Here is a 57,671-nt window from a genome sequence, read left to right on the forward strand (position 1 = left end):
TCCTGCCCCCGCAATTAATTCCTTAAGGAATTGTGCATTACTAGTGTGGAGCCGTGGTGTAGAGGCCTAACATGCCTGCCTGTCACGCAGGAGACCGCGGGTTCGAATCCCGTCGGCTCCGCCATTTACATCTTAGACTCGGCATACATGAGCCATTAGCTCAGTTGGTAGAGCACCTGACTTTTAATCAGGGTGTCGAAGGTTCGAGTCCTTCATGGCTCACCAATATAAGTTACTTTTATATGCGGACGTGGCTCAGCGGTAGAGCATCGCCTTGCCAAGGCGAGGGTCGCGGGTTCGATTCCCGTCGTCCGCTCCATAATACGCGCCCTTAGCTCAGCTGGATAGAGCGTTTGACTACGAATCAAAAGGTCAGGAGTTCGAATCTCTTAGGGCGCGCCATTTTTTTAAAAATGAATAAGCCGGTGTGGCGGAATTGGCAGACGCGCGCGACTCAAAATCGTGAGGGAAACCGTGGGGGTTCGAGTCCCTTCACCGGCATTTATCGGGACGTAGCTCAGCTTGGTAGAGCACCTGGTTTGGGACCAGGGGGTCGCATGTTCAAATCGTGTCGTCCCGATCCATGAACAGTCATCTTTGATGGCTGTTTTTTTATTTGCCTTCTATTCGGAACAGATTCAGAACTTACTGTATATTTCAGAAAGCCGACGGTCAGAATATACATAAAACTCCGATAGAAGGGGATAAACGTGAATATTTTTCATACGAAAAAACAGCTCAGAAGACGGTGGAGAAGATGGAGAAGAGCGGTATGGACGTTCGGAGCCTTTGTCTTAATCACGCTAATGGCATGGTCAGGGATGTTATTGTCGGAAGAAATGAAGACGCTGATGACCGAAGAGCCCATCTCTATGGAGACTTGGGGGCAGCTGCAAGAATTGCGTGACGATGAGGAATCATCGCTGGCATGGCTGGAGCAGCTTCGGGATACGGACCAGGTACGAATTGTTCACCTTAACAAAATATATACCTGTGGGGAAGAAAATGTCGTGCTTGGCCTGATGAGACCATGGGAAATTACTGAATTAGCTAAGTCTCATGCGGAATGGAAGGGCCGTCTGGCTCCAGGAGGAGATGTATGGTTTGACGAACACGTGGAAGGGCTGTCAGAGCTGTGCGGACGAGAAGGTTATATTGGAATCGACAGCAACGGAAATTTAAGCCTGTTCGACGGACCCCCTAAGAAGGAAAAAGTCATCCGTACTTTTTTTCAATTGGATGTAGAGACGATGGAGAGTGCTCTTCCTAGCGAAGTATTAAATCAGCTTCAGGCAGGAATCCGCATTCAGGATGTGGAGGAGTACAATAGTGTATTATCCACCTTTAGCGACTACGCAATGCCGGAATCAGAGCAAATGCTCCAGCAAAAACAATAAAGAAGCCCGGGTCCAGAAAGAAGCTGCCTCAATTCGCTAATAAGCGAAGCAGGGCAGCTTCTTTTTTATAATAGTTCACTCCCGATTTTCCGAATAAAGAATAAAGGGTATGCGATTTTCTTTTCCTTGAAAGAGAGGGAGTGTTCGCATATAATACAAACGAATGTTCGTTTAATGATTCCGTTCATTCGGATAAAACGGGATATCCGCAGAAACGTGTGCTGGACAAAATATGAAATTAGAGACAGACTAGATGATATAATACATCGAGTGGCTGATTGAGGAGAGGGTGGACTTTGCGGATTTTAGGCATTGATCCCGGAATCGCAATTGTCGGTTTCGGCTTTATTGATAAACAAGGAAGCAAGTGTGTTCCGGTACAGTACGGATGCATTCAGACGGAGGCTCATACTCCTGAGGAGGAGCGCCTGCTGCATGTCTATGAGGGAATCGTGCAACTAATTGATAAGTATAAGCCTGATGCGGTTGCTCTGGAGAAGCTGTTCTTTAATCGTAACGTTACCACGGCGATGTCGGTAGGACAGGCAAGGGGGGTCATGGTTCTTGCTGCGGCACAAAGGGGACTCCCTATATCGGAGTACACTCCAATGCAGGTGAAACAAGCTATCGTGGGATATGGGAAGGCAGAGAAGCGCCAGGTTCAGGAGATGACGAGAATGTTCTTGAAGCTGCAAGCAATTCCGAAACCGGATGATGTGGCCGATGCGCTTGCAGTTGCGATTTGTCATGCTCACTCTTATACGTTAAATTCCAAGCTGAATGAGGTGCTTCGGTCATGATAGACTATTTACGCGGGCAATTGGCTCATCTGGAGACAGAATATATCGTTCTTGATGTTCAAGGCATCGGGTATCGTGTTTTTTGCCCGAATCCGTACGTTTTTGCAGGCAAATCCGAAGAGACCATCACGGTCTATATTCATCATCATGTTCGTGAGGACGCCATTCTCTTATACGGCTTTTCCAGCCGTGAGGAGCAGAAGCTGTTTCGGAAGCTGATTGACGTGTCGGGGATCGGACCTCGCGTGGCGCTGGGCATCCTCAGTGGCGGAAATCCGGACACAGTGGTAGCTGCCATTCATCAAGAGAACATCACGTTCCTAACGAAACTGCCGGGAATCGGAAAGAAAACGGCTCAACGAATGATTTTGGATTTGAAAGATAAGCTGGAGGGCCTGGGTGGGACGGCCTCGCTATTCGATCCTGTTCCGGCAGGAGCTTCGGCGCTGCAAGATTCCGTGCCAGGATGGCCGGAAGCCAGAGAAGGCCTCCGGGCACTGGGGTATACCGATGCAGAGCTGGATCAGGTCTGGAAGAATTTGAAGGATCAGGTGGGAGTAGACGAGCCTGTGGATTCGGTAATGAAAAAGGCCCTTAAATTACTGTACGCAGGATGATAGAAGCCTAAGGGAAGGGGTGCCTGATCGACAATGATGGAAGATCGGATTATTTCTGCTAATTTGATGATGGAGGACCAGGCGGTTGAACTAAGCCTGCGTCCTCGTTATTTGGCGGAGTATATCGGACAGAATCAGATCAAAGAGAACCTGAAGATATATATTGAAGCTGCTAAAATGCGTAAGGAAGCATTGGATCATGTCTTGCTGTATGGACCGCCTGGGCTGGGAAAAACAACGCTCGCCAATATTATTGCGAATGAGCTTGGCGTCAATCTGCGGACGACCTCAGGGCCTGCGATCGAGCGTCCGGGAGATTTGGCTGCCTTGCTAACCAACCTGCAAGAAGGCGATGTTCTATTTATCGATGAGATCCATCGGCTCCACCGGACCGTGGAGGAGGTCCTCTATCCGGCGATGGAGGATTTTGCGCTGGATATTATGATTGGGAAAGGGCCGAGCGCGCGCTCGGTTCGTCTGGATCTGCCGCCATTTACCTTGGTAGGAGCAACGACGCGGGCAGGTCTGTTGTCGGCTCCATTACGGGATCGTTTTGGCGTGGTTAGCCGTCTGGAATTCTATGCTCAGGATGAATTGAGCTTTATTGTATCTCGGACAGCAGATATTCTAGGAATCCCGCTTGCCGGAGATGCCTCTGACGAGATCGCGCTTCGTTCCAGAGGAACACCGCGGATTGCGAACCGGCTGATGAAGCGGGTACGGGACTTTGCTCAGGTTCAAGGAGACGGGATGGTAACCCCGGAGATTACGCGTGAGGCGCTTCATCGGCTTCAGGTTGACCCGATGGGATTGGATCTCATAGATCATAAGATGCTGCGTGCAATGATAATGAGCTTCCGTGGTGGCCCTGTCGGGGTTGACACGATCGCTGCAACGATAGGTGAGGAGAGTCAAACGATCGAGGATGTATATGAGCCCTATTTGCTGCAAATCGGATTTTTACAGCGGACACCGCGAGGGCGTGTTGTAACTCCGGCTGCCTATACGCATCTTGGGCTGCCAATGCCTGAGAAGAATTAATCCGGCATTCTGAAACCAACAAGAAGGAGGTCAACTAGTGACTAAGAAATCGTATGCAAAAAATTGGCTTTTATGGGGTAAAGGAATCATTGCCGGTCTGCTGATTGCCGGTTCGCTTCAAGTGCCTGCTTTCGCAGATTCGGCTTTGCAAGATGAGGTGCGCGTGGCGATGTACCTGGATCTTGGCAGCACTTATAGATCGACGGCCCCTGCGGTAACGCTGCAAGCGGGCTCGCAATGGCGTGTTGGAACGGAGGCGGCTGGTACTTGGCTGCAATTTGAATCCGGACAATCGGTAAGATTCAGTGTGGATGGTTATAAGGTTAAGGCACTGGAAAGTGCAGACTGGAATACGGCTGCTGCCGCAGTCAAGGTACTGCAAGGAACTGCTGACAAACCGATAGCTTTTGTACAAAATAATTTGGCCGGCAAGCTGTATGAGGTTTATACGGGACCCTATGCTACTGCCTCAGAAGCGCAGACGGCAGCTACTCGTGTTGCGACGAGTATTGCTTCCTATCTAAAGGGACAGTCTCCTGCAGTACAAGGAAGCTTCTACGCGGCAGGGGGAGCCTTTGCGACCGAGGGCGAGGCGGAAGCGGTCCGGTCGTCTATCGGAAGTAACGCTGCCGTTGCGATGACTTCACCGGGACAATATGCGGTTTGGGTAGGCGGAGCGGCCAATGAGGCTGAAGCCTCTTCGATTCAAGCCACGCTGTCCCAGTCCTATCCTCAAGTATCCTGGCAAGTGGAGTCAGGACTGGCTTCCACAGTGCTGTTGCTGCGCCAGGATGTAACGCTTAATTTGGAGAATCCAAGCCCAGTCAAGCATATTCAGGTTGCAGGCTCAGATCCTCGCGTAACAATCCAGGATAGTGATGACTCGCTGATTCAGGTATCCGAGCGCAATGGGCGAAGCTATAGAGGAAGCTTTGAGGTGAGCCGTTATAACGGAGTCTTGGCATTGGTGAATCAAGTTCCGATGGATCAATATCTATATTCCGTCGTTGCCGCCGAGGTTCCATCCTCTTGGCCGCAAGAGTCCTTAAAGGCGCAAGCAGTAGCTGCAAGAAGCTATGCGCTGTATAATGCTAATCTGAATAAATTCAAGATTGCCGGCCTCGTAGATACTACACTGAGCCAAGTATATAACGGAGCCGAGAAAGAGGTTGCCAGCGTGATTTCAGCGGTGGACAGCACATCCGGTGAAGTCCTTATGGCAAACGGACAAGTTATTGAAGGCCTTTTCTCTTCGAATAGCGGCGGTATTACTGCGGATCCTACAGAAATTTGGGGCAATCAGACTCCAATATATGCGGCTGTTACGAGCTCTGGCGACCAGTCGGCGGAGTCTGCGCTCTATGACTGGTATTATGTTCTGCTTAATAATGGACAAACCGGATATGTGCGGGAAGACAACACAGCAATGACGGGTACCTCCACGGCCGCCGGGTTGAACAAGCTCACAGTAACAACAAGCTCGGTTATGGTACGGCAGCTTCCGATGATCCAGTCTAATGTAGATCCAGTCGCCAAGCTGAATCCTGGGGATCAGGCGGTAATTTTAGATAAGGTTAGTGAATCCAGCTCTTATGCCTGGATCCGCGGTCCTTACAGCTCAGAAGAGCTTCTGGCCGCCCTGAAGGGCAAGACAACGACTGAAGTATCCGGGCCCATCCAGAGCCTGGAGATTACGCAGCGAGGCCCGTCAGGCCGTGTGATCCAGGTGAAGGCGAACGGACAGATTATTGATGTGAAATATCCGGACGCGCTCCGTTCCGCTTTGAACGGCCTTCCAAGCACCTTGTTTGATATCGTTCCGACCGGAAGGTATACTGTACAGAGTGCTGGCGGAGCCGCGCAATCTGCGGCTGTAAGTACGGGCATGAAAATTCAAACGGCCTCCGGACTTCAAGATTGGAGCGGCGGCAATCTGGTTGTAATGAATGAAACCCAAGAAGCGCGAGTTTTGAATCAGACTCAGAAGTTCTTATTCATTGGTCAAGGGAACGGACATGGACTTGGATTGTCCCAATGGGGAGCCAAGGGAATGGCGGACCAAGGGTATGACTACCGGCAAATTCTGCAACACTATTATCAAAATGTAACCATTGACAAGAGATGAAGGCGTGAATTGGAATGAATGTGGATTTATACGATTTTGAGCTGCCTGAAGAATTGATTGCTCAGACTCCGCTTGCGGACCGGAGCGCTTCCAGGCTGCTTACCTTAAATAAACAGGATGGAAGCACGGAACATCATGTGTTCTCGGATATTGTAGACTATCTTCGCCCCGGCGATACATTGGTGCTGAATGATACGCGAGTTATTCCTGCACGTTTGTTCGGGATCAAAGAAGATACCGGTGCAAAGGCTGAAGTGCTGCTGTTGAAAAGCTTGGGTGAAGACCGCTGGGAAGCACTGGTCAAGCCGGGCAAGAAGCTTCGAACCGGAGCTGTCATTACGTTCAGCGAAGAGTTGAAGGCGACCATTGAATCCGAAGGGGAGATGGGCGGACGGGTTCTGCGCTTCTCTTATCAGGGAATTTTCAATGAGATATTGGATCGGCTTGGTCAGATGCCGCTTCCGCCTTATATTAAGGAGAAGCTGGATGATCGGGAGAGATACCAGACCGTATATGCGAAGAATGAGGGCTCGGCTGCCGCGCCTACAGCAGGATTGCATTTTACTGAAGCGTTGTTAGAGGAGATCAAGGCCAAAGGGGTGCAGGTTGCTTTCGTAACCTTGCATGTCGGACTGGGGACTTTCCGGCCGATGTCGGTCGATCGGGTCGAGGATCATGTGATGCATGAGGAATATTACGTCATGCCGCAGGAGACGGCAGATCTGATTAACAGAACTAAAGCTGCAGGCGGACGTATAATTGCCGTCGGAACGACCTCCGCGCGAACGTTAGAGACCGTCGGACAGAAGTTCGGGGATGGGCCATTGTCGTACTGCAGCGGCTGGACGGGCATTTTTATTTACCCTGGCTATGAATTTAAAGTCGTGGATGCCTTGATTACCAATTTCCATCTTCCGAAATCTACGCTCGTGATGCTGGTGAGTGCGCTTGCAGGGCGGGAACATATTTTATCGGCTTATAAAGAGGCCATTGATCACCAATACCGGTTCTTTAGCTTCGGCGACGCCATGCTGATCTATTAACCAAGATTACTCTAAGAGGTAGTTCAAAAAGTCAACTTATGACTCGCACTTTAATAAAGAATGGATGATGATCGTGACAGCAGCGATTACTTACGAACACATAAAAACATGCAAGCAATCCGGAGCCAGACTGGGCCGGATTCACACTCCGCATGGAATCATAGAGACACCGGTATTTATGCCGGTGGGTACACAAGCTACAGTCAAAACGATGAGTCCAGAGGAATTAAAGGAAATGGATGCGCGCATCATTCTTAGCAATACGTATCATTTGTTCCTTCGTCCGGGTCATGAACTTGTGCGCGAAGCCGGCGGGCTTCACAAATTTATGAATTGGGACCGGGCCATTCTGACTGACAGCGGCGGATTTCAAGTGTTCTCGTTGAGCGAGATGCGGAAGATTACCGAAGAGGGCGTGCATTTCCGTTCTCATTTGAACGGAGATAAGCTATTCCTGTCGCCGGAAGTGGTGATGGAAATCGAAAATGCGCTCGGACCGGACATTATGATGGCTTTTGACGAATGTGCTCCTTATCCTGCCGATTATGATTATGTGAAGAAATCAATGGAGCGGACGACGCGCTGGGCGGAGCGCTGCCTGAAAAGTCACGCCAGACCGCATGATCAGGCGTTGTTCGGAATCGTTCAGGGCGGCATGTACGAGGATCTGCGCAAGCAGAGCGCCAAGGATTTGACTTCACTAGATTTCCCGGGGTATGCTATTGGTGGACTGAGTGTAGGCGAACCCAAGCACTTGATGTATGAAATGTTGGAGTGCACAGTACCGCTTCTGCCATCGGACAAGCCCCGTTATCTGATGGGCGTCGGTTCGCCGGATGCCCTGATTGAAGGTGCGATCCGCGGTGTGGATATGTTCGACTGTGTATTGCCGACGCGGATTGCCCGCAACGGTACGACGATGACAAGTCAAGGCAGACTGGTTGTCCGCAACGCTCAGTATGCCAATGATTTCGGGCCGCTCGATCCGGAATGTGATTGCTACACCTGCCGGAACTATTCTCGGGCTTATCTTCGTCATTTGATCAAGGCGGATGAAACCTTCGGACTTCGATTGACTACATATCACAATCTGCATTTCCTGGTCACGCTGATGAGCAAGGTTCGTCAGGCGATTATGGATGACAGACTGCTGGATTTCCGGGATGAGTTCTTCGAGCAATATGGTCTGTTTGGCAATGACAAGGGATTTTAATGACACGCTGATACAGTGAAAGGAGGAAAAAGGGATGTTTCCATTAACAACTGGTCAACCTACAGGTACAGGTTCTTTGATCTCGTTCCTTGTACCGCTTATCATCATGTTCGCTGTTTTCTACTTTCTGTTGATTCGTCCTCAGAAGAAGAAGCAGCAAACCCGCAATAATATGCTCAATGCGCTTCAAAAGGGCGATAAGATCGTAACGATCGGCGGCTTGCACGGTAAAATTCTGGAGCTGGCGGATGATACTGTAGTCCTGCTCGTCAACGATGCTACCAAGCTGACATTTGACCGCAGCGCGATCAGCCACCGGGTCAACACGGAATCTGAAGGCTAGAGCCAGCTTTAAGCAAAGAGAGCTATCCTTTCCTAACCAGGAAGGATGGCTCTCTTTTTTATACAGCATTATTTCCGCAGATTCACACCGAATACGCCCCCGGCAGAGGCAATCAGGATAGCCGGGAGGATAAGAACAAGGTTGGCAAGTCCGATCGAATGGTCGAGGGCCAGAAAGCTGATCAGCAGGAGAAGAATGCTGTAGAAAAGGCCGGTGATTGCCCCCTGGTAGAGCCCTTTCTTCCCGGAGCGCTTCCCCGAGATAAGACCGCCGAACAGGAGCGCAATGCCGTGAACAATGTAAGTGTACAAGGAAAGTTGATCTTCCTCCATAAGGCTTGCATGGAGCAGCAACGACAGAATCAGGGCACCGATCATCATCCAGAAGAACGCGTACCACAGCCCGGAAAGGGTCGGATGAGTAATTCGCAAGGAAAACAGGCGGCGAATGATATGCATGGCTTGGCCTCCAATCGCTTTTTAATATCAATCTATGGGTTAGTTCCGGCTGTTATGACAAGCTCCTGATGAATCAGGAATATTTTGTTGTGCTCTTTTTTCGCATGGAACGCTATGGACAAGGTCAGAATATCCATTACATTCTGGCTTTTGGGTACGGATGCCAATGCGTCAAGGAGGGATTGCGATGGTGGAACATATAGCTGTCGTTCTGTTTCGAACAATATTGATGTATGTTTTGGTCTTTGCAGTCATGAGAATTATGGGAAAAAGAGAGATTGGCGAGTTATCTATCTTTGATCTCGTCATCTCCATCATGATTGCCGAAATTGCCGTATTTGCGCTGGAGGATATCGAACGTCCTCTTTACGACGGTATTTTACCGATCCTCATGCTGCTGCTGATCCAGATCGGAATTGCTTATATCTCTATGAAATCACGGAGGCTTCGGCTGCTATTTGACGGAAAGCCAAGTGTTATCGTGCAGAACGGCGAGATCAACCAAGATGAAATGAGAAAGCAAAGATACAATATAGATGACCTGCTAATGCAGCTTCGTTCACAGAATGTGGCGAGTGTCTCGGATGTAGAATTTGCGGTGCTGGAGACAAGCGGACAACTGAGTGTGTTTACTAAAGAGCAGGTCAAGCAAGGTTCGGGCTCAACGAACCCGGGAAAAAAACGGGAAGGCGATATTTCGTCGCTGGTGTCCAAGATTAAATTTGAAGCACTCCCTCTGCCGCTGATTGTAGACGGAAAGGTAGAAGATGACAATCTGGAACGGGTCGGGAAGACAAGGTTTTGGCTGAAGAACCAGATTCAGGCCAAGGGATATTTGGAGTTTAAGGAAGTCTTCTTTTGCACTATTGACCATAATGGACGGCTGTATATTAATGGCAAGGATAAATCCTAGGTACGGAACAGCCTGCGAAGAATAGGAATTCTCCGTAAATCAGACAGGTCGAACATGCCCATTACCGCGCATAAGATAATATACACAAGACCCGAAAGGACCGAAGAAGTGATCAGAAGCATGACGGGATTGGCAAAGCTAAGCTCGTTGTATAGTAAGGTGGCAGCCCCGGCCATAATCACCATGGCAGCACATACTTTAAACAGATCGGCAAAAGGTAAGCTGTATTTCAGCAGCCTCTTGACGCTGAAGCTATGCAGCAGGGTTACAATGATGAAGTTAATGATGATGGCAATGACTGCTCCGTAGATTCCGAAAGAGGGATTAGAAGCAAGATAGAAAATGAGTGCAATTTTAACAATGGCTCCTATTAATGTGTTCATCAGAGCTTTGCCAGCTTGATCGAGCGCCTGTAGTGTTGCTTGAAGCGGAGCCTGTGCATACAGAAACAATGCAAAGGGAGCCATTGTTCTTAGCATGCCGGCAATTTCCGCATTATCGTAGATGAACAGGCACAGGGGTTCGGCAAGCACATACATGACTGCGGCAAAGGGGGCGCCCGTAACCAAGGCAAGCCTAATCGATTGATGCAGGCGAAGCTGAATCGTTCTGGAGTCGCCGCGCGCCTGAGCCTCAGCGAGAGAAGGAACAAGGGATACTGCGAGCGACGAGGTGAGCGCACCCGGAAGCGTCAGCAGAGGGATGATCATTCCTTGAAGAGCCCCGTATTGGGAAGTGGCCACCCCGGTGGCAATTCCTGCGATGAGCAGGCTCCTGGCCGTGACAATCGATTCCAGTAAATAAGAAAGTGAGCCAACTAATCTCCCTCCGGTGACTGGGACGGCGATGAGCATAAGCCTTTTTAATCCTCGCAGAAAGGGTTCCGGGCCAGAAGATAAGACGGGCTGGTCAGACGCTTCAGGAATAACAGCCCCTGACTTTTGTTCGATGCGGCGCAGACGGCGGTATTGCCACAGCAACACGGCCAGTCCGACAATCTCCCCCGCTACAACTCCCAGCATGGCGCCAGCTGCGGCGTATTCGATTCCTTTGGGCAGGAGAAGGTAAGAGAACCAGAGAACCCCGATAATGCGAGCCACCGTCTCAAGAATCGAAGACAGAGCGGAAGGAATCATATCCTGTTTGCCTTGGAAATAGCCGCGGTATACAGAGGATATAGATACAATCGCGATCATGGGACTCATTGAAATAAAGGTCTCGTATACTCTGGAATCGGTAAGTAAATTACGGGTTACCCAAGGAGCCAGCACGATGGTCAACAAGGTGAATAAGATGCCGGCGCTTGCAGCAAATACCAAGCTCGTCCGTAAAATACTTTTGGAGCGTTCAGGATGACCGGAAGATTCAGCCTCTGCCACCAGTTTGGCTACCGCCAGCGGGATTCCGCCGGAAATAAGCGTTACGATTACTAGGAAGAAAGGATAGCCGAGCTGGTATAGACCAACGCCCTCCGAGCCGATAACTCGCGGAAGCAGAATTCGGGGAATGAAGCCAAGTATCCGGTTTATAATGCCTGCCGCCAAGAGAATCATCGTGCCTTGGATAAAAGTTTGCTTGTTCAATGTACTTCCCTCTCTCTGAAAGAGTCATATTCTTCAGAAGATGATCCGATACTTAACATATGCAGATCCTGTCCACCTTCATGACTTGTCTTTTCGCAAGATGCAACATCACATGCAGGAATATTTAATTTAAGGTAGAATGGTATAAGACGGGGAGAAGGAAGGAGGCACCAGGATGGCTGGAGACGATTTTGGCGAAGAGCAGTTGAATGAGGCGATCGAAAGTTTATGCCAAAGTAAAGCGGAGGAATTCCGGCTGATCGGATACGAGCATGTGAGCGGGCTTGATATTTGGGAGTGTGTCAGCCAGAAGTATGAGAAGGAAGGCTACCCGCCCTTGCACCAAATGGTGAATGACATTCTTTCCTTGAAAGTAACCCAATTTATGAACTATATGACGATTTCCGCATATCGTGGATCCCGTTTCGAATGAAAGGGGTCTTTTTTGTGACGGGATAAGGTGTTCATGAACTTTAAAACGACATAATTTGATAAATTGACGCTCAATTCATGCATCGCTATAATAGGAATATTGAGATTTTTGAAAGGGGATCGAAGTACGGGATGAAAAGAATTATCGCATTCATAACCGTCGTGGCTGTCTCAACCGCAATTATGGTATGGACAACCCCGGGCCTGCTGAACAATTTGCATCTCGGCCTTGACTTAAAAGGCGGATTTGAAATTTTGTATGAAGCAACGCCAATCGAAGGTGGAGCCAAAGTTTCGAAGGAATCATTAATCAAGACAGCTCAGAGCTTGGAGGAGCGGGCAAATAAGCTCGGTACCAGCGAGCCTGAAGTTACGACCGAAGGGACAAACCGGATTCGCCTGAAGCTGGCCGGTGTAACCGACGAGGCTGAAGTCCGCAAGCAAATGAAGGAGCCTGCGTCTCTGACCTTCCGCAGCAAAGACGGAACGGAGACAGCGGATGATCAGTATAACAAGATTGAGATGATCGGTACGGATTTTGCCGAGAATGGGGCAAAGCTTGAATTCAATAATATGAATGAGCCTCTGGTTAGCATCAAAGTGAACAGTAAAGAAAAATTTGCAGAGGTAACCCAGCGCTTGCTCGGTCAGCCCCTTGCAATCTATATGAATGAGACCCTGATTTCCGCACCGGTTGTGCAGGCGGTTCTGACCGATGGAACGGCATCCATTAGTGTCGGGGGGGATCTGAATGAAGCGAAGGAGCTTCGCGACCAGATCAATCTGGGGGCGCTGCCGCTCAAGTTAACAGAGAAATACTCACAAAGCGTAGGAGCGACACTGGGCAAGCAGTCCCTTGATTCAACGATAGAAGCCGGTTTGATTGCTTCGGTATTCATTCTGATCTTTATGATAGGGATGTACCGGGTGCCAGGCCTGATTGCTTCGTTTACGTTGATCTTGCATACCTGGCTTTTGATCTTGGTCTTTGTATGGGCAGACTTCACGCTTACACTTCCCGGGATCGCAGCATTAATTCTGGGCGTGGGTATGGCCGTAGACGCCAACATTATTACAAATGAACGGATTCATGAAGAAATGAAGCTTGGCAAGAGCATTATGTCCGCCGTTAAGGCAGGAGATAAGCATTCTCTCCGTACCGTTCTTGATTCCAACATTACAACAATTATCGTAGCTGTAGTTATGTATTGGTTCGGTACAGGTGCCGTGAAGGGCTTCGCATTGGTGCTCATCGTCGAGATCGTGCTCAGTATCCTGACGAATATCTATCTCTCCCGCTTCCTGCTGAACCTGCTGCTGAAAGCGGGCAAGCTGTTGAAGCCGAAGTATTTCGGTGTAAAGGAGAGTGATATCAATGCGCTTTAAGAAAGGGATGGATTACGTTCACATCAGTAAATATTGCTACACGATTTCGATTATTCTTACCATTGTTGGTGTCATCTCACTGGCGATATTCGGACTCAACTACAGTGTCGATTTCCGCGCTGGCTCCAGCGTTGATATTACCTTGACCCAAGACTTGACTGAAGATCAGATCCATCCGATCCTTGAGGGCATCTCGGCTGATCAAGGGACCGCAATCAATCCGGGGGATAACCGTATGACCCTCCGTTTTGAGAAGGTATTGGATGAGAATCAGGAAATGCAGCTGAAAGAGGAGATTACGAAGCTGGATGCAGGGGCTTCCTTCGAAGTCAATACAGTCGATCCGGAGATGGCAAAGGAATTGGCGCGCAATGCGATTTATTCCGTCCTCATTTCCTGTATCGGGATTATCATCTATGTAAGCATCCGCTTTGAATGGCGGTTTGCTGTTGCTGCTATTGTGGCTCTGCTGCATGACGCATTCCTGGTTGTGGCCGTATTCTCGATCTTCAGATTTGAAGTCGATCTGACATTTATTATCGCTGTGTTGACCATCATCGGTTACTCTATAAATGATACGATTGTTATCTTTGACCGGATTCGTGAGAACCTGAGGTTCGCCAAGCTGAAGACCCGCCAGGATTTGATCGATCTCGTCAACAAGAGTGTGGCTCAGACGATTATGCGGTCGATCTATACGGCTGTAACGGTGTTCATTGCCGCATTGTTCCTGTTCTTGCTGGGTGGAGAATCGATTCGTATGTTCTCCCTGGCGATGGTCATTGGTCTGATCTTCGGGGCTTACTCGACGATCTTCATTGCAAGTCCGATCTGGTTCCTGCTTAAGAGCAGACAAAAAAATAAACCTGCCCATGCCGCGTCTTAGGACAAGCAGGCAGGCAGCCTTAAGCTGGATTTATAAAGAGCCGCGTCGGACAGGTGACGCGGCTTTATGACTCTATAACAGGTTTTCAGGGGGATGGAGTATGTCACGCAACCAAGCCGCAGCAGCTAATCCCACCGCTTCATGGGCAGTGCTGCATCATCTTGCGATGTCGCTTCTCAAAGGAATTATTGGACTATTGTTCGATAGCCGTGCTTTAGTGGCGGATGCGCTGTATTCGGTATCTGAAGCAGCTGAAGTCATTCCGGAGGGCCGAAGATCCCTCAGACCAGCAGGAGGAAGAATGGCCGTCAGGATCGGACTGATTACGGTGGTCATGCTGGGAAGCCTCCTGACGGTGATTGCTTCCGCGATAGATATCGCTGATGGAGAGACAGAAGCCCCGGCTTATTGGGCGGGGGCCGTTATTCTTTTTACGCTTATCGCCAAGGAAGCTTATTTTCGTTACCGTTATCAGGAAGCCGCCAAGAAAAGCCGGGAGGAAGCTCTTCTGCTGATTGACAATCATCGGCTGTCCTTGTGGTCATCCGTCATTTCATTAATCGGAATTATCGGAGCAGTGACAGGATATGTGTTCAGCATTCCGGTGTTGCTCTACCTGGATCCTGCTGCTGCTTTCATCATAGCAGGTCTTATTGGCTGGAAAATTTGGACGCTGTTTAATCGTTCTGCCAGCCGGCTTTCATTTCCGCTTCTTCAGGAAGAGGATGCTCAGCCGTTTGTAGAGACGATTCAGCGCGTTCAAGGCATTATTACTGTGGATCAACTGCAGGCAAGAGAACAGGGACATTATATTTCGATTTCGGCAATTATTACCGTGAATCCGCGGATTACCGTTATGGAGGCCAATGATATTGCAGTACGGGCCAAGGCATTGCTCATGAGCAGATTTACGCATATTAGCGAGGTAAGCATCCAGTTTATGCCGTATGATCCGGGATATCCTTACAAGAGTAATTATGAAGGCTCAGGAGATGATCTGCCGAATTTACTGCAGTAGTGAACTGTCATGATCTGTTCTGGATCAGAATGGTTTGGAAAGAAGGTGAAGGGGTGCTTCACTCCAAATACGAATGGCGCAACTCTTTTTATGATCAACGTAAAGGAGAGGAACTGGCACGGCAGCTGAATCTCTCTTCCTTGATGGGCTCGATATTGGCTGCTCGTGGCATTCAAGATGCAGATGATGTGTCCAGGTTGCTGCATGGTCATCTGGAAGAACTGCATGATCCTTTTCTAATGAGCGGTATGCAGGAAGCTGTCCCGCGAATCCGGCAAGCACTTGAACAAGGCGAACGCATCTTGATCTATGGGGATTATGATGCGGACGGAGCTTCCTCAACCTCCTTAATGATTCAACTGATGCGCAGACTGGATGCAGATTTTGAATATTATATCCCTCATCGATCCAAGGAAGGTTACGGACTACATATCTCTGCCCTTGAGCAAGCAAAGGCACGGGGAATATCCTTGATTATTACAGTGGATACCGGCATCAGCGCTGTAGAGCAAATCGCATTTGCTTCCCGTGCGGGAATGGATGTCATTGTGACGGATCATCACGAACCGCCTGAACAATTGCCCGAAGCTTATGCGCTCATTAATCCGAAGCTGCCTTATTGTCCTTATCCGTTCAAGGGGCTAGCCGGGGTCGGTGTAGCGTATAAGCTTGCCGCAGCTTTGCTGGATCGTGAGGTGCCGAATGAATGGCTTGAGCTAGTGGCGATAGGTACAATTGCGGATTTGATGCCCTTAACGGATGAGAACCGAATTCTGGTTAAGCTTGGATTGCAATCCATGAGTCGTTCGGCCTTTCCCGGCGTTAGAGCATTGCTGCAAATTGCCGGCTGGAAGGGGGGCGAGGTGTCTTCAACTCAAGTGGCCTTCGGACTGGCGCCGCGCATCAATGCAAGTGGAAGAATGAGCCATGCCAATCTTGCCGTTGAGCTTTTAATCGAGAGTGACGACGAGAGAGCAGGGCAGGAAGCGATAGCCTTGGACCAGCTTAACAAGGAGCGGCAGGAATTGGTTGAAGATATTCTGGAGCAGGCTCTGGAACAGGTAGGTGAAAAGAAACGCGATCCAGAACGTCCGGATGTGATCGTGGTGGCAGGTGAAGGATGGAATGTCGGCGTAGTCGGGATTGTCGCCTCCAAAATTCTTGAGCGCTATTACCGGCCAGTCATTGTCCTCGCTATAGACCCGGAGACCGGGGAGTGCAAGGGCTCGGCGCGGTCGATTCCAGGCTTTGATATTTATGAAGCTTTGACGGACTGCAGCGATCTGCTCCATCATTACGGCGGGCATCCTTCTGCTGCCGGAATGTCATTGCATCGCAGAGAGCTGGGAGAATTCGAGCAGAGATTAAATCGTTATGCCGAACTTAAAATGACACCGGAGCAGCTCGTTCCCTGGATGGAAAGTGATGTAGAGTGCGCTCTGGGCGACATTACGCTGCCGGCGCTGGAACAGCTTGAGCTTCTCGCCCCTTATGGAATGGGGAACCCGCACCCGCGCCTGATGATTCGAGGCGCTGTCCTCCAAGAAGCGAAGCAAATGGGCAAAGACGGCAAGCATTTAAGGCTGCTCCTAAGGCAGCAGGATATTCTCGTGGAGGCTGTCTGCTTTGGCAAAGGCGATTTGGCGTGCTGCCTCTCCGAGATGGCGGAAGTGGACCTGATTGCTGAGGCTGGAATTAATGAATGGAATGGTTCGCGTAAACCGCAGCTAATGATACAGGATCTTAGAGTTCCGCATATGCAGGTGTTTGATTTCAGGGGAACCCGGCAGCCGCTAGCGAAGCTGCTGGAGCTCATCGGAGGTCTGGGACGTATACAGAATACGGCCGCCGAGTCAGCTGCTGTTCTTGTTAATTCTCCTGTACAGCAAGAGGTTGAAAATCAATTGAATGAACTCCCCGTTTGGGTATATGATAGGAGAATCGGCGCTCGTCTGGAAGGGCTGTCGGAATATACCGTCCATCCGGAGCAAGTGCGCTCCTTGTTTGTCCTTGAATTGCCGGATTCTCCGGTTGAATGGAACAGGATGCTGTCCATCTTCAAGGGGCTTGAGAGGGTTTACCTGCTTCATCCGAATATAACGGCTCAAGAGGTGTTAAGGCCGCCTTCCCGTGAATTGTTCAAGGAGGTCTACGCACTTCTGAGAGCGCTCACGATAAGGAGAATTCCCGTGGCAGAGCTTCTTCCGCTGCTTGAAGCACGGACTGCCTTGTCCAGAAGAATGCTGGAAATGGTCTTGGATGTATTCGAGGAGCTTGATTTTATTTCCCGTCAAGACGGGGAACTGCTGGTGAATGAATCCCCATCCAAAAAACCGCTGGAAACCTCGCAGCGTTATCTTGAGCTTGCCGGGCTGGCAGAAATGGAGCAGATTCTGCTTCATGGGCAAATTCCGCAAATTTCGCAGTGGCTCCAGCCGCAGATTCAGGGAGTTTCTTAATGAGTAACGTATCGTATGGATTATTTTTAGGAGGAGATTGTATTGGATTTCAAGGATTATATTCGCGTCATTCCGGATTTTCCACAGCCGGGAATCAGCTTCAAGGATATCACAACCTTGCTGAATGACGGAGAGAAGTACCGTCTGGCTATTGATGAGCTGAGAAAGCTTGTGTCAGACCTCAAGATTGATCTGATTGCCGGACCGGAGGCGCGCGGCTTCGTTGTAGGAGCTCCGCTCGCTTATGCGCTTGGTGTGGGGTTTGTACCGATTCGTAAAAAAGGCAAGCTTCCTTATGACACCATTGAGGTGAAATATAACCTTGAATACGGCACAGACGTATTGGCCATGCATAGCGATGCGGTCAAGCCGGGGCAAAATGTGCTGATTGCTGACGATTTGCTCGCTACAGGAGGGACGATTTCTACATCTGTAGAACTTGTGCGCCAGCTTGGGGGCAATGTTGTAGGTACGGCATTTCTGATTGAGCTTGGAGAATTGAACGGCCGTGCGAAGCTTCCGGGAATTGATGTTTATTCGTTGGTTCAATACGACAATTAAGGTAACACTATAGAAAAAGAGCCTGTCCGCAAATAATATCGTTCGCGGGCAGGCTCCCTTTTTTAATGCTACATAAGTTGATATAAAGAACTGCACAGAAAAGGCATAAGTGTAAAGTGTTCTAAAGAAGCGTCAGCGTTCGTAAGAACACTTTATACGTTGCCTCCTGTGTATGATCATTTGTTAAACTTATATTGCTTCATCTTTATCATTAGACCAGCCAAGCACTTGAATCAGCTTGAAGAACAGACTGAGTAGAATCCCAACGATGGTGGCAAGAGCCATACCCTTGAGTTCTACGGAGCCCATGGTCAGCTTCACGCCGCTTAATCCTACCACAAATACGACAGTAGCCAAGATCATGTTGGTGGCTTTGGAGAAGTCAACCTTCTGTTCAACAAAGATCCGAAGACCGGAGGCCGCGATTACACCGAACAGCAGTAAGGAAACACCGCCCATTACCGGTGTTGGAATAAAGGCAATCAATGCTGAGAATTTTCCGGAGAAGGATAACAGAATGGCTATGACAGCCGCTCCTCCGACAACAAATACAGAGTATACCTTGGTCAGAGCCATAACTCCAATATTCTCACCATAAGTAGTATTTGGAGTAGACCCGACAAAGCCGGAAATAATGGTTGAAATGCCGTTTCCAAGCAAGGAGCGATGCAGCCCTGGATCCCTGGACAGATCCTTACCGACAATATTACTGGTCACGAGCAAATGTCCGATGTGCTCGACAATGACAACTAGAGCAACCGGAACGATCGTAACAATAACAGACAAATCCCATTGCGGTGTTGTTACGGTAGGACTGGACAGCCAGTTAGCACTGCCTATAGAAGTTTTATCAACCTCGCCCATAATGTAAGCCAACCCGTAACCAGTGACAATACCGATCAAAATGTGAATAATTTTAGGAAAGCCGCGGAAAAGTACTGCGCCAAGAATCGTAACGCCTAGTGTAACCAGGGAGAGAAGAATAGATCGGGGATTTGCTGTCCAGTTATCTGAGCCGTCCGAAATCCAACCAGCCATCTCGGCAGCAACGGGAATAAGCTCTAGGCCGATCAGAGCTACGATAGCTCCCATAGCAGCAGGAGGGAATACTACATCAATCCAGGATGTTCCGGCGTATTTGACGAGAAGAGCAACCAGAAGAAAAATGACGCCAGTGACGATAAATGCTGACAGTGCAAGGGCGTATCCATTTCCCGGGTGACTGTCCAGAACGAGCTTTACGGGTGCGATAAATGCAAAGCTGGACCCGAGATAGGCCGGAATCTTACCCTTACAAATAAAGATGTAGAGCAATGTGCCAATACCGTTCATTAGCAGAATCATCGCAGGATCGACGCCAAAAAGATTTGGCACCAAAACCGTACTGCCGAACATAGCGAACAAGTGCTGGATACTCAGCAGTGTGCCTTGTCCAAAAGGAACTTTTTCATTGACCTGAATTTCACGTTGCAAGCAGGTTCACTCCTCTTCAATTTCACGTTATCAAAAGACCATCCTTACTAGATTATATAGATTGCCGACTTTTTTCAACAAGAATTTTTCGAACATTTTGAAACTCCGCTTTTTTTATGCTATAAGCCAAGAGTTGACGTAAACCAGAGCAGGAGTCATAATTATAGGAAATCTAATTTGGGGAATATAGAAAGGAATCGGGCAGGATTCAATGGGCATAGATCGAGTACTTGAAAAGGCGTCTGCCTATATAAAAGAACTGGAGCTTCAGCGTATCCGGGATGCATACGATTTTGCGGAGCAGGCACATCATGGCCAAGTGCGGAAGTCCGGAGAACCGTATATTTTGCATCCATTAGCGGTGGCTGAAATTGTCGTTAATATGCAGATGGATGCACTTTCCGTCATTGCTGCGCTTCTGCACGATGTTGTAGAGGATACGACGGTTTCCCTGAAGGAGATCCATGAGCATTTCGGCCAGGACTGCGCGATGCTTGTTGACGGCCTTACCAAGCTCGAACGGATTAAGTTCAGATCCAAGGAAGAGCAGCAGAATGAAAATTACCGCAAGATGTTTATCGCTATGGCTCAGGATATCCGTGTCATTGTGATCAAGCTGGCGGATCGTCTGCATAATATGCGAACCTTGAAATACCAATCGGAAGAGAGCCAGCGGCGTATTGCATACGAGACGCTGGAGATTTTCTGTCCGATCGCAAACCGTCTGGGGATCTCGGCGATCAAATGGGAGATGGAAGATATTGCTCTCCGGTATTTGAATCCGCAGCAATATTATCGGATCGCCAATCTGATGCGCAAGAAACGGGCTGAGCGAGAAGAATATATTGCCAGCGTTATCTCGCGCATTTCCGAGAAGCTGGATGAAATGGGCGTCGAGGCCGATTTGTCTGGCCGTCCCAAGCATATTTACAGCGTATACAAAAAAATGACCACGAAAAACAAGCAATTTAACGAAATATATGATTTGCTGGCGATCCGGATCATCGTCGACAATATCAAGGATTGTTATGCCACATTAGGCATTATTCATACGCTTTGGAAGCCTATGCCCGGGCGGTTCAAGGATTATATTGCTATGCCGAAGGCAAATATGTACCAGTCCCTGCATACGACCGTCGTTGGACCGAACGGCGAGCCTACGGAGGTTCAGATTCGCACCTGGGAGATGCACCGGACAGCCGAGTACGGAATTGCGGCTCACTGGGCATATAAGGAAGGACCTGAATCCGGGGGACCGGAGAAACGAATGACCTTTTTCAATGAAATCCTGGAGCTGCAGCATGAGGCCAAGGATGCTTCGGAATTCGTGGAGTCGCTTAAAATGGACTTTTTCACGGATCTTGTCTTTGTGTTTACGCCTTCCGGGGAAGTTATCGAGCTTCCGTCGGGATCTGTTCCGCTTGATTTTGCTTATCGGATTCACACGGAGGTCGGCAACCGGACCATTGGCGCCAAGGTTAACGGACGAATTGTTCCGCTTGATCATCGTCTCAAGACAGGCGATATTGTGGAGATTCTCACCTCCAAGCATTCTTACGGTCCGAGCCAGGACTGGTTAAAGATTGCCCAATCTTCTCATGCGCGCAGCAAGATCAAGCAGTGGTTCAAGAAAGAGAAGCGTGAGGAGAACGTCGAGAAGGGCCGCGAGGCGATAGAACGGGAGCTGAAGCGTGCCGGCATCGATGCTCCGTTATGGATGACAGATGATAAGTTAATGGAGGCGTGCAAGAAGTTTGCCTTCAATGACATTGATGATATGCTGTCCGCTGTCGGTTTTGGCGGAATTACAGCGGCGCAGATTGCAACCAAGCTGACCGAGAAGCTGCGGAAGGAGCAAGAGGAGAGCAGCATCACAGAGCTGACGTCCGAGGTCAAGGAGGTCAAGGCGGCTGAAGAGCGAAAGCCGAGACCGACGAACGGGGTTGTAGTCAAAGGAATCGACAACCTGCTCGTGCGCTTTGCCAGATGCTGTAACCCGGTCCCGGGTGATGATATTATCGGTTATATCACGCGTGGTCGCGGAGTATCCGTACACCGCAGCGACTGTCCGAATATTCCTAGCGGTACGGATGATGAAGAAGCAGCACGGGTTATTGATGTAGAATGGGAGCATGCCATCGAAGCGAATTACAGCGTGGATATCGAGATTACAGGGCATGACCGCCGTAATTTCCTTAACGAGGTGCTTCAGGCGGTATCGGAGAGTAAGACCAACATCTCGGCGGTCTCCGGCCGTTCGGACAAGAACAAGATGGCACTGGTTCATATGACGATCCTGATTCGCAACACGGATCATTTGCAGTCTGTAGTGGAAAAAATCAAGCGGGTGAAGGATGTATATACGGTTCACCGGATAATGCAATAGGTAAGGAGCACGAACAAGCATGAGAGTAGTTGTACAGCGCTGCAAGCAAGCGAGAGTAACCGTTGACGGAGACACGATCGGCTCAATCGGTGCCGGGCTTGTGCTTTTGGTTGGCATTACCCATGAAGATACAGAAGACAACGCCGCTTACCTTGCAGATAAGATTGCCGGGCTTCGGATATTTGAAGATCCGGAGGGCAAGATGAACCTGAGTCTGACCGATATTGGCGGCTCCGTTCTGTCCGTGTCCCAGTTTACTCTATACGGCGATTGCCGGAAGGGCAAACGCCCGAGCTTTATTGAGGCGGCCCGGCCGGAGAAGGCCTTGCCGCTATATGAGAAGTTTAATCAAATGCTGGAGGAAAAAGGGATCTCCGTAGAGACCGGACGTTTCGGTGCTGATATGGATGTGGAACTCGTTAATTGGGGGCCGGTCACAATAATGCTTGAGCATCCGTACGCGTAATTACTTTTGACTATCGTTGCTTGCTTGATTGCGGAATAGAGCAGGACCTTCTGGGGGATAATCTCTATAAATTCATTAGAGATTTTTGCTTAAGGAGTCGACACTTCTATGCGTCAAACCGCGAATGATCGTGCTTGGCAGTGCCACCCTTTGCTCGTAACAGGGGAGAGATCAGAGACTCTGGCCCTCGCTCGATCCGCTCAGGACGAGGGGCTGCTCATCAGCAAAGAGGTGAAGCCGTCTTCAGGCATGGCTAATCCTAGAAATAGAAGAACCTGAGAGAATAAATCAAAAGGGCAATCGAACGGAGAAATTCCATTCGCTGCCCTTTTTTTATCTAAACATTGTTTAACAAGCTTTCCTGATAGGTACTCCATAATTCGCTTGAAAATTTGAAATCCACTAACTTGTTGTCCTTGATTATTTTCTCCAGACTAAGACTGACCTTGGCACGATCGAAAATATGGATCCTCTCCAGAGCATACTCATCGTCAACGGCATAAATGAGACAATAGTTCCCTGCGCACAGAATGGCCATGTTGGAAAGATGGCTATCCAATAACCTGATCCTGCTGAAGCTGTCCTCTTCCATCAGATATTGATTGAAGCGCTGCATATAAGGAGCACGCTGCTCGTCAGGGAAGGAATAGGCGCCAATAAAAGGAACGACAGCCTTCCCGGTTGCGGCAAAGCGTTCCATCGCGGCAAGAGAGACATAAAACTCCGTTCCTTTATTCATAATGTGCTGGAACAACAGCCAAGCCCAGTTGCCTATCTTTTCACTGGCGGGCAAGGAGTTAATTTCCTCCTCCCTCAGCAAGTACCCAATGGAAGTAAAATTAAATACGGTATCGATTCCTTGATTAAATAGTGCTGTGACAGCAGGGCGGTTTTCCTCACAAAATGCAATGGCTTCACTTCTACTGTAGCTGATTTTCCGGATGTCCTTATTCATAAGACTGTTGTAAAACAAGTTCAAGTAGTTCTTATGCGCAATGGGGATCAATAGCGGTGTTCCGTCGATTTGCGAATCAAACATCAGCAGGAGTTTTCCTTTCAACAGCAGAAAAGGCTGACCCAGATCACTTGTAGTTGTCCACAGGTTTAGATTAAATCCTCTTTGCGTGACAGAAATAAAGTTCAGTGAGACACTTTTTCCTTGGCGTGATGACTCATGAAGCGATCCGTCAAAAAAATGATTGAAGACAATATGAGTGCATCTTTCCGGGTTAACAATCAGCGAATTTAAGAAAATTTCGGAATAGGCCGGATCATAGGTGGGAATTGCGCTATAGACTTCTAACGGCTCATGAGAATCGTTGACGAGATGATCGGATAACATGACACATAGCAGATTAAGCACCGACTTCCGCCCCAAAAAGTAAAATCCCCGTTCTACAAACTCCAAATTCACTTGATTGGCAGTCGCAAGATCTTTATCCAGCGCGTATTCAATCGCATAAGTTAAAAACGAGCGCAAGTCCTCCAAAGATTTAAAATCATAGATCACGGGAAACAAATCCTTGAACTTTAAATAACACGCATGAGAGTATATGTATTCAGAAAAATAGTCTGCGGCTAGTTTAATGAATACCTTTTTTTCCTTTCTTACAGGAAGTCTGCTTCCGGTTAAAATTTTGCTCAATCCGCTAGGAGTCATGTTCATACTAATGGCAAAATCGGTTTTCGGCTTTTTTGCTATATCAATCAATTCTTCTAATAATCTCCCTAAGTTCATGTCTGTTATGCATAACATACGTATAGGAAAACGTATAGCCATGCCCTCCTTCCCGTGGTGTTCATCTCCTATTTATCGTCAATATATACATCCCACTTTATAAAAGAAATCATTTTCTTTCAAAGGAAATTCATTTTCTTTCAAAGGAAAATTTAAATCAAATTTTTATTTTCTTCTTCAAGCGGCTCAATATCTCCTTTGATATGCTTTCGTAATGAAGCCTTTAAATTAGAATAATTATAGATTGCTGAGGGCTAAAAGACAGATCTGAAGAAGGAGATGATCTAATGAGATCAAAGCTTATGAATTGGCTGCTGGTTCTGATCGTCCTGATCAGCACGGTGGCCCCCGTTGGCAGTACGGCGACCGCAGCGGGCGATAAGTCAGGTGTGCTTACGAATCTGTCGGCTGTGGTTATACAGAACGGCAAGGTGATTACGGAAGCAGATACAATTAACGGAAAGGAGCCGATTGAGGTTAACGTTTCCTTTGGTGTTCCGGTTGCAGGAGACGATCCTGTTCCGCCGCAGATCATTGAATACAAGGATACTGTAAGCCTTCTTTTGAGCCAAGGCTTCTTAGCCGTGCCGGAATCGATTCCACCGCTTATGTTCGGCTCTAAGCAGCTTGCTACTGCGAGTTTGTCTCAAGCGGGAAGCACCGTAACAGCTGATGTCTATTTTAACGGGGACACCGACATTTTTGATGGAAGCGGCGGTTATTATGGTGTTAACGGAGAATTTACGGCAAAGCTTCAATATGACGACAGCGGAAGCGCGGGTGCCGAAGGTGATCATACGGTAACGATTCTTGGCAAGAACTATACCGTAAATATTCCTCCGGCTGAAATCGTGTACAATGTTGGGAAAAGCGGTACTGTGGATTTGTCCAGTCAGACGATTGACTGGCAAGTGGAAATCAGCGCAACCCAAAGCGGTAATTCACTGGATCTTAAGGATTATATATTCAGTGATGATCTAACGGGGGTAGGCGAACTTGTGGCAGGCTCCTTTGAAGTGGGGGGGACTTCTGTTGCACCCGCTATAACCGGTAATGTAATTCAATATACATTCCCGGACAATTCGGTGAGCCCGCAGTCTGTTACTTTCCAGACGAAAATTCCGGAAAATAAATATTATGCTAACGATAGTCAATCAGTAAGCAATACTGCGGAATTGCTTAAGGACAATGTCCCTGTCAAGGACGGATCGGACAGGGTGACATTTACTCCGCCGAAATGGATTGAAAAAAGCGGGGAAGCCAGTGATGAGTTCGTTGGAGGGGTATATGATCCAAGCAACCGTACGATTACCTGGACGATTACGGCCAACCGTGCGATGGCAGAACTGGAAAATCTGACGATCAAGGATCAATTGCCGAACGGCCTGTCCTTTGCTTCCGCGGAGTGGGAGATCTCGACAGACGGTACGACCTGGAATCACCATAGCGATGTTTCCGTAGAACCTGTTAACGGTGAATATACACTAACAGGAACTATCAGTGAAATGGCTCGACTGATTATCACGAGTAAAGTGACGGATACAGATACTACGACAGGCACGAGAATGTTCTACAATTCAGCGACGCTGGATTGGGAAGGCAAGCCGGCCGGAGTGAATCCGAGCACAGGCAGCATCGGAGTGGGCATCGGCTATAACGCAATTTCCAAGTCCGGAACGCTGGATAAAACCAACCGTGAGATTACCTGGACGGTAAATGTGGATGCGAAGGGACAGAACATTCCGGACATGAAGGTGTATGATCTGTTGGTCTACAAAAATAGTATTAATCTTAATACGGTAACAGCAGATCCATCGTTAGGCATTAATCTTAACGACCTTACGCCGCGCTATGGCTTGAAATATGTAAACGGCAGTTATACAGGCATTACAGGCGACGGGATTTTGAATGTTATTCCGATCGAGCAAGGCGGAGAGCGCGTTGCTGATCTACTGGAAATTACGGGACTTTTGACGAACACACCTAATAATTTTTCTTTTAAGACACTTGTTGTAGACCCGAATATTTTTGCTGGCAATAAGACTTCCAATGTATCTAACACGGCTTCCTTGTTTGCAGGGAACGATAAGTTGAACGATGCAACAGGAAACGTGGATTATGACAGCCGAACGCTGGAGAAGGAACTTCTTAAGCGCGAGGCGCAAGCCGATCTGGCCGCAGGCGTTAATATTCACCGTACAACCAACGCTGTGGAAGGCTTTGATTATATCGACAAATCGGTCATCTTCAGGCTTAGCATCAATGCGGACGGCTTGGATTTTGATACCGTGAAAAATGCGGATGATGAGGCACTGGGAGCAGCAACGATCACAGATACCTTGCCGGCGGGATGGGAATTCACGGAGATTGCACCCGGCCAAAACTTCCTTGTATTCGAGGGAACGGCAGGCTCGGGCTCTTCTGTAAATGCTGTTGATATTACGCCGGATGATGTAGCTGGCTTGACAGCCAATTTCACGGAGACAGGTAAGGCTACCTTCACCTTCAGCCCGCTGAACAAGCCTTATGTTATTTTGGTGAAAGCTAAACCGAACGAAAGTACGCTTGACGGCTACTTTAACAGAAACCAGACTTCGACGATCACAAATAACTTGCAACTGATCGCTGAAAAATGGACGCCTGGAGTATCCAGAAATCGGGGCGTTTCGATTAAGAGCGAAGTTCTTAAGAAGTCCTACACAGCTCCCCAGCAGGGTATATTGAACTGGACCGTGGATTACAACCCCTACGCCCTGACAAATGTCGGAGAGAGAATTGAAGACACGCTGCCTATCGGTCTTGATTTACGCACCGATTCCAAGGGCGCTTTGTTGCTGGGCAGCAATATTACTGCTGCGGAATTGACGCTGAAGGAGGACGGAACACTTGAGGAAGGGGATCCCGTTGCCTTAGTACTTGATGGCAATATCTCTTACAACAATACAACCCGTGTCCTTACCTTCAACATTCCGGATAACAGCAAGGCTTATCGCTTTACTTATCTGACAGACATCACTGGTGATCCGGGCTCCGTTACCAATCAGGTACGGTTGTCTAAAGGCAACGTCAACGCAGAAAATCAAGCTGTGAATTATGCAATCAGCAGTGCAGACAGCTTGGCGACAATGCAAAGAGGCGGTTGGCTGGAAATTACCAAAACGAACGGAGCGACAGCTGCGATGCTTCCGGACGCTGAATTTACCCTGTTCTCGGAGGATGGCAGCACAGCTATCCGCAAGGCTGTCAGCGCAGCAAACGGCAAGCTGACGCTGAGAGCGATCCCGGCCGGACAGTATATTCTTAAAGAGACGGCCGCTCCTTTAGGCTATACCATCGATGATACGATTCATACGGTCAGCGTGGATACTTCCGGTCCTGAGGTTGTCACTTCCATTGACGGAAAGACCGGCACTGGCTCCAACCTGCTGACGGTAGTGAACTACCTTGAGAATACCGTGGGCAATCTTGCCATTAGCAAGATAGTTGCCGGGAATGACGGAGATTTGAACAAGAAGTTTACCTTCACAGTCACATTTACCGGAGCTACAGGCACATATAGTTACATTGGAACCGGTGGTGCAAGCAATGGTACGATCAGCAGCGGCGGTACGATCGCTCTGGCTCATGGGGAAGGCATTGTTATTACCGGCCTGCCGAAGGATGCAGAATATACGGTAACTGAAACGGATTATTCCCCGGAGGGATACCTCACTTCAAGTATTGATGCTGCCGGCGTCATTGCTGCGGATGATACTCAGTCAGCGGCATTTACGAATACAAAGGATAAGCCGGGCAGCCTGGTCATTAGCAAGACTGTAGCCGGTAATGCGGCTGACCAGAGCAAGAAGTTTGATTTTACGGTTCAATTCAGTGCTTCAGGCGAATATGAATATTTCGGGAACGGCGGTGCGGCTGACGGCCGGATCGAGAGCGGGGATACCATTTCTCTGGCTCATGGAGAAAGCATTGCGATCACCGGACTTCCCAAGGATGCTGCTTATTCGGTGACAGAAGCAGATTACGCTGCTGATGGCTATACCGAATCAAGTATAGACGATACCGGGATCATCCTGACGGATTCCGTAATGACCGCCTCGTTCGTAAATACGAAAAATGTTTATGTGCCATCAGAGCCGGGTTCAGAACCTTCAGAACCTTCAGAACCTTCAGCACCTGACAATTCACCTGGTCGGGGCAGCCTGAATATCACCAAGTCTGTGACAGGAGACGCCGGTGATCGCGGGAAGAGATTTAATTTCTCCATCATCCTAAACGGCGCAGCAGGCTTCTACAGCTTCACGGGAAGCGGAGGCGCATCTCATGGTTCCATTCAAAGCGGAGGCAGCTTCTCGCTGGCCCATGGAGAGAGCATTACTATTTCAGGACTTCCCGAGGGTACAAATTATGTTGTAACGGAAGAGGATTACGCCGGAGAAGGATATGTGACCTCTAGCTCAGGTTCCTCGGGAGTGATCCACTCCGGGATGACGCATAGCGCGGCTTTTATCAACACAAAGGACACTGAAAACCATGAAGAGCCCTCGATCGAAGACGGTGGAGACATAGAGGGTAATGACGGTGAAGGCCTGCCAGATGGAGAGCCAGCCGGCGAGGATTCAGTTGACGGAGATTCCGATGTCGCCACGCCTGTCGGCAATCAAAGCGGCGAGGGAAATAAAGACAGTGAGGGAGCGGCGATGGGAACACCGAAAACGGGTGACACTTCCTTCCAGCAAGCAGCAAAGTTCGGACTCATCTTCTTCTTGCTGGCGTTGGCCGCATTATTCTTAACGGATTCTATTCTGCGAAGCAGAAAATATCCGAAAAATGAGATGAATCATTAATTAGCATGAGCAGGAACAAAAACAGACATAAAGCAATCGTAAACCGCTATGCCGGGATTCATAAGCTGCTGCGCATTTTGATGGTCATCTGTTTTCTGGGCCTCCTGTGTTCCGGCTATATCCTTATGGCTGAGCAGCGTGAATATCGTCAGGGAGATGAAGCTTATGCCCTGCTTCGGACTCAGGCAGAAAGTCCATTGACGGTAGAAAAAGACATCATTAATGTTCCTTCAGCGAACGACGTGAATCCGGTAAGAGAGATAGATTTTTCTGCCCTGAAAGAGGTTAATCCGGAGGTCGTAGCTTGGATTTCGTCGGAGGACCAGATCATCGACTATCCAATCGTGCAGGGAACAGATAATGAGTACTATTTGACTCATTTATTTAATGGCAAGAAGAACAAGCTGGGCAGTCTCTTCGTGGATTATCGGACTGCAGGTGATTTCTCGGGGCAGAATACGATCGTTTACGGTCACAATATGAAGGACGGTTCCATGTTCTCATCATTAGGGAAATATAAGGACCAGGAGTATTTTGATAAACATCCTGCCATGCAACTGTCTACCCCGTCCGGGGTATATACGGTGGAGTTTTTTGCCGGAATCGTTGCAGATGGGGACTATGAGTTTATAAGGTACCAATTTCATGATGACCAGGATTTTCTGACCTATATTGATGCATTAAAAAGAGACTCAACCTTTAAGAGCGATGTATCGGTGGCTGCTAATGAACGGATTGTTGCCTTATGTACCTGCTCTTATGAATTCAATAATGCGAGATATGCCTTATTCGGAAAGCTGGTTCAGACCGGATAAGAAACGATCACAATGTGCCTTATACAGCGGTGCTAAGGGATATTTAAATGTAAAGGCGCCAATCTAGAAGGAAATCCTTCTTAGATTGGCGCTTTTTATTTGAATTGATGCATTGCTGCCGCTGAAGATCATCGTCCCTTGCCGCGGGGCAGGAGCATTGTTATAAAAGAGAAGTAAACGGGTAATAACAAGACGAGCATGACTCAAGAAATGGACTCAGGAAATTAGAGAATCTCTAACATACCAAAGGATTGAGTAAGGAGGAAACGGTCAGATGAGCAAAGTTGCGTTTTTACTGGCAGACCAGTTTGAAGACTCCGAAATGCAGGTTCCTTATGAAGAAGTGAAAAAAGCCGGACATGAAGCGGTCATTATCGGGCTGCTGGCAGGACGGAAGGTTCAGGGCAAGCAAGGCAAGGCGGAATATGAAACGGAGATGGCGATTGCGGATGTGAAGGCTTCGGACTTTGACGCCGTCGTGATTCCCGGGGGCTCGTCTCCCGAGGGCCTGCGCGGCAGTAAGCCGATCCTGGATTTTGTAACAGAGATGAACCGGGCGGGAAAGACGATTGCGGCAATTTGCCATGGCCCTCAAATTCTGATCAGTGCAGGGCTGCTGGAGGGCAGAACAATCACTTCCTTCACGCCGCTGAAGGACGACATGACCAATGCGGGCGCTACGTTTCGGGATGAAGAGGTTGTTGTCGACGGAAATTTCGTGACCTCGCGTACGCCGAAGGATGAACCGGCGTTTGTCAGAGAATTGCTCAAGAAGCTGTAAACCAAAACTCAGGAACAAGGGAGGTAATAGAGATGGCAAAGCATATTCAGGCCTATTTCAGGAGCGAGGATGATGCAGAGGGGGCAAGAACCAGTCTGCTGACCTTTGAGACGGAACAGGTGGAAGTCGGTGCATTAGATACCTCGATTGGACGAAACGGTAATTTGTTAGTGCCATTCATGCCAATCAACGGAGGCGTATCCAATGGGGGAGGTACCGCCGGTGTTGCCGGGTTGCCGAGCACGGCTTCGGCACAGGGCGTGATTCCGGTTGTCTCCAAACAAGATTCCGTTAATGAAGAAGGAACGGTCAGGGATGAACTGCCGGATCGGCGGGAGGATGGAGTCATTGATCCGGTGCTGAATGTCGCTTCTTATAGTGATGAAGATTACAGTAACCTGAAATATGTGCTAAGCTTGAAAGCAAAGGATGAGGATTATGAAATGATCATTCACAAGCTGCGAGGCATGGGGGCATTTGTCGAACGTTTAGATTAATTAACATGTTTTTTTGTAATGTAACTGTAATATTCGTTTCATCGTTCTTTAACATTGGCTGTTTATAATAACAGCATGACCCCCTTTTAATATATTTAACTTTTGGACCTGTGCCCCGTTGGTACAGGTTTTTTTCTGTTTATCGACATATGGGCTTGACTTTGCCGCTGTACTTGCTTAAAATCATGGAATATACAGTTTGATACTGATTTGATGACGGGACAAAGTACTTCAACCCCACATCCGCAGAGAGGAATCCCATGAGGCTGGAAGGATTCTGGTGATGATTGAAGGAAGGACCTCCCCGAGAACCGACGACGAACAGCCGAAAGAAGCCTGAAAAGCTTCCCTCTCCGGTCCAGTAGACGTTAGGCGCATACGGGCGTTATCCGTTATGAAGCGAATGTTCCCTAAGTGAACATTCGGAATTTGGGTGGTACCGCGGGTGAATGGAATTCCAGACTCTCGCCCCTGTTATTGTTGACAGGGGCGGGAGTTTTTTAATGTCCAGAATTTGGATGAGCATAGAGGATGGAGGAAAAAATATGGCTTTTCAAAAACCGACCGGAACACAGGACCTGCTGCCGGGAACCGTCGAGAAATGGCAATTCATCGAGGAAAAAGCACGGGATCTGTGCCGCCGGTTTAATTATGGTGAGATCCGGACCCCGATCTTTGAACAGACTTCACTGTTTGAGCGCGGGGTAGGAGAAACTACCGATATTGTCGAGAAGGAAATGTATTCGTTCCAGGATAAAGGAGAGCGATGGATGACCCTTAGACCGGAAGGCACGGCTGGTGTTGTACGGTCCTATGTGGAGAACAAGCTCTACGGAGACCCGGATCTGACCAAGCTATACTATATCGGTCCTATGTTCCGCTACGAGCGGCCCCAAGCCGGACGGCAGCGGCAATTCCATCAATTCGGTGTGGAGGCCTTTGGCGCCACGGATCCGGCCATTGATGCCGAGGTTGTTGCGCTCGGATATCAATATTGCGTAGAGCTGGGACTGAAGGGCGTGAAGGTAGAGATCAATTCCGTAGGCAATCCGGCCAGCCGGGCAGCTTATCGGGATAAACTCTTGGCCTTCTTGCTGCCGATGAAGGACACCTTGTGCAAGGATTGCCAATCCCGGATGGAGCGCAATCCGCTTCGGGTGCTGGATTGCAAGGTGGACCAGGACAAATTCGGCGGTGCTCCGTCGATTGTGGACAGTCTGGATGAGGAGTGCAGCACGCATTTTGCCAAGGTCCAGGAGCTGCTGACCGCGATGGATATTGATTATGTCATCAACCATCGGCTGGTACGCGGCCTTGACTATTACACCCACACCGCGTTTGAGTACAAGGCGGAAGGTATTGGGGCGATCGATACCATTGGCGGCGGCGGACGCTACAATGGACTCGTCGCTGATGTCGGCGGGCCGGATCAGCCAGGCATCGGCATGGCACTCGGACTGGAGCGGATTGCTCTGATTCTGGAGAAGCAGGAAGTCGGACTGACGGCGGCCAAGCCGTTAGACGTCTACTTGATCTCCTTGGGAGAGGCTGCGGATCAGGAAATATCCAAGCTGCTGTTCAAGGTGCGGAAGGCGGGGTATTCCGCCGAAAAGGATTATTTGGGCCGTAAAATGAAGGCGCAGATGAAATCTGCTGACCGGATGCAGGCGAAGTATACCGCCATTTTGGGCGACGATGAGCTGGAGCGCGGAGAAATTGCTCTCAAGTCCATGGAGTCAGGTGAACAGCGGACGATCAAGCTCCATGAGCTGGTTGACGCATTGAAATAACTACTACACTATTTTACGAATGAAAGGATTGTCAACGTATGAAGCGTACTCATCAATGCGGCACACTTAGTCCCGCGAATATTGGAGAAACAGTAACATTGAATGGTTGGGTTCAAACCCGCCGCGACCTGGGGGGCGTTCTGTTCATCGATCTGCGTGACCGCAGCGGGATTGTACAAATTGTCTTCAATCCGGCTTATTCCGGAGAAGCGCTGCAAATCGCGGATAAGGTGCGCAGCGAATACGTACTGGCTGTCAGCGGCACCGTGGTGAAGAGAGATGCGGAGACCGTAAATCCGAACCTGCCGACAGGTGAAATTGAAGTGCGTATTACTGAGATTGAAGTATTGAATGCAGCCAAGACACCTCCGTTCTTCATCGAAGACGGAGTAGAGGTAGATGAATCGCTGCGTTTGAAATACAGGTACCTGGACCTGCGCCGTCCGGAAATGCAAAATACATTGTGGCTTCGCTCCAAAGCAGCTAAAGTGTTCCGAGATTTCCTGGATGGGGAAGGCTTCATTGAGGTGGAAACACCTATCCTGACCAAGAGCTCGCCGGAAGGCGCGCGGGATTATCTCGTGCCAAGCCGGGTACATCCGGGAGAATTTTTCGCCTTGCCGCAATCCCCGCAGCTGTACAAACAGCTTCTGATGGTCAGCGGGGTTGAGCGCTATTATCAGATCGCCCGCTGCTTCCGCGACGAGGATCTTCGTGCGGACCGCCAGCCGGAATTTACGCAGGTCGACATTGAGACTTCGTTCCTGAGCCGGGATGAACTGCTCGACATGATGGAGCAGCTCGTCGTCCGCTTGTTCCGGGAGACGAAGGGCATTGAAATCGAAACACCGTTCCAGCGTCTGTCTTATGCCGATGCTATGGGTAAGTACGGCTCTGACAAGCCGGATCTGCGCTTTGGCCTGGAGCTCGTTAACGTTAGCGACATCGTTGCCGGAAGCGGTGCGAAGGTATTTGCCTCCGTCATTGAGAAGGGCGGAGAGGTGAAGGTGCTGAATGCAAAGGGCTGCGGCACCTGGAGCCGCAAGGATATTGACGACCTTGGACCATATGCCGCCCGTTATGGCGCAAAGGGATTGGCCTGGATTCAGGTGAAGGAAGGCGAATTCCGCGGACCGATCGTGAAGTTCCTTAGCGAGCAAGAGATTGAAGCTTTGAAGACTCGTACCGATGCTGAAGAGGGAGACTTGCTCTTGTTCTCCGCCGACACCAAGAAGGTGGTGGCCGACGTCCTGGGCGCGCTTCGTCTAAAGATTGGCCGCGATCTTGGCCTGATCGACGACAGTGTGTATAAATTCGCTTGGGTCGTAGACTTCCCGCTGCTCGGCTGGGATGAGGATCAAAAACGCTATGTGGCGGAGCATCATCCGTTTACTCGTCCGCGCGAAGAGGACCTGCATCTGTTCGAGAGTGACCCGGGTCAGATTCTTGCGCAAGCCTATGACCTCGTGTTGAACGGCTATGAGGTAGGCGGCGGCTCCATGCGGATCTACAAGCGCGATGTTCAGGAGCAAATGTTCAAGGCCATCGGCTTGAGCCCGGAGGAAGCACAGGACAAATTCGGCTATTTGCTGGATGCGTTCGATTACGGCACACCGCCGCATGGCGGGATTGCCTTCGGCTTCGACCGTCTGGTCATGCTGCTTGCCGGGCGCTCCAATCTGCGTGAAACGATCGCGTTCCCGAAGACCGCGAGTGCGACAGATCTGCTGATGAACGCTCCTTCCGAGGTAGACACACCGCAGCTTGAGCAGCTTCACATCAAGCTGGCGAAGAAGCCTGGACAAGAGAAATAGCTGGGAGGATAAAGGATGCTTCATCAATTTTCACGGACCGAGCTAGCTATTGGAGAAGAAGGGCTCGAAATTCTAAAGAACAGCACAGTAGCCGTTCTTGGCGTCGGCGGCGTCGGAGCGATGGCTGTAGAAGGACTGGCACGTACGGGCATCGGCCGCATCATTATGATCGATAAGGATGCTGTTGATATTACTAACATCAATCGTCAGATCCATGCCTTGACGACTACAATCGGACAGAAGAAAGCCGATCTGATGTGCGAACGGGTTAAGCTGATCAATCCGGAATGCGAGACGATTGCACTCAATATGTTCTATACGGAAGAAACCTATGAGGAGCTGTTCAAATACGACATCGATTACATTTTGGACGCCTCGGATACGATTATTTACAAGATTCATCTCATTAAGGAATGCCGCAAGCGGAACATTCCGGTTCTGTCAAGCATGGGAGCCGCGAACAAGCTGGATCCGACCAAATTTCAGGTGGCCGACATCTCCAAGACGCATATGGACCCGATGGCCCGAGTCATCCGTACGAAGCTGCGTGAAGACGGGATCAAGAAGGGCGTAAAGGTGGTATTCTCAACCGAGCCGCCAGTACGACCGCGTAAGGATGTTACGGAGAAAATTGTGTCTCCCGAGGCCAAAATCCGTAAAGCCAAGCAGCCGCCGGCAAGCAATTCATTCGTTCCGCCGGTAGTGGGCCTGATTATGGTCAGTGTGGCGGTACGTGAATTACTGGAAGCAGGGGGAGTCAAATTGTAATCTGCCCAAAGGTGCAGCATCGGTCGTTAGACCGGGCTGCGCTTTTTGTGTTCGCAGGCATCCGGAGCGGTATTCGCTTTTTCAAATAACGAGTGCTATAATAAAACTCCTTTTGACTTCGGAATTTTCTAGATTTTAGGAATCGATGTGCCGGGGCAAAAAATAAAACCTTAGGAGGTAACTGAAATGGATGATTTTCAAAGTGCCTATCAAGAAGAGAAGCAGCGGCTGGATGACATGCTGCAGATGGTCGACAGCCAGTTGACCCGGTTAAAGAGCATTCCGGTTTACACGGGCCAGGATTTCACGGAACAGATGCTGGAAGCCCATCGGGAAGAGAGCAGGCAGCAGCTTGCGCGGTCGGTGCGGGAGCCGTACTTCGGAAGGCTGGATTTTGCAGAGGCGGGAAAGAACAAGAGCGAGCTGTATATCGGCAAGCAAGGGGTGTATGATCCCGAGAGCAGCAAGCCGGTCGTCATCGACTGGCGGGCTCCGGTAGCGAGCTTGTTCTATTCATTTACGGGCGGCGATGATGCTTCGTATGAGGCACCGGAAGGCGTGATAGAAGGGCTTGTGTACCTGAAGCGGAACCTGGTGATCAGGCAGGGCATTCTGGAGCGGGTTGCCGACACGTATAACCGGGAGAGCGAAGGCCCGGCCGTGTCCGACGAATTCCTCGTCTATCGGCTTGGCGAGAACAAGGACAACCGGCTAAGAGATATTGTCTCTACGATCCAGGCGGAACAAGACTTGATTATCCGGGCAGCCAAAAATACGGCACTGATCATTCAGGGAGTTGCGGGGAGCGGAAAAACCACCGTCGCTCTTCATCGGCTGGCCTTCTTGCTCTATCAGTACAAGGAGCAGATCAAAGCGGAACGAATGGTCATCTTTGCTCCCAACCATATGTTTATTGATTATATCTCCGAGGTACTGCCTGAGCTTGGCGTAGGAGATATCCAGCAAAGCACATTTGCGGATTGGGCGGCGCGATTGCTTGATTTGGAGAATGCGCCGCAGGACGATGCAAATGAACTGACGCGTTGGTTCGATTCATTGGATCATCGACAAAGTGTTACGCATTCCGGCAAGGAGAATCTGGAGTATCCGGGCAGATTTAAAGGCTCGATGGCGTTTAAGTCTATTCTCGACGGCTATCTGGATCGTCTTGAGCCCACATGTGTACCCGAGCAGGATTTCGAGCCTTGGGATGGAGCTAAGCTGCCGTTTAGCGTTATCGCCGACTGGTTCAATGGCGAATACAGACATTACCCGATTGCAAGGCGCAAGGAAAGGGTATTGGCACGGATTCATCGGTGGATTGAAATGGAGCTGAAGAAATCCCCGTCAGCAGCGGCTCTGAAGGAGCGGAAGAAGAAGGCGCAGCAGCGGGAGAAGTCCTATGCCAAGAAATGGCCGGAGCTGGACTCGCTCGCTATTTACAAGAGACTGATGCAGGATAAACCGGACGGAATACCTTCCTCAATTTTGAAAGAGACCCGCTCCTACTTGAAGGAAGGCCAAGTAAAGGAAGAAGACCTTGCCGCATTATTATATATTTTCTCCAGAACCCAAGAGATTGAAGGGGAGATGACCTTTGACCATGTGGTTATCGATGAAGCCCAGGATTTCAGTCCGTTTCAGGTGGCTGTGCTTGACCGGTTCGTCAAGGGACATTCCTTCACGATTCTGGGCGATCTGTCCCAAGCCATTCATTATTATAAGGGCATTCAAAGCTGGGAGGAAATGCAGACTCTCTTCCAACCCGAGGACACCGCATATTATGCCTTGACCCGAAGCTATCGTTCCACGATGGAAATTATTGATTTTGCGAACGGCATTCTGGAACGGGGAGTCGGAACGGACCTGCTGGCTGTACCGGTATTCCGCAGTGGAGAGCCGGTCAACCTGCTCAAGATAACAGAAAGAGACAGGGAAAAGGGGATTGCGGAGACGTTGACGAAAGTGCTTGGGGGCAGCCACCGGACTGTCGCTCTCTTGACGAGGACGATGGAGGAGGCCCGTGAGCTCCATGAGACGCTTGCAGCCAAGAGCTTCGATATTCATTTGATCGGCGGAGAACAGCGGCAATATACGGGAGGGATTTCCGTGCTGCCGGCATATTTATCGAAGGGACTTGAATTTGATGCAGTTATCTTGACGGATGTGGATACAGCTCACTATGGAGTCCACGACGCAAGACTTCTTTACGTCGGTTGTACCCGTGCGCTGCACGAGCTATGGCTGCTTCATGGCAGAGAATTGCCGCAATACGTTCATTCCGCAGCGGAGTAATCATCTCGGGCATCACGGCATTGTTGTTAGGCCTCGTCGATCGGCATCTTGCGCAGCGAGAACTCATCGAGATCGCGATCCGCCTTGAACTGATTGCATTCATTGCAGGCACAGACACAGTTGAGCGGGGTCGTATGCCCGCCTTTCGCTTTCGGCAGCAAGTGATCAATCGTATCCCCATACCCGCCGCAAAAGAAGCAGGTGTGATGATCGCGCGTCAGAATGTAACGCCGGAAATCCTTGTTGCTGTATAGTCTGCGGATCGTATGACGGTTAACGACGACCGCGGCATACTCCTTCACAAGTGTGACGGCTAATTCAAGCTCAATCTCCTGATGCCATCGGCTGCCTTTGTCTGTCCGCCCCCGCATTCTGATCTTTCCTTGACGGTTCGGTCTCAGCAGACTGGCATCGGGCTGGCCTTGCGGGTATATGGGCGGTACAGGTAAAGAAACATGACGTAATGACTTATCCTTAGTGGAAACGGAAGCAAGTCCCGTGTGCTCGAGCGGAGGAATTCCTTTTAATGCTTCGGCCTGCTTCACCTGCTTCCTGCAGCTGCGGCAGGTTCCGCGCCGGACTCCCTTGCCGTAACGCTTTCCGGTTCTTTTTAGAAAATGGTTGAGCGGCTTTTGCTCTCCGCACCGGATGCAGCGCTTGCTGCCCGGAATTGTATTCTCATTCATTTATGTATCCTCCACTGATTCAATATCCTTATTATACCTTGCAGAGTCTGAATCCCCTAATAAAACCAAAAGGGCTGCCGGTTTACGGCAGCCCTTTAATACTTATTCAGATACGGTCGCCGCCTCTCGATGAGAGGAGCGCACCTTGCACACGATCTTCCGAATGCTCTCGTCGGACAGAAAGAACATTTGAGCCAGATCGCTCACGGAATGACCGTTATCATATAGCTTATAAATATTTTCATTACGTTTTGCCATGGATGTGCGGGTCCCGCTGAGTTCACCCCAGGAAGCCTTGGCGCATTCCGGCTTGGGTATGTACAGCAGTTCTCCCTGAATGTAGCTTTGAAGCTCCTTCAATAGCCTAGGGGGAAGCACATCCTTCCCGTTTTTGTAGTTCACGATCATGATCCTCCTTATAACTTGCGTTCTGGAGTGTATTTACCTGGCTTTTGTTAGTGTTCATGGTCGCAACTCCCCCCTTTCGTTCGAATTAGAATTAAGATTTGGATTTATTTTAACACATCATTGAATAAACGGAAATAAGAGGGGCCCGAAAGCCCCTCAACGTACGGGCTGCCGCGTTAAGCGACAGCCACCTCACTCACTGTAATCACTTCGATCAGCCCCCTTTCCAGTGATTCGTCGGCCCGACATCTATATTAACTCATATTGTCAGCAGCTTCGAAAGCGAAAGAACGTTTATAAATGTTTTTTACCGTGTATGGTATATAAGTTGAAACTTCATACGATGCCTTTCTGCGTAGCTTCTTTAGTTCAACTGATATAGAATGTTAAGAAGAATATCAACGAATCAAGGACGTGAAGGCAGTGGACTTATTTTCATTTCAACAGGAGCAAAATCCCTCCGGCAGGCTGCTCGCCGACCGGATGCGTCCGGTGACGCTGGATGAATATATCGGGCAGGAGCACATCGTAGGGCCGGGCAAGCTGCTGCGCCGTGCGATTGAAGCGGATCAAGTCTCTTCGATCTTGCTATATGGCCCTCCTGGTTGCGGCAAGACCACATTGGCCCATATTATTTCGCACCATACCCAGGCCGAGTTTGTTCGTCTCAATGCCGTCGATGCTTCCGTGAAGGATGTTCGCGAGGTGATCGAGAAGGCGCAGAATGATAAATCGTTCTATGGAACGAAGACGATCCTCTTCCTGGACGAGGTGCATCGCTTCAACAGCTCCCGGCAGGATGCGCTGCTCCCGGCGGTGGAGAAGGGAACGATTATATTTATCGGAGCAACGACGGAGAACCCGTTCCACTATGTGAATGGGGCTCTACTTAGCCGTTCTACGCTGTTCGAGCTGCAGGCGCTGACGAAGGAGCATTCGCTGCTCGCCATGAAGCGGGCGCTGGCAGATAAGGATAAAGGGCTGGGCCATATGCCGCTCCAGGTGGATGAGGATGCGCTACTGCATATCGCGGCCATGGCAAACGGCGACATTCGCCGGGCGTTGAATGCGCTTGAGCTGGCGGCGCTGACCACGCCGCCGGAGCAGGACGGCTCCGTGCACATCAGCCTTGCGGTGGCTGAGGAGTCGATTCGCCGTCCTCTGGTGAAGGCGGACGAGTCCACGCAATATGATGTGCTCTCCGCGTTCCACAAGAGCATTCGCGGCTCCAGCGATGCCGCGCTCTTCTGGTTCCTCTATGCCGTGGAGAATCTCGGCATGGATCCCATGACCTTCATCCGCCGGCTGATAGCGGCATGCAGCGAGGATATCGGCCTGGCGAATCCCCAGGCGATGGTTCAGGCGGTCAGCGCCCTGGAGGCGTACCGCAATAACGGCTGGCCCGAGGCGAAGCTGAACGTGGCCCAGGCCATTCTATTTGCCGTGGAGAGTCCGAAATCCAATGGCGTTGTGGCGGCCATCTCGCGGGCGATGTCAGCGATCGAGGAGGTCCGCTCCGCCGAGGTGCCGCTGCATTTGCGGGATGCCCATTACAAGGGGGCTGTCAAGCTTGGTCATGTCGGGTATAAATATCCGCATGATTATCCTAATCATTATGTAAAGCAGGAATACCTGCCGGAATCTCTGCAGGGAGAAGTGTTCTATCAGGCAACAGAGCAGGGAAATGAGAGTAAAATCCGTCATAATCAAGAACTGCGGCGAAAGGAATAAGAAGGGGACTGCCGAATAAGTCCCCAAAATAAAAAGTTGGGCGAGAACCACCATAAGGGGGAACCGCCCAACTTTTCTGTCCGTTCACTTTTGCCAAAGTAATATGCGCCTATGCACTTAATTCGCCGTATGCACTAAACTCACCGTATGAGCGCCCGAGTTGGCAATTATAGTGCCTTCTGGCACTAAATTCGCCAGAAGAGCGCCAGAGTCGGCAATTATAGTGCCTTTTGGCATTAAATTCGCCAGAAGAGCGCCAGAGTCGGCAATTATAATGCCTTTAAGCACTAAATTTGCCAGAAGAGCGCCCGAGTTGGCAATTATAATGCCTTTAAGCATTAAATTCGCCAGAAGAGCACCCGAGTTGGCAATTATAATGCCTTTAAGCATTAAATTCGCCAGAAGAGCACCCGAGTCAGCAATTATAGTGCCTTTTGACACTTATTTCGTCCGCATGAGCCCACACGCTTAATATCCAGCCGAACTTGCATAGCCTTGTGATCCGGTCGAAGAGTCAGAATATACGCTCTTACCGGTGCCGTCCCAGTTCAGGAACAGGCAGCTTTTCGGCCGCTTCGATAATTCCGCCTCCAAGGCAGACTTCTCCGTCGTAGAACACAACAGCTTGTCCAGGCGTAATCGCCTTCTGAGGCTGATCAAACTGTACATACAAGGTGCCGTCTTCGCGTTTCGAGACCGTGACGCCCTGATCAGGCTGGCGGTACCGGAATTTGGCGGTGCATTTGAACGTATCGGCCGGCATGTGGTCCGCTCCTGCGATCCAGTTGATATCAGAAGCAATCAGACCCGTCGAATACAGGCTTGGGTGCTTGTCCCCCTGTACTACATATAAAATGTTGCGATCCAGATCCTTCTCTGCAACAAACCAGGGCTCTCCGTTGCCCGAGCCGCCAATCCCAAGGCCTTGGCGCTGTCCGAGAGTATAGTACATCAGACCGTCGTGCCGGCCCTTAACCTCTCCGGTCACGATGTCGATCATCTCGCCGGATTTGGCCGGAAGATAATGACTCAAAAACTCCCGGAAATTCCGTTCGCCGATAAAGCAGACACCCGTGCTGTCCTTCTTCTTGGCGGTATAGAGCCCCGCTTCCTCCGCAATTCGGCGCACCTCAGGCTTAGGCAAATGACCGATCGGAAACATTGCCTTGGAGAGCTGTGTCTGATTAAGCGCATTGAGGAAGTAGGTTTGATCCTTGTTGCTGTCGACACCGCGAAGCAGCTTATAGATGCCGCCTTCGTCGATGACTCTTGCATAGTGTCCTGTCGCCACATAATCCGCACCGAGATCCAGTGCTTTGTTCAGGAATTCGCCAAATTTGATCTCGCGGTTGCACATCACATCCGGATTCGGAGTGCGTCCGCGCTTGTATTCCTCCAGGAAATAGGCGAATACTTTATCATAATATTCCCGCTCAAAATTCACGGTGTAATAGGGGATATCGATCTGCTCGCAGACACGGCGGACATCCTCGGCATCCGATTCGGCAGTACAGTTGCCGAATTCGTCGGTGTCGTCCCAGTTTTTCATAAAAATACCGATGACGTCATAACCTTGCTGCTTGAGCAGGAGCGCAGTCACCGATGAATCGACGCCCCCGGACATGCCGACAACGACGCGGGTGTGCTGGTTGGCTGTATTCATTCAATCACTCCTTCAGGCTTCCTTGAGCCTGTGTACATTTTATCAAATCTATGCCTGACAATCGATAGCCCTGTGTCAAGCTGTTCAGCGTGTTTTGCAAAAGCATCAGGATGTGTTACTATTACAGAGATAAGTGATAGGAATAAGAAGGTATATTATTAATCGACCAAAGGTCCATTATATAAAGTTTATCCGAAAAATGAAAGAGGTGGCTTCTTTGAAGATTTCTACAAAGGGACGCTATGGCCTGACCATTATGATGGAGTTGGCTGCCAAGCTGGGCGAAGGGCCGACATCCTTGAAGAGCATTGCGGAAAAAAATCAACTGTCTGAGCACTATCTGGAGCAATTGATTGCTCCGCTTCGCAATGCCGGTCTGGTCAAGAGCGTTCGCGGGGCATATGGGGGGTATATCCTGTCGCGTGATGCCAGCGAGATTACTGCAGGCGATATTATCCGCGTATTGGAGGGCCCGATTTCCCCGGTGGATTTCACGGAGGAGGACGATCCTGCCAAACGCGATCTTTGGCTGCGGATTCGGGACAGCATTGCCGACGTGCTGGATTCGACAACACTGGAAAGCCTCGTAACTTACGAAGAGCAGGGAGCAAAAGATAGCTATATGTTCTACATTTGAGGGAGGATCAAGTGCTTGGCTAATGTACAATAGAAGCAGGGAGGCTGCGCTACAGCCTCACCGGTACAAACACTTGGATGGGATACCTCCAAACTTGTTGTTAAAAAATAACCTGTTCCCTTGGCGCTGACCTGGGCGGGTTATTTTCGTTCGTACAAATTATCCCATGAGTCTGCCTACAGGGCAGGCTTTTTCTTTTTATGTCCTTCTTAATTGCAATTGGAAATTGGAGGATTTAAGATTCTAGCGTACAATTTGATTAATATTGAGTCATTCCGCTCACAATAGCCGTAATAATTAATGTACATTCAGATTCTAAAGAAGAGGTGTTGCTTGGTGTGGCATGATAAGTCAACAGATACTGTTCTAAAGGAACTTGAAGTGAATCCTGATGTAGGATTAACTTCGCAGGAGGCTGAGGCAAGGCTGGCGAAGTACGGTGAAAATAAGCTGAAAGGCAAGCCGAAGAAAAGCCTGGCGGCCCTCTTTTTTTCTCAATTGAAGGATATGCTGATTTACGTATTGCTTGGCGCGGCTGTTATTACGCTTATTGTGGGCGAATATGTGGACGCGGTCATTATACTTGCGGTCGTTTTTTTGAATGCGGCGATTGGCGTATTCCAGGAGCAAAAGGCAGAAAAGGCCATCGAAGCGCTTCAACAAATGACGACGCCCCGGACGCTTGTTAGACGAGACGGGGATATTAAAGAGATCGATTCGGTCCATGTTGTTCCGGGCGATATCGTGATTTTGGATGCCGGACGCTATATCCCGGCCGATCTGCGGCTGATCTCGGGAGCGAACCTTCAGATTGAAGAATCTGCACTTACCGGGGAATCCGTGCCTTCAGACAAGGATCCTGACGCCCTATTGGAAGGTCCTAAGACGCCAATCGGTGATATGGCCAACATGGCATTCATGTCTACGCTTGTTACATATGGACGTGGTGAGGGTGTGGCTGTTGCTACGGCGATGGATACAGAAATGGGCAAGATCGCAAAAATCCTGGACGAAGACGATCAAAGCATGACACCGCTGCAAATTAAGCTTGAGGAGCTTGGCAAGGTGCTCGGCTATATCGCGATCGGCATCTGTGTTGTCATCTTTATCATCGGCTTGCTCCAGGGACGCGACCTGTTTGAATTGTTCCTGACCTCGATCAGCTTGGCTGTAGCTGCGATACCGGAAGGCTTGCCGGCAATTGTGGCGATAGTGCTGGCTCTGGGCGTAACCCGCATGTCGAAGCTGAACGCTATTGTGAAGAAGCTTCCTGCGGTTGAGACGCTTGGATCGGTCAATATTATATGCTCGGATAAGACGGGAACCTTGACACAAAATAAAATGACCGTTGTCAAGCATTACACAGCCGCTCCACTGGGCGAGGAGCCTCCGGTGGAGATGATCAAGACCTTCGTGCTGTGCTCGGATGCTACCTTTGAAGAGGGCCAGGGAACGGGAGACCCGACAGAGATTGCTTTGGTCGTCTACGGCCAGCAGCATAATCTGATGAAGAAATCGCTGGAGGCGGAGTATAAGCGGGTTGCTGAAAAGCCGTTTGATTCCGACCGAAAGCTGATGTCCACCCTGAATCAGACTAGAAAAGGTTATCGCGTCCACACGAAGGGTGCGATTGACCAGCTGCTGAAGGTATCCGCGACGACCGTTGTGAATGGAGAGGTCGTGCCGCTTACGGAAGAGCTGAAGCAGCAGTATTTGCAAGCGGCGGAAGCGATGTCTGACGATGCCTTGCGGGTGCTGGCAGCGGCATTCAAGGATACGGAGGCTGTGATCAGCCCGGATGAGATGGAGAAGGATTTGACTTTCCTGGGCTTTGTCGGCATGATTGATCCGCCTCGTCTTGAAGTGAAGGATTCGATCCGCGAAGCCAAGCTGGCTGGTATTACCCCGATTATGATTACGGGAGACCACCGGAACACGGCCGTGGCCATCGCCAAGGAGCTGGAGATCGCGGCTTCAATCGACCAGAGTATGACCGGTGCGGAGATCGATGAGCTGAGCGATGAGGAATTTGCCCGGAGAATCCAGAACATCCGAGTCTTCGCTCGCGTATCTCCGGAGCATAAAGTGAAGATTGTGAAAGCCTTCAAAGCTCAAGGGAATGTAGTCTCCATGACGGGCGACGGAGTAAATGACGCTCCTTCGCTGAAAAGCGCGGACATTGGCGTAGCTATGGGGATCACTGGTACGGATGTATCCAAGGGTGCCAGCGATATGATTTTGACGGACGATAATTTTACTACGATTGTAAAAGCCATTCGGGAAGGGCGGAATATCTATGCTAACATCCGTAAGACGGTTACTTTCCTCTTGTCCTGTAACTTTGGCGAAATCGTAGCCATTCTGGCTTCAATTATATTTTTCTGGCCGTTGCCGTTGCTCGCGACCCAGATTCTCTGGATTAATCTTGTTACGGATACGCTGCCAGCCATCGCGCTGGGTGTCGATCCAGGGGAGAAGGATGTCATGAAGCGCAAGCCGAGAGATCCGAAGGAGAGCTTCTTCTCGAAGGGAGTAGCAACTCAGGCTGTACTTGGGGGGCTTCTCATCGGATCATTGACCCTGGTTGCCTTCTATTTGGGACTCAGAGAGCACGGATACAGTCTTGGAGCCGGCTCCATTCCTGAGGATGTGATGACATATGCGCGGACCATGGCGTTTGTGGTGCTTGCCGCTTCTCAATTGTTCTACTCCTTCGCCAAACGGAGTTCGACCAAGTCGATCTTTGAGCTGGGTCTGTTCTCTAACAAGTTTCTTGTGCTGGCTGTTCTTGCCGGTTTTGCGCTTCAATTCGCTTCGATCACCATCCCGTTCCTGGCGGATGCTTTTAAGGTACAGAACCTGAGTCTCGCCGATTGGGGAATTGTTATCGCTCTTGCCTTGGTGCCGCTGTGTGTTAACGAATTGATCAAGCTTGGCAAGAAGCTTCTTGCAAGAAATTAATCGGATTATCGCTGCTTTTGTAGAAAACCTCCTTTCGGGCCAGGTTACGCTGTACAAAACCCGGGAAACATATTAAGATGGGGATGCACTTGCGGCGGTCGGATTAGATAACAACACATGAATCACAGAACCTACTGTGATACCAACACGATGGCCGTCCCGTTCGGGACGGTATTTGTGTTTTTCAGATGATTGCCCAAAAAGTGCAGCAGGAGTTCTATCCTGAAAAAAATCAAGGTGATGAGAGAATGAATACGATATATCTTGATCATGCGGCTTCAACGCCCGTTCATCCTGAAGTGATGGAGACGATGCTGCGTGTGATGAAGGAGCATTATGGAAATGCCTCGAGTGTGCATGCTTTCGGACGTGCGGCCAAGCGTCTTGTGAACGAGTCAAGAGAGCAGGTGGCTTTGTTGGCGGGATGCCGAACGGATGAGCTTGTCTTTACAGGCGGGGGAACAGAAAGCGATAATCTGGCCTTGTTCGGTGCGGCAAAGGCGAATCAGCATCGCGGCCGTCATATCATAACGACTCAAGTTGAGCATCATGCCGTGCTGCACACATGCAGACAGCTGGAGAAAGAGGGCTTTGAACTAACATATCTTCCAGTTGACAAGTACGGAATCGTACATCCTGAGCAAGTAGAGGAAGCGATTCGTCCAGATACGATACTTGTCAGCGTGATGTACGCGAACAATGAAGTGGGGACGATTCAGCCGATTCGGGAAATTGCAGAAGTTACAGCGGCCCGGCGGATCCTGTTTCATGTCGATGCTGTACAAGCCTTTGGCAAGCTTCCGATCGATACAAGCAAGCTCGCTGTAGATTTGATGAGCTTCTCCGCTCACAAGATTAACGGCCCGCAGGGTGTCGGGGCATTATATATCCGCCAAGGCACGCCGCTTGATCCGCTGTTCTTCGGCGGGCTTCAAGAGCGGAAGCGTCGGGCGGGAACCGAGAATATTGCTGGTATGGCCGGTTTTGCTGCGGCTGCTTCATTAGCAAGCAAACAGCTTCCGGTGCTCGGGGAACAGGATGAGCTCATGCGATTAACCCTGCTTCAAGCACTGCAGCTTCATGTCGGTGCCGAGAACTACCATCTGAATGGGCACCCGGAGGCCGGATACAGATTGCCGCATATTGTGAATATCAGCTTTCCGGCGTGTGACACAGAGACGATGCTGATGAATCTTGATCTTGAAGGTATCGCGGCTGCCAGCGGGTCAGCTTGCTCATCCGGCACTCTGGAACCATCCCATGTGCTTGCCGCCATGAATCTTCCACAAATATTTTTGCGTTCAGCGATTCGATTCAGCTTTGGTTTGGGTAATACTAGGGAGGAATTAGAGAAAACCGCCGAAAAAATTGGAACTATACTGAACCGTCTTCGTAATAGAAGATAAATGGGCTTCTGCACGTTTTTTCGGGGAGGAGGTTGGCTCGTAATACAGGGGATCCACAAGATTGCCCATACAGGAGGATCCAACGCATGAAACTTCAGGAGTTGACAGGTTTAGCCGTATTTGATGTAGAAGACGGTAAACAGGTCGGGGATGTCCTAGACGTCCTGCTGAATGAACAGTGGAACATCGTCGGCATTTTGCTGGAAGGGAAGCAAATGTTCTCAGCCAGCGTGAAGGTTGTGTTCTGGGATGACATTATCGCTTACGGTGAAGATGCCGTAATGATTCGCAATCGACAGGCAATCCGCAAATGGGATGCCGAGAATATACAACTTACCTTTTTATCGGGCAATGGGAAATTGAAGGAGCTTCCGGTTCTGACCGGTGACGGTACGATGCTTGGTCACGTTTGTGATGTTTATTTTGACCAGGAAATGGGAAATACAATTACAGGGATAGAAATCAGCGACGGCTTAATCTCCGACCTGATGGAAGGCCGCAAGGTGCTGCCCTACATAGACGGTATGATCAAGGGCGAAAATGCAATTATGGTGCCCCCCAACAGTGATGAGCTGCTTGAGGCGCCTTGAATCTGTTAACGGATAGGTGATTAATGAAGATGAAATGTCCAAATTGTAGCTCTAAGGATATCGGGAAGATTGGATCCCATCAGTTTTATTGCTGGGGCTGTTTTATCGAATTGACGGTAAATGGAGACAAGATGTCAGTGTATCAGGTGGAAGAGGACGGCACGCTCAGCTCGCTGGATGATTTGTTCTTTGGCGACGAGGTTATGCAGGATTATCCGCAAATGCATTTGACTTAAAGTAAAATAGATATCGGTTTTGAATGCAGCGGTGGAGTGTGAACTCTTACCGCTGCTTTTTTAGTTCAGTCGGAGAAACCCGGAACAATAGCGATCGTAAGAACACTCCTCACGTTGCCTCCAGCGTACAATCACTGGCTCAACCTGCAATTTCCCCGCATAGTTCAAAGTGCCGCGGCAAAAGCTACAACAGGACATTTAAATATTGACAACAATGATCATGACGAAATCACATTTTCAATTCATTGATAATGAAAGCGCTATGAAATAGGATGGAGTTAAGAAGAGCACGAGGGCAGCTCCCCTCAAGCTTTCGATATAAGCTTCCAAGGAGGTTCAAGATATGAGTATGGAAACAGCAGAAACAAAATCCGGTGGAGGGGTAAGAGTGCGGGTCCAGCAATTCGGGCGTTTGCTCAGCGGGATGGTGATGCCGAATATCGGGGCATTTATCGCCTGGGGTCTGATTACTGCTTTGTTTATCTCTTCAGGGTGGCTTCCAAATGAAACACTGGCTACACTTGTAGACCCAATGATCAAATATTTGCTCCCGCTCCTGATCGGCTATACGGGCGGATCCATGATTCACGGCAAGCGCGGTGCGGTTATCGGTGCAGTTGCAACGATGGGTGTCGTTGTCGGCGCATCCATTCCAATGTTCTTGGGGGCAATGATCGTAGGTCCTTTGTCCGCATGGATTTTGAAGCAATTTGATAAGTTGGTTGATGGAAAAATCAAGTCCGGCTTCGAAATGCTTGTCAACAACTTTTCGCTGGGTATTCTTGGTGCATTGCTGGCAATCGCCGCTTTGACAGGGATTGGTCCTTTCGTTGAAGTAATCACTAAAGCGTTGTCTTCAGGCGTAGACGTTCTGGTAGGAGCAGGCCTGCTGCCGCTTGTAAACGTTCTGATTGAGCCAGCAAAGGTACTGTTCCTGAATAATGCCATTAACCACGGGGTATTGGGCCCGATCGCATTGGAGGAATCGCTTCGGGTTGGTAAATCCGTAATCTTCATGCTTGAATCCAATCCAGGTCCTGGTCTTGGCATCCTGCTTGCTTACATGCTGGTGGGTAAAGGATCGGCTAAGCAATCTGCTCCAGGCGCTGCGATTATTCATTTCTTCGGAGGTATTCATGAGATTTACTTCCCGTACATCCTGATGAATCCTCGTCTGATTCTAGCCGCAATTGGCGGCGGTGTGACAGGTACATTCACGTTCCAGCTGTTCAATGCAGGTTTGGTCGCAGCTCCAGCGCCGGGCAGTATCTTTGCTTACATTGCCATGGCTCCTAAGGGCGGCTTGCTTCCGGTATTCTCCGGTGTTATCACGGCAACGATCGTATCGTTCCTGATTGCGGCATTGCTGCTGAAAACGGGTAAACAAAAAGAAGACGAAACTTCTCTGGAAGAAGCTGCCGAGAAGAGCCGTCAAATGAAGGCTGCCGGCGCTTCCGCCGCTCCTGCCGCGCAATCCGGCGTTCGCAAAGAAAATGTGAATAAGATCGTCTTCTCTTGTGATGCAGGAATGGGCTCCAGTGCCATGGGCGCTTCGATCCTCCGCAAGAAGATGCAGGAAGCAGGTGTTAACGTAACTGTCGTGAACTCGGCGGTAAGTGAAATTCCTGCAGATGCGGATATCGTCATTACACAGAATCAATTAACTGAACGCGCCAGAATTGCCAAGCCGGATGCCGAGCATATCTCCATCGATAACTTCCTGAAGAGTCCGAAGTACGATGAGCTCGTTGACCGTTTGAAAGGCTAACAGCATTCGTGATATCATCACTGCGTTCCCTAAAAACGCTGGAGCACCCCTCCAGCGTTTATCTTAGTTTTATGCGGGAGGGATGAAATGAGGAGATTTTCCGCAAGACAAAGGCAAATTCTCATGTTTCTCCTGAACCGGAAAAACGGGGTGACAGCCGCCGAAATCGCAGAGACAATCTCCGTGAGTGTACGCACAGTGCACCGGGAGATGGATGATTTGGCCTTAAGACTAAGCCCTTACGGTCTCGAGCTGTACCGTAAATCAGGAACCGGCATATCGATTCGCCTGCTGGGCGGAGAAGTTCCAGGAGAAGAGACGCTTAAGGCGTTCCGTGAAACGGTTCTGTCCGTCAAGCCGACAGACTTCTCCGGCGAGGAACGGCTGATTCTGTTAATGTGCGAGCTGCTGGAGGCTGTGGAGCCGGTTAAAATGTTTGCTCTCGCCCACACGATGAACGTAACCTCGGCAACGATCAGCAATGATCTCGATGTACTGGAGTCTGAGCTGTCCAAACTCAAGCTAAACTTGATTCGGCGCAGGGGCTACGGTGTAGAGATTGAAGGGGAAGAAGAGAATATTCGCGCAGCGATTGCCCAAATTGCTTCCGATGAGCTGGAATATTCAGATCTGATCGGGAATTCCCCCTCTAAGGAAGGCTTGGTTACCCGCCGACTCCTGCAGCTTGCAGGCAAAGCGAACTTGCTGCAATTGGAGAACAGTCTTTGGGATATGAACTGGGATTGGACCGAGAGGCTGAGTGAGCAGCATTATACCTCGCTACTGATCGCTCTATCCGTGATGCTAACCAGGGTTGCCTCCGGTCGGGTCATTGAGATTCAAGAGGCAGATCCGCAGGCAGAGGGCGGAGAACAACAGGTCATCGACCAGGCCAGACAAATTGCAGGCGCGCTGGAGCGGGAGTTCGACATTCAACTGCCTCCGGGGGAAATTCATCATATCGCAAGACTATTTCTGGCGGCCCGGGAGGATTCGCCGGAATTAGCCCGTGTCGATCTGGAAATCATGGATATTGCCGAGCGTCTGATTGAAGAGGTGGTCAAGCGAACAGGACTGCCCTTTCATGAAGATCGATCGCTTCGTGTCGGGCTTCAAGAGCATTTGAATCCGGCACTGAAACGGATCAAGGAAGGAGCAAGAATCCGCAACCCGCTGCTCAGTGCGATTCGCAAGGATTACGAAGAATTGTTCAAGGTGATGCGCTCTTCTGTCAATGAAATTAAAGGCGGCTTCGAAGTGCCTGACGAGGAGATCGGTTTTCTGGTCATGCACTTTGGCGCCTCGGCTGAACGGTTAAGCCAGCTGGGCAGAAATGTGAAGGCGATTCTGGTCTGCTCCAGCGGCCTTAGCTCATCCAAGCTGTTGGCTACAAGGCTGGCCAAGGAGATGCCTCAGATTGAAGTGCTTCGTAATGCTTCCTGGTATGAAGCAGCAAGGCTTCCGGAGGAGGATTATGATCTTATTATTTCAACGATTAATCTGCCGATTCCTGAGGATCGCTACATCCGCTTGAGCCCGCTGCTAAGCCAGGAGGATGTGGAACGGCTGCTTAACCATATCCAGAGCATCACACTGCGGGAGCGCTCGGCTCCCAGGCAGGCGGACTTCCAGGAGGAGAGGGCGATTCACCGGCTTGTAAAGCTGGGGAACATGCTTCATGAAATCGTCTCCCTGCTAAAAGGCTTCCGGCTGTATGAATTGGATAATACCGATTGGTCCTTGGAAGGAATCTTGGGGGAAGCGCTGGAGCTAATGAATGCCTCGGGGGCCGGAAGCGAAGATGGAATGATTGCAGATGTTCCGGCGGTCGTGCAAAGGTTGACAGATCGGGAACGTATGGCGACCCAGATTATTCCGGGCACTTCACTAGCATTGTTTCATACGAGAAGCAGGTTCATCCACAACAGGGCTGTTTCCTTATTCAGATTGACTCAACCGATGCTATTAGGTCAAGGAGAGCCCGTCCAGGTCATTCTATTAATGCTCGCTAATCGCGAATTATCAAGAGAGAGCCTTGAGGTATTAAGCGAGATCAGTTCCTTGCTGCTGAAGGCTGAAGTGGTTCAGTTGCTGGAAGTCGGCTCCGAGGAGCAGATTCGTAATGAATTGGCTGAAGAGCTGCTGTCTTTTTTTGAGAATAACTAATAATATTAGCTTCATAACAAAATTTGACTGAAGGAGAGAGAATTGATGAGCATACTGTCTACAGAGAAAATTGTATTGGATGCGAAAGCAAGTCATAAAAATGAAGCCATCCGCCTGGCTGGTGAATTGTTGGTAAAAGCGGGCCATGTTACTGAGGATTACGTGGATAAGATGCTGGAACGCGAAGAAATTGTATCCACCTATATGGGGGGCGGACTGGCAATACCCCATGGCACCAAAGAAGCCAAGTCCCTGGTTAAATCGACGGGGATGTCGATTGTACGCTTTCCGGAAGGGATTGATTTTGGCGGGGATGAGCCTGCGTTTGTCGTGATCGGCATTGCTGGAGCAGGCGGCGAGCACATGGAGATTTTGACGCAGGTTGCCATGATTTTCTCGGATGATGACAGCATTGAGAAGGTCATGGATGCCCGGACGAAGGAAGAAATTCTAGCCATCTTCCAAGGAGGAGATTTCGCATGAAGGCAGTCCATTTTGGAGCGGGGAATATCGGACGGGGATTCATCGGGCTGCTTTTGGCCCGTTCCGGATATGAGGTATGCTTTGCCGACGTCAACGAGCGTCTTGTCGAAGCCTTGAAGGAGCGTAAAGAATATCCTGTAACCCTGGCGGATGAGAAACAGGAGACAACGATTGTTACCGGGGTAACTGCGGTGAACAGCAATACAGAAACGGCTGAGCTGGTTGAAGCCATCGCTGAAGCGGATCTGGTCACGACTGCTGTCGGTGTCTCCATCTTGAAGCATATTGCCGGAGCTATTGCTAATGGCATCATCCAGCGCGCAGAACGCGGATCGGCACCCCTACATATTATTGCCTGCGAGAATGCCATCGGCGCAAGCTCTCAATTGAAGCAGCTGGTCTATGAACAGCTGGATGCTGAAGGAAGAAAGTACGCGGATGAGCATATTGCCTTCCCGGATGCCGCGGTGGATCGTATCGTGCCGCTGCAGCAGCATGAGGATATTCTGAAGGTTGTAGTGGAACCCTTTTTCGAATGGGTTGTGGATAAATCCCAACTGCTCCCGGAGCATCGCGTGATTGAAGGAGTCAAGTATGTAGAGCATCTTGAGCCTTATATCGAGCGAAAGCTGTTTACGGTGAATACGGGCCATTGCTCGGCTGCCTACATTGGAAACCTGCATGAATATGATACGATTCAGACAGCGATGAATGATGCCGAGGTCGTCAACCATGTGGCATCTGTTCTGAAAGAAACAGGAGCGATGCTGGTTGCTAAGCACGGCTTCGATTCAAAAGAGCATGAAGTCTATATTGCAACCACGCTGGAGCGCTTCCGGAATCCGGCTCTCAAGGATGAGGTAGCCCGGGTAGGGCGTTCTCCTATCCGCAAGCTGTCCCCGCTTGATCGTCTGACTTTGCCGGCATTGCGCGGACATGAGCTTGGCACCGGGTATTTGTACTTGGCGAGAACGATGGCCGCAGCTCTGTTCTTTAACGCAGCAGATGATCCTGAAGCGAACGAAGTACAGACAACGCTTAAGGAGCATGGTCCGGCTTATACCATCAGTAAATATTCGCAAATTCCTGATTCCCATCCGGTACATCAGGAAGTGATGAAGCAATATGAAATTCTTCAATCCCGTATCTAGTTAACACAAAGAATGATCGGTATCGTCGCCGTGCTGCCTCTCCGTGAAATTCGGATTTGCGGACGGCGATTATTTTTTTCCAGAAGGGCATATACTTTCATCATAGCTGGTCCGACTCCGAGTTCCGGAAGGGGGACACAAGGATGGAGCAATTGATGAAGAGTAAAGCTTTTCGTTACGGGGTATGGCTGCTTCTTGGTTTGGTCATCTTGTATTTCATTTGGCTGCTGCGTCCCTTGTTTGCAGTGGTCTACCGGTTTCTCAGCACGATCTTCGCCCCATTTATTGTTGCGATGATCATCTCATATGTCTTGAATCCTATTGTTCGTATGCTAGGCAGCCGGAAGGTTCCACGGACAGCGGCGGTGCTGCTGATCTATGCGGTATTCCTGACCAGTCTGGCCGTGATTCTAATGAATGTCATTCCGATGTTCGTTGAGCAGGTGGAGGAGCTGGGCGAGCATTTGCCCCAGATTACCTTTCAGACGCAGCAGCTTATGAATCGCTGGGATGAGGGGATTTTTCCGGGCAGTATTCGGATGGGCATGAATAATTGGTTTTTTCAGCTGGAGCATCGGCTTGCGGCTTCTATCTCGGGCTTTCTGGATAATCTGGGAACCACGCTTGGCGTTGTATTTAACGCGTTTATCGTACCGTTCTTGATTTTTTACATGCTAAAGGATTTCGAATCGATAGAGCGCATGATATTGCGTGTCCTTCCGAAATCGCGCAGAAAGTCCATTGTAACTTTGCTCAAGGATATCGATGAGGCGCTGGGCAATTACATTCGCGGTCAATTGCTGGTCTGCGTGATCATTGGCGTGCTTGCCTATATTGGTTATATGATCATCGGAATGCCCTTTGCCCTGCTGCTCGCAGGCATTGTTGCCGTGTGCAACATCATTCCCTATGTGGGACCGTTCCTGGGAGCGGCGCCTGCCATGCTGATGGCAACCACGATTTCGTGGAAAATGGTCCTGCTGGTGCTGCTCGTCAATATGATCTGCCAGACGGTGGAGAGCAATATTATTTCACCTCAAGTCGTAGGCAGAACCTTGCATTTGCACCCGATGTTTATTATTTTCGCTCTGCTTGTCGGAGGGGAGATCGGCGGGATCATCGGCCTGGTATTGGCAGTCCCTTTCTTCGCCGTATGCAAAGTGGTGATCCAGCATTTCTACGCCTACTACATTCGCAGGAAAACAGCTTAGCTGCGCCAAATTTAAAGCGCTGTGAAGCAGATTGACAGCAGAGAGGTCCGCTTATATACTAAATTTATATGTCTGCATGTTGATAAAAACGTTGACGAAAAAAAGTATGTCCGCCCGATTTTCCCAGAGAAGGTGTTCCTTCCCCGCTGCGATACGTAGTTTACTGACGTAATACTCGGGGAATGGCTGAAAGAACCCGAATCTCGCCGGACAGAAACGCTGTTTTCCGAGTGTGAGTTAAAAATTCACCGGCTGGTGCCCGTTATCGGACCATACAAGGCGATCGACTTCTGTGATGTCTATTTCAGAAGCGATAACCAGGGTGGTACCGCGAGATAATCGTCCCTGATATTCAGGGGCGTTTTTTCTGTTTGGCACCATTTTGCTTCACATTTCATGGTACAGGAGGATGTTATAGATGAAAGCAAGTGAAATTCGCTCTAAATGGCTGCAATTTTTTGAAGGAAAGGGACATAAGGTGGAGCCCAGCGCCTCGCTCGTTCCCCATAATGATCCGTCCCTGCTCTGGATTAGTGCCGGCATGGCGCCGCTTAAGCCGTATTTTGACGGACGGGTCAAGCCTGACAATCCGCGTCTGACCAACTCGCAAAAATGCATTCGTACCACCGATATTGAGAATGTCGGCAAGACGCGTCGTCACCACACCTTTTTTGAAATGCTGGGGAACTTCTCGTTCGGGGATTACTTCAAGGTGGAGGCCATTACCTGGGCATGGGAATTTTTGACCGGCAAAGAGTGGATTGGGCTTGATCCGGAACGGCTGTCTGTAACCGTGTATCCCGAGGATGAGGAAGCGTTCAAGCTCTGGAACGAGGTCGTCGGCATTCCGGCTGAACGGATTGTTAAGCTGCAGGACAACTTCTGGGATATTGGCGAGGGACCGTGCGGGCCATGTACCGAGATTTTCTACGACCGTGGAGAGGCTTACGGGGATCTTAGCGATCCGGAATGCTATCCGGGCGGAGAGAATGAACGATTCCTGGAGGTATGGAATCTGGTGTTCTCCCAATTTAATCACAATAAAGACGGCAGTTATACGCCGTTGCCGAATAAAAATATTGATACCGGTGCAGGTCTCGAACGCTTTGCTTCTCTTCTGCAAGATGTGGATTCCAACTTTGACACCGATTTGTTCCAGCCGATTATTCAGAAGAGCGCCAGTCTCGCCAAGGTGACTTACGGGGAAAAGGAAGACGTCGATGTGGCTCTGAAGGTTATCGCCGACCATATCCGTACCGTAACCTTTGCTGTTGCTGACGGTGTTCTTCCGTCGAATGAGGGCAGAGGCTATGTTATCCGGCGTTTGCTGCGCCGCGCGGTGCGTTACGGCAAGCTGATCGGATTGGATAAACCGTTCATGTACCAGCTGGTGGAGACTGTTGGCGATATTATGGGCGGATACTATCCTGATGTCGTTACTAAGCGCGAGTTCATTGAGAAGGTTATTTCCTCAGAGGAGGAGCGCTTCCATGAGACGCTAAGCGATGGTCTCGCTATTCTCGCCGAGATGAGTGCCGAAGCTAAAGCGGCAGGGAAAACTTGGATCGGTGGGGCAGATGCCTTTAAGCTGTACGATACTTATGGTTTTCCGCTTGATCTAACAGAAGATTTCGCGGCTGAACATGGGCTCGGTGTTGACCGGGAAGGGTTCGAAGCGGCAATGGAGGAACAGCGCGAGCGCGCTCGTGCGGCCCGGCATGAAAGCGGCAGTATGAAGGTGCAGGGAGGGGTTCTGTCCGACTTTACGACTAAAACAGAATTCATTGGATATAATGAGCTTGAAGTTAGCTCCGAAATTATAGCCTTGATCGCAGACGATCAGTTCGTAGATGTTCTGACTGCCGGCCAGAGCGGCCAGGTGATCCTGTCGAAAACTCCGTTCTATGCAGAAAGTGGCGGTCAGGTCAGCGATAGAGGAATGCTTCAAGGCGAAACGGGAGCGGCTGAGGTTCAAGGCTTGTTCAAGGCTCCGCATGGTCAGCATGTGCATCAGGTTACGGTTACGGCCGGCGAGCTTCGCAGCGGTTCCAGCGTGAAGGCCGAGGTGAACCGGGAGCTTCGCGGCGGTGTGGTGAAGAATCATACAGCGACCCACCTTCTGCATAAGGCGCTTAAGGAGACGTTGGGCGAGCATGTCAATCAGGCGGGCTCCTTGGTGGAGGCTGATCGCCTGCGCTTCGACTTCTCGCATTTGGGCAGCATCAGTGCTGAGGAACTGGCGACGATTGAGCACCGAGTGAATGAACAGATTTGGAAGGCGCTTGATGTCAAGATTGAGCTGAAGCCGATTGATGAAGCGAAGGCGATGGGAGCCATGGCTCTGTTCGGTGAAAAATACGGTGATATCGTTCGTGTTGTACAAGTCGGCTCTTATAGCCTGGAGCTTTGCGGTGGCTGCCATGTGAGCAATACAGCCGAAATCGGCCTGTTCAAGCTGGTAAGCGAGAGCGGTATCGGCTCCGGTGTTCGCCGGATTGAAGCGGTAACGGGCCGAGGCGCTTATCTGTTTATGGATGGCCAGCTTGAGCTGTTGAAGCAATCGGCGGCATTGCTTAAGTCCAATGTTTCCGATGTGCCAAAGCGTATTGAAGCATTGCATTCGCAGCTTAAA

At 49.8% G+C, this 57,671-nt stretch carries 46 protein-coding genes and 6 tRNA genes (1 of these 52 running past the window's edge); 44 read left to right on the plus strand and 8 right to left on the minus strand.

Translation table 11 applies throughout. The annotated features are described in order from the left end of the window. The first annotated feature begins 47 nt into the window (after positions 1–47). From KI362_RS22520 to yajC, 14 genes are all read left to right on the plus strand, one after another. Positions 48–124, plus strand: a tRNA-Asp gene (locus KI362_RS22520). Positions 125–149: 25 nt separating this feature from the next. Further along, positions 150–225: transfer RNA gene (locus tag KI362_RS22525), tRNA-Lys, on the plus strand. A gap of 19 nt (positions 226–244) precedes the next feature. After that, positions 245–319 (plus strand) — tRNA-Gly (locus KI362_RS22530). Positions 320–325: 6 nt separating this feature from the next. Continuing rightward, positions 326–402: transfer RNA gene (locus KI362_RS22535), tRNA-Arg, on the plus strand. Between the two features lie 19 nt (positions 403–421). Next, positions 422–501: transfer RNA gene (locus tag KI362_RS22540), tRNA-Leu, on the plus strand. 5 nt (positions 502–506) lie between these two features. Continuing rightward, a tRNA-Pro gene (locus tag KI362_RS22545) sits at positions 507–580 on the plus strand. Positions 581–710: 130 nt separating this feature from the next. Then, positions 711–1,397 (plus strand): BofC C-terminal domain-containing protein, encoded by a 687-nt coding sequence (locus KI362_RS22550; RefSeq protein WP_044479673.1) that lies wholly within the window; start codon positions 711–713, stop codon positions 1,395–1,397. A 296-nt stretch (positions 1,398–1,693) separates the two neighbouring features. Next, positions 1,694–2,197, plus strand: a complete 504-nt coding sequence (gene ruvC / locus KI362_RS22555) for a crossover junction endodeoxyribonuclease RuvC (RefSeq protein WP_044479672.1) — start codon at positions 1,694–1,696, stop codon at positions 2,195–2,197. Continuing rightward, on the plus strand, positions 2,194–2,814 hold the full coding sequence (ruvA, locus tag KI362_RS22560; RefSeq protein ID WP_301630634.1) for a Holliday junction branch migration protein RuvA: 621 nt from the start codon (positions 2,194–2,196) through the stop codon (positions 2,812–2,814). The genes ruvC and ruvA overlap by 4 nt, the downstream gene beginning before the upstream one ends. 36 nt (positions 2,815–2,850) lie before the next feature. Then, positions 2,851–3,855, plus strand: a complete 1,005-nt coding sequence (gene ruvB / locus KI362_RS22565) for a Holliday junction branch migration DNA helicase RuvB (protein ID WP_301630667.1) — start codon at positions 2,851–2,853, stop codon at positions 3,853–3,855. A gap of 37 nt (positions 3,856–3,892) precedes the next feature. Next, positions 3,893–5,980: a SpoIID/LytB domain-containing protein gene (locus KI362_RS22570; RefSeq protein ID WP_301630635.1), complete on the plus strand. Its 2,088-nt coding sequence runs from the start codon at positions 3,893–3,895 to the stop codon at positions 5,978–5,980. 14 nt (positions 5,981–5,994) lie between these two features. After that, a complete protein-coding gene (gene queA / locus KI362_RS22575) occupies positions 5,995–7,023 on the plus strand; it encodes a tRNA preQ1(34) S-adenosylmethionine ribosyltransferase-isomerase QueA (protein WP_044479669.1) in 1,029 nt (342 codons plus the stop codon). A gap of 73 nt (positions 7,024–7,096) precedes the next feature. Next, on the plus strand, positions 7,097–8,236 hold the full coding sequence (gene tgt, locus KI362_RS22580; protein WP_301630668.1) for a tRNA guanosine(34) transglycosylase Tgt: 1,140 nt from the start codon (positions 7,097–7,099) through the stop codon (positions 8,234–8,236). Positions 8,237–8,270: 34 nt separating this feature from the next. Next, positions 8,271–8,579 (plus strand): preprotein translocase subunit YajC, encoded by a 309-nt coding sequence (gene yajC, locus KI362_RS22585; protein ID WP_044479667.1) that lies wholly within the window; start codon positions 8,271–8,273, stop codon positions 8,577–8,579. Positions 8,580–8,647: 68 nt separating this feature from the next. On the opposite strand, the gene KI362_RS22590 is transcribed toward yajC, so the two are convergent. After that, the gene (locus KI362_RS22590) at positions 8,648–9,037 is read right to left on the minus strand and encodes a TIGR04086 family membrane protein (RefSeq protein WP_301630636.1); all 390 of its coding nucleotides are present in this window, start codon (positions 9,035–9,037) and stop codon (positions 8,648–8,650) included. A gap of 187 nt (positions 9,038–9,224) precedes the next feature. Here KI362_RS22590 and KI362_RS22595 point away from each other — a divergent pair, with 187 nt between their 5' ends. Continuing rightward, the gene (locus tag KI362_RS22595; RefSeq protein ID WP_301630637.1) at positions 9,225–9,950 is read left to right on the plus strand and encodes a DUF421 domain-containing protein; all 726 of its coding nucleotides are present in this window, start codon (positions 9,225–9,227) and stop codon (positions 9,948–9,950) included. Here the strand turns inward: KI362_RS22595 and spoVB are convergent. Further along, positions 9,947–11,533 (minus strand): stage V sporulation protein B, encoded by a 1,587-nt coding sequence (gene spoVB / locus KI362_RS22600; RefSeq protein WP_301630638.1) that lies wholly within the window; start codon positions 11,531–11,533, stop codon positions 9,947–9,949. The genes KI362_RS22595 and spoVB overlap by 4 nt on opposite strands. Before the next feature lie 175 nt (positions 11,534–11,708). Here spoVB and KI362_RS22605 point away from each other — a divergent pair, with 175 nt between their 5' ends. The 6 genes from KI362_RS22605 (at position 11,709) to KI362_RS22630 (ending at position 18,275) form a co-directional block, all read left to right on the plus strand. Further along, on the plus strand, positions 11,709–11,966 hold the full coding sequence (locus tag KI362_RS22605) for a post-transcriptional regulator (protein ID WP_212938053.1): 258 nt from the start codon (positions 11,709–11,711) through the stop codon (positions 11,964–11,966). Positions 11,967–12,097: 131 nt separating this feature from the next. After that, positions 12,098–13,351 (plus strand): protein translocase subunit SecD, encoded by a 1,254-nt coding sequence (gene secD, locus KI362_RS22610; RefSeq protein ID WP_044479662.1) that lies wholly within the window; start codon positions 12,098–12,100, stop codon positions 13,349–13,351. Then, positions 13,341–14,237: a protein translocase subunit SecF gene (gene secF, locus KI362_RS22615; RefSeq protein ID WP_301630639.1), complete on the plus strand. Its 897-nt coding sequence runs from the start codon at positions 13,341–13,343 to the stop codon at positions 14,235–14,237. The genes secD and secF overlap by 11 nt, the downstream gene beginning before the upstream one ends. Before the next feature lie 100 nt (positions 14,238–14,337). Continuing rightward, complete coding sequence (locus tag KI362_RS22620; RefSeq protein ID WP_044479661.1) at positions 14,338–15,255, plus strand: cation diffusion facilitator family transporter; 918 nt, start codon at positions 14,338–14,340, stop codon at positions 15,253–15,255. A gap of 53 nt (positions 15,256–15,308) precedes the next feature. Further along, a complete protein-coding gene (gene recJ, locus KI362_RS22625) occupies positions 15,309–17,714 on the plus strand; it encodes a single-stranded-DNA-specific exonuclease RecJ (protein ID WP_374705705.1) in 2,406 nt (801 codons plus the stop codon). A 42-nt stretch (positions 17,715–17,756) separates the two neighbouring features. Continuing rightward, positions 17,757–18,275, plus strand: coding sequence for an adenine phosphoribosyltransferase (locus KI362_RS22630; protein WP_216481097.1), 519 nt, complete (start codon positions 17,757–17,759; stop codon positions 18,273–18,275). A 189-nt stretch (positions 18,276–18,464) separates the two neighbouring features. On the opposite strand, the gene uraA is transcribed toward KI362_RS22630, so the two are convergent. Next, positions 18,465–19,748, minus strand: a complete 1,284-nt coding sequence (gene uraA / locus KI362_RS22635; RefSeq protein ID WP_301630640.1) for a uracil permease — start codon at positions 19,746–19,748, stop codon at positions 18,465–18,467. 211 nt (positions 19,749–19,959) lie between these two features. On the opposite strand from uraA, the gene KI362_RS22640 reads away from it, so the two are divergent. The 3 genes from KI362_RS22640 to KI362_RS22650 all read left to right on the plus strand — a co-directional run bounded on the left by KI362_RS22640 (position 19,960) and on the right by KI362_RS22650 (position 22,879). Then, on the plus strand, positions 19,960–22,134 hold the full coding sequence (locus tag KI362_RS22640; RefSeq protein ID WP_301630641.1) for a RelA/SpoT family protein: 2,175 nt from the start codon (positions 19,960–19,962) through the stop codon (positions 22,132–22,134). Between the two features lie 19 nt (positions 22,135–22,153). Beyond that, on the plus strand, positions 22,154–22,600 hold the full coding sequence (dtd, locus tag KI362_RS22645) for a D-aminoacyl-tRNA deacylase (protein WP_301630642.1): 447 nt from the start codon (positions 22,154–22,156) through the stop codon (positions 22,598–22,600). Positions 22,601–22,708: 108 nt separating this feature from the next. Then, the gene (locus KI362_RS22650; RefSeq protein WP_301630643.1) at positions 22,709–22,879 is read left to right on the plus strand and encodes a hypothetical protein; all 171 of its coding nucleotides are present in this window, start codon (positions 22,709–22,711) and stop codon (positions 22,877–22,879) included. Positions 22,880–22,937: 58 nt separating this feature from the next. On the opposite strand, the gene KI362_RS22655 is transcribed toward KI362_RS22650, so the two are convergent. Beyond that, a complete protein-coding gene (locus KI362_RS22655) occupies positions 22,938–24,110 on the minus strand; it encodes a hypothetical protein (protein ID WP_301630644.1) in 1,173 nt (390 codons plus the stop codon). A 515-nt stretch (positions 24,111–24,625) separates the two neighbouring features. Between KI362_RS22655 and KI362_RS22660 the strand changes: the two genes are divergently transcribed. The 8 genes from KI362_RS22660 to KI362_RS22695 all read left to right on the plus strand — a co-directional run bounded on the left by KI362_RS22660 (position 24,626) and on the right by KI362_RS22695 (position 37,942). Further along, the gene (locus tag KI362_RS22660; protein WP_301630645.1) at positions 24,626–29,182 is read left to right on the plus strand and encodes a DUF7601 domain-containing protein; all 4,557 of its coding nucleotides are present in this window, start codon (positions 24,626–24,628) and stop codon (positions 29,180–29,182) included. Positions 29,183–29,187: 5 nt separating this feature from the next. Next, on the plus strand, positions 29,188–29,997 hold the full coding sequence (srtB, locus tag KI362_RS22665) for a class B sortase (RefSeq protein ID WP_301630646.1): 810 nt from the start codon (positions 29,188–29,190) through the stop codon (positions 29,995–29,997). 274 nt (positions 29,998–30,271) lie between these two features. Continuing rightward, the gene (locus KI362_RS22670; RefSeq protein ID WP_301630647.1) at positions 30,272–30,778 is read left to right on the plus strand and encodes a type 1 glutamine amidotransferase domain-containing protein; all 507 of its coding nucleotides are present in this window, start codon (positions 30,272–30,274) and stop codon (positions 30,776–30,778) included. A 32-nt stretch (positions 30,779–30,810) separates the two neighbouring features. Further along, positions 30,811–31,275 carry a hypothetical protein gene (locus tag KI362_RS22675; protein ID WP_301630648.1) on the plus strand — a complete coding sequence of 155 codons (465 nt, stop codon included), beginning with the start codon at positions 30,811–30,813 and terminating at the stop codon, positions 31,273–31,275. Positions 31,276–31,820: 545 nt separating this feature from the next. Beyond that, on the plus strand, positions 31,821–33,065 hold the full coding sequence (gene hisS, locus KI362_RS22680; protein WP_301630649.1) for a histidine--tRNA ligase: 1,245 nt from the start codon (positions 31,821–31,823) through the stop codon (positions 33,063–33,065). Between the two features lie 38 nt (positions 33,066–33,103). Continuing rightward, on the plus strand, positions 33,104–34,879 hold the full coding sequence (gene aspS, locus KI362_RS22685; RefSeq protein WP_301630650.1) for an aspartate--tRNA ligase: 1,776 nt from the start codon (positions 33,104–33,106) through the stop codon (positions 34,877–34,879). A 15-nt stretch (positions 34,880–34,894) separates the two neighbouring features. After that, on the plus strand, positions 34,895–35,647 hold the full coding sequence (locus tag KI362_RS22690) for a tRNA threonylcarbamoyladenosine dehydratase (protein ID WP_044479649.1): 753 nt from the start codon (positions 34,895–34,897) through the stop codon (positions 35,645–35,647). A gap of 186 nt (positions 35,648–35,833) precedes the next feature. Continuing rightward, a complete protein-coding gene (locus KI362_RS22695) occupies positions 35,834–37,942 on the plus strand; it encodes a HelD family protein (RefSeq protein WP_301630651.1) in 2,109 nt (702 codons plus the stop codon). Positions 37,943–37,968: 26 nt separating this feature from the next. On the opposite strand, the gene KI362_RS22700 is transcribed toward KI362_RS22695, so the two are convergent. Then, positions 37,969–38,628, minus strand: coding sequence for an HNH endonuclease (locus KI362_RS22700; protein WP_301630652.1), 660 nt, complete (start codon positions 38,626–38,628; stop codon positions 37,969–37,971). 102 nt (positions 38,629–38,730) lie between these two features. After that, complete coding sequence (locus KI362_RS22705) at positions 38,731–39,030, minus strand: CD3324 family protein (protein ID WP_044480080.1); 300 nt, start codon at positions 39,028–39,030, stop codon at positions 38,731–38,733. 429 nt (positions 39,031–39,459) lie between these two features. Between KI362_RS22705 and KI362_RS22710 the strand changes: the two genes are divergently transcribed. Then, complete coding sequence (locus KI362_RS22710; protein ID WP_301630653.1) at positions 39,460–40,767, plus strand: replication-associated recombination protein A; 1,308 nt, start codon at positions 39,460–39,462, stop codon at positions 40,765–40,767. Positions 40,768–40,884: 117 nt separating this feature from the next. Here the strand turns inward: KI362_RS22710 and KI362_RS22715 are convergent, their stop codons facing one another. Then, positions 40,885–41,208, minus strand: a complete 324-nt coding sequence (locus KI362_RS22715; RefSeq protein ID WP_301630654.1) for a hypothetical protein — start codon at positions 41,206–41,208, stop codon at positions 40,885–40,887. A gap of 88 nt (positions 41,209–41,296) precedes the next feature. After that, a complete protein-coding gene (gene mnmA / locus KI362_RS22720; protein WP_301630655.1) occupies positions 41,297–42,430 on the minus strand; it encodes a tRNA 2-thiouridine(34) synthase MnmA in 1,134 nt (377 codons plus the stop codon). A gap of 217 nt (positions 42,431–42,647) precedes the next feature. Here mnmA and cymR point away from each other — a divergent pair, with 217 nt between their 5' ends. From cymR to alaS, 11 genes are all read left to right on the plus strand, one after another. Then, complete coding sequence (gene cymR, locus KI362_RS22725) at positions 42,648–43,067, plus strand: cysteine metabolism transcriptional regulator CymR (RefSeq protein WP_044479643.1); 420 nt, start codon at positions 42,648–42,650, stop codon at positions 43,065–43,067. 336 nt (positions 43,068–43,403) lie between these two features. After that, positions 43,404–46,028: a cation-translocating P-type ATPase gene (locus KI362_RS22730; RefSeq protein WP_301630670.1), complete on the plus strand. Its 2,625-nt coding sequence runs from the start codon at positions 43,404–43,406 to the stop codon at positions 46,026–46,028. 248 nt (positions 46,029–46,276) lie between these two features. Beyond that, a complete protein-coding gene (locus tag KI362_RS22735; RefSeq protein ID WP_301630656.1) occupies positions 46,277–47,434 on the plus strand; it encodes a cysteine desulfurase family protein in 1,158 nt (385 codons plus the stop codon). Between the two features lie 86 nt (positions 47,435–47,520). Beyond that, positions 47,521–48,024, plus strand: a complete 504-nt coding sequence (locus KI362_RS22740; protein ID WP_301630657.1) for a PRC-barrel domain-containing protein — start codon at positions 47,521–47,523, stop codon at positions 48,022–48,024. A 29-nt stretch (positions 48,025–48,053) separates the two neighbouring features. Further along, on the plus strand, positions 48,054–48,260 hold the full coding sequence (locus KI362_RS22745; RefSeq protein WP_044479640.1) for a hypothetical protein: 207 nt from the start codon (positions 48,054–48,056) through the stop codon (positions 48,258–48,260). Between the two features lie 343 nt (positions 48,261–48,603). After that, positions 48,604–50,028, plus strand: coding sequence for a PTS mannitol transporter subunit IICB (locus tag KI362_RS22750; RefSeq protein WP_044479639.1), 1,425 nt, complete (start codon positions 48,604–48,606; stop codon positions 50,026–50,028). Positions 50,029–50,115: 87 nt separating this feature from the next. Then, positions 50,116–52,194, plus strand: a complete 2,079-nt coding sequence (locus KI362_RS22755; RefSeq protein ID WP_301630658.1) for a BglG family transcription antiterminator — start codon at positions 50,116–50,118, stop codon at positions 52,192–52,194. A gap of 45 nt (positions 52,195–52,239) precedes the next feature. Then, the gene (locus KI362_RS22760; protein WP_301630659.1) at positions 52,240–52,677 is read left to right on the plus strand and encodes a PTS sugar transporter subunit IIA; all 438 of its coding nucleotides are present in this window, start codon (positions 52,240–52,242) and stop codon (positions 52,675–52,677) included. Beyond that, a complete protein-coding gene (locus tag KI362_RS22765; protein ID WP_301630660.1) occupies positions 52,674–53,828 on the plus strand; it encodes a mannitol-1-phosphate 5-dehydrogenase in 1,155 nt (384 codons plus the stop codon). Before KI362_RS22760 ends, KI362_RS22765 begins: the two co-directional genes overlap by 4 nt. A 143-nt stretch (positions 53,829–53,971) precedes the next feature. After that, on the plus strand, positions 53,972–55,039 hold the full coding sequence (locus KI362_RS22770) for an AI-2E family transporter (RefSeq protein WP_044479634.1): 1,068 nt from the start codon (positions 53,972–53,974) through the stop codon (positions 55,037–55,039). A 418-nt stretch (positions 55,040–55,457) separates the two neighbouring features. After that, on the plus strand, positions 55,458–57,671 hold the 5' portion of the coding sequence (alaS, locus tag KI362_RS22775; RefSeq protein ID WP_301630661.1) for an alanine--tRNA ligase. Its footprint extends 405 nt past the window's final position; the window shows 2,214 of its 2,619 coding nt (coding positions 1–2,214); its start codon is at positions 55,458–55,460; its stop codon lies off the right edge, out of view.

The sequence above is a fragment of the Paenibacillus apis genome, assembly GCF_018333295.1.
Taxonomy (GTDB): domain Bacteria; phylum Bacillota; class Bacilli; order Paenibacillales; family Paenibacillaceae; genus Fontibacillus; species Fontibacillus antibioticophila.

Excerpts from the sequence above, each read along its gene's own strand:
- aspS (WP_301630650.1), top strand. The coding sequence starts at position 33,104 with ATGAAGCGTACTCATCAATGCGGCACACTTAGTCCCGCGAATATTGGA.
- dtd (WP_301630642.1), top strand. The coding sequence starts at position 22,154 with ATGAGAGTAGTTGTACAGCGCTGCAAGCAAGCGAGAGTAACCGTTGAC.
- KI362_RS22755 (WP_301630658.1), top strand. The coding sequence starts at position 50,116 with ATGAGGAGATTTTCCGCAAGACAAAGGCAAATTCTCATGTTTCTCCTG.
- KI362_RS22605 (WP_212938053.1), top strand. The coding sequence starts at position 11,709 with ATGGCTGGAGACGATTTTGGCGAAGAGCAGTTGAATGAGGCGATCGAA.
- KI362_RS22620 (WP_044479661.1), top strand. The coding sequence starts at position 14,338 with ATGTCACGCAACCAAGCCGCAGCAGCTAATCCCACCGCTTCATGGGCA.
- KI362_RS22765 (WP_301630660.1), top strand. The coding sequence starts at position 52,674 with ATGAAGGCAGTCCATTTTGGAGCGGGGAATATCGGACGGGGATTCATC.
- secD (WP_044479662.1), top strand. The coding sequence starts at position 12,098 with ATGAAAAGAATTATCGCATTCATAACCGTCGTGGCTGTCTCAACCGCA.
- ruvB (WP_301630667.1), top strand. The coding sequence starts at position 2,851 with ATGGAAGATCGGATTATTTCTGCTAATTTGATGATGGAGGACCAGGCG.
- KI362_RS22590 (WP_301630636.1), bottom strand. The coding sequence starts at position 9,037 with ATGCATATCATTCGCCGCCTGTTTTCCTTGCGAATTACTCATCCGACC.
- hisS (WP_301630649.1), top strand. The coding sequence starts at position 31,821 with ATGGCTTTTCAAAAACCGACCGGAACACAGGACCTGCTGCCGGGAACC.
- KI362_RS22750 (WP_044479639.1), top strand. The coding sequence starts at position 48,604 with ATGAGTATGGAAACAGCAGAAACAAAATCCGGTGGAGGGGTAAGAGTG.
- KI362_RS22695 (WP_301630651.1), top strand. The coding sequence starts at position 35,834 with ATGGATGATTTTCAAAGTGCCTATCAAGAAGAGAAGCAGCGGCTGGAT.
- queA (WP_044479669.1), top strand. The coding sequence starts at position 5,995 with ATGAATGTGGATTTATACGATTTTGAGCTGCCTGAAGAATTGATTGCT.
- secF (WP_301630639.1), top strand. The coding sequence starts at position 13,341 with ATGCGCTTTAAGAAAGGGATGGATTACGTTCACATCAGTAAATATTGC.
- yajC (WP_044479667.1), top strand. The coding sequence starts at position 8,271 with ATGTTTCCATTAACAACTGGTCAACCTACAGGTACAGGTTCTTTGATC.
- KI362_RS22640 (WP_301630641.1), top strand. The coding sequence starts at position 19,960 with ATGGGCATAGATCGAGTACTTGAAAAGGCGTCTGCCTATATAAAAGAA.
- KI362_RS22700 (WP_301630652.1), bottom strand. The coding sequence starts at position 38,628 with ATGAATGAGAATACAATTCCGGGCAGCAAGCGCTGCATCCGGTGCGGA.
- KI362_RS22595 (WP_301630637.1), top strand. The coding sequence starts at position 9,225 with ATGGTGGAACATATAGCTGTCGTTCTGTTTCGAACAATATTGATGTAT.
- KI362_RS22735 (WP_301630656.1), top strand. The coding sequence starts at position 46,277 with ATGAATACGATATATCTTGATCATGCGGCTTCAACGCCCGTTCATCCT.
- mnmA (WP_301630655.1), bottom strand. The coding sequence starts at position 42,430 with ATGAATACAGCCAACCAGCACACCCGCGTCGTTGTCGGCATGTCCGGG.
- KI362_RS22745 (WP_044479640.1), top strand. The coding sequence starts at position 48,054 with ATGAAATGTCCAAATTGTAGCTCTAAGGATATCGGGAAGATTGGATCC.
- KI362_RS22675 (WP_301630648.1), top strand. The coding sequence starts at position 30,811 with ATGGCAAAGCATATTCAGGCCTATTTCAGGAGCGAGGATGATGCAGAG.
- srtB (WP_301630646.1), top strand. The coding sequence starts at position 29,188 with ATGAGCAGGAACAAAAACAGACATAAAGCAATCGTAAACCGCTATGCC.
- KI362_RS22690 (WP_044479649.1), top strand. The coding sequence starts at position 34,895 with ATGCTTCATCAATTTTCACGGACCGAGCTAGCTATTGGAGAAGAAGGG.
- KI362_RS22650 (WP_301630643.1), top strand. The coding sequence starts at position 22,709 with ATGCGTCAAACCGCGAATGATCGTGCTTGGCAGTGCCACCCTTTGCTC.
- KI362_RS22770 (WP_044479634.1), top strand. The coding sequence starts at position 53,972 with ATGGAGCAATTGATGAAGAGTAAAGCTTTTCGTTACGGGGTATGGCTG.
- KI362_RS22670 (WP_301630647.1), top strand. The coding sequence starts at position 30,272 with ATGAGCAAAGTTGCGTTTTTACTGGCAGACCAGTTTGAAGACTCCGAA.
- KI362_RS22740 (WP_301630657.1), top strand. The coding sequence starts at position 47,521 with ATGAAACTTCAGGAGTTGACAGGTTTAGCCGTATTTGATGTAGAAGAC.
- KI362_RS22760 (WP_301630659.1), top strand. The coding sequence starts at position 52,240 with ATGAGCATACTGTCTACAGAGAAAATTGTATTGGATGCGAAAGCAAGT.
- ruvA (WP_301630634.1), top strand. The coding sequence starts at position 2,194 with ATGATAGACTATTTACGCGGGCAATTGGCTCATCTGGAGACAGAATAT.
- KI362_RS22660 (WP_301630645.1), top strand. The coding sequence starts at position 24,626 with ATGAGATCAAAGCTTATGAATTGGCTGCTGGTTCTGATCGTCCTGATC.